A 57,671-nucleotide genomic window follows, 5' to 3' on the forward strand; every position below is an offset into this window, starting at 1 on the left:
GCGAACATCCGGGATGGCAGAGGCAAAATCCGCCGCGCCCCGCAGGGGTTTCGCCAAAATTGCCCATTTCTGCGTTAAGAGAGCTTGAAATAGCTGGCTATTCCTGCGCTCTCTTGCCTGGAACTGAGCAATTTTGGACTGAAACGGGTGGGTGACAATGAATGTCAACACGACCTAGACTCTGGATCCATCATGCTTTGCTGCATTGAAGCAGCGCGCCAATTAAATCATAACACATCCATAAAGTACCCGACTGGACCTGATACCATGCCTTCGATCCATATTCTTCGGCTGTTGACGCCCCTGTTCGTGATGCTGGCCCTGGCCGGTTTTCCCCTGGCCGCGCAACAGCAGGGCAGGCCGCCCCCCACCGTCACGGTGCAGACCGTTCAGCCACAGGACCTGACCCTGACCACCACATTGCCGGGGCGTGTCGTGGCCTCCGGCATGGCGGAGGTGCGCCCGCAAGTCGCCGGGATTGTGACGGACCGGCTGTTCCAGGAAGGCGGACGCGTCGAAGCGGGTGATGTGCTTTATACCATCGACCCGGCAAGCTATCAGGCGGCAGTGGCACAGGCTGAGGCCGCCGTTGCACAGGCCCAGGCGCAGCTGAACGCGGCGCAAAAGGAAGAAGTCCGCCAGCAGGAGCTCGCCTCGCGCAATGTGTCCAGCACCGCGGCGCTTGATACGGCAATTGCGGCGCGGGATTCCGCCCTGGCCGGGTTGCAGGCCGCCCGCGCGCAGCTGAATGCGACGCAGATCGAATTGGACAGGACAAAGATCAAGGCCCGCCTGTCGGGAGAGATCGGCCGGTCGCTGACCAGTCAGGGCGCATTGGTGACGGCCAGTCAGGCCAGCCCGCTGGCTGTGATCCGCAACATAGATACCGTCTATGTCGATGTGACCCAATCCGCCGCAGAGATCATCGAATGGCGGCGTGGCAATGCCGGGGCGCGGATGGGTGACAGCATGGCCGAGGTCAGCCTGACCCTGGCTGACGGCAGTGTCTATGACCAGAAGGGCAGGCTGACTGCGGCAGAGCCGGATGTGAACGAACAGACGGGCGTCGTGGTTCTGCGCATGTCTTTCGACAACCCCGACAAGCTGTTGTTGCCGGGCATGTATGTCCAGGTGGAAATGCCGACACGTATCGCCAAGGCGGTTTTCCTGGTGCCGCAAGAGGCCGTGAGCCGCAACCGGCGCGGGCAGCCCGTTGCCATGGTCGTGGGGGCAGAAAATGTGGTGGAGGCGCGGCAGCTGACCGTTGTGCAGGACATGGGCGGTGACTGGGTGGTCTCGGACGGGCTGAATGCGGGTGACAGGATCGTGACGGTCGGGCTGCAGATGGCCAGCCCGGGTGCCACCGTCACACCGGAGGAGCCTGACGCCGCTGCGCCAGCCGCATCCGGGGATGCGCCCGCCGCACCCGCGGCAACACAAACCGAATAATCAAGAGCCGGGAAACCCATGGCACGTTTTTTCATCGACCGACCGATTTTTGCCTGGGTCATCGCGATTTTCATCATGGGCGTGGGCATCCTGTCCATCCTGACCTTGCCGGTTGCGCAATATCCGCAGATCGCGCCGCCTACGGTGTCGGTCAATGCGGCCTATCCGGGCGCCTCTGCCGATACGGTGGCCAATACCGTCACCCAGGTGGTTGAACAGCAGATGACCGGGCTGGACGGGCTGCGATACATCTCGTCCAATTCGACATCTTCCGGCAGTTCCAGCGTGACCCTGACCTTCGAGACCGGAACCGATCCGGATATCGCGCAGGTTCAGGTCCAGAACAAGCTGGCCCAGGCCACCGCATTGCTGCCGGAGGTCGTGCAACGGCAGGGCGTGACGGTGCAGAAGTCCTCCTCCGGCTTCCTGATGGTGATCGGGTTGATTTCCGAAGATGGAAAGCTCGACGCCACCGATCTTGGCGACTACCTGACCACCAACCTGGTCAATGAACTCAGCCGGGTCGAGGGGGTGGGCAGTGTCCAGGTATTTGGTGCCCAATATGCCATGCGCATCTGGCTGGATCCCGCCAAACTGGCGGCATTCGAACTGACCCCCGGCGATGTTGTTGCCGCCGTCTCTGCCGAGAACGCACAGATTTCCGCGGGGGCCTTTGGTTCACTGCCGTCGGTTGAGGGACAGCAGCTGAACGCGACAATCACGGCGCAATCGCTGTTACGCACGCCCGAGGATTTCCGCCAGATCGTGCTGCGCGCAGAAACCGACGGCGGGCTGGTGCTGGTCAATGACGTGGCACGGGTCGAAATCGGCGCGGAAAGCTATGCCACCATCTCGCGCTACAACCGCAACCCCTCTACCGGCATGGCGCTGAGCCTGGCACCCGGGGCCAATGCGCTTGAAACGGCGAATGCGGTGGAAGCCCGCATGGAGGAACTGGCAGCGTTCTTTCCCGAAGGGGTCACCTATGTCGTGCCCTTCGACACCACGCCCTTTGTCACCATCTCCATCGAAGAGGTGATCAAGACGCTGGTGGAAGCCATCGTGCTGGTTTTCCTGGTCATGTACCTGTTCCTTCAGAACTTCCGCGCAACACTGATCCCGACACTGGCCGTTCCGGTGGTGCTGCTGGGCACTTTCGGCGTGATGGCGGTGCTTGGTTTCTCGATCAATACGTTGACCATGCTTGCCATGGTGCTGGCCATCGGTTTGCTGGTGGATGACGCGATTGTCGTGGTCGAGAACGTCGAGCGGATCATGGAGCAGGAGGGTCTGAGCCCGGTCGAGGCGACCCGCAAGTCGATGGATCAGATCACCGGCGCGCTGGTGGGCATCGCGGTGGTATTGTCTGCGGTTTTTGTTCCCGTGGCCTTCTTTCCCGGCTCAACCGGTGTGATCTACAAACAGTTTGCGGTGACCATCATTTCGGCCATGTCGCTCTCTGTCGTTGTTGCACTCACGCTGACGCCCGCGCTCTGCGCGACGCTGCTCAAATCCAATGGCCACGGTAAAAAGCGGGGTCCGTTCAAATGGTTCAACAGCGGCTTTGACCGCTTGCGCGGCGGATATACCGGGCTTGTCGGGGGCATCGTCCGGCATCCGTTCCTCAGCGGGATATTCTATCTGGCGATCATTGCGGCGATGGGCGCTCTGTTCCTGCGGACGCCACAGGGCTTTTTGCCGGATGAGGATCAGGGCATTCTCTTTACGCTTGTACAGGCGCCCACCGGGGCAACGGCAGACCGCACGCTCGACGTGATCAAACAGGTCGAGGATTACTATCTCACACAGGAAACCGAGATGGTTGAATCGGTCTTTGGCGTTGTCGGCTTCAGCTTTGGCGGGCAGGGGCAGAACATGGGCCTTGTTTTTGTCCGGCTCAAAGACTGGGACAAACGCACCACGCCGAACCTCAGCGCGCAAGCCCTTGCAGGGCGCGCCTTTGGCGCGTTCAGCCAGATCAGGGATGCGATGGTCTTTCCGGTCGTGCCGCCTTCGGTGATCGAACTGGGGAACGTGTCTGGTTTCGATTTCTACCTGCAGGCGCGGGGCGGACAGACCCATGAGCAGCTTCTGGATGCGCGCAACCAATTGCTGGGCATGGCCGCTCAAAGCCCGTTGATCGCCTCGCTGCGCCCAAGCGGGCTGGAAGATGCGGCACAGTTCAATCTGGACATCGACTGGCGGCGTGCCGGGGCAATGGGTGTGACGGCAAGTGACGTCGGGAACCTGCTGACCATCGCCTGGGCGGGACGCTATGTGAACGATTTCATCGACGAAGGCCGCATCAAACGGGTCTATGTGCAGGGCGAAGCCGACGCGCGGGCGCTGCCATCGGACCTGAAGAAATGGCGCGTGCGCAATTCCAGCGGTGGTCTGGTTCCTTTCGCGAATTTCACCGATGCAAGCTGGAGCTTCGGCCCGCAGGGTGTAAGCCGCTACAACGGGGTCCCGGCGATGCAGATGCAGGGATCGCCCGCAGCTGGCGCCAGCACCGGGGAAGGGCTGGTAGAGCTGGAGCGGCTGGCAAGCCAGCTTCCTCCCGGCTTTGCCATCGCGCCCACGGGCCTGTCGCTTGAAGAACAGGAATCCGGAAATCAGGCACCGTTGCTCTATGCGCTTTCGCTGGCGGCGATCTTCCTTGCGCTGGCGGCACTTTACGAAAGTTGGTCGATTCCGTTTGCCGTGATGCTGGCCATGCCAATCGGGGTTCTGGGGGCGCTGACCGGTGCCTGGCTGGGCGGTTTCGAAAACGGCGTGTTCTTTCAGGTCGGCCTGCTGACAGTGATCGGCCTGACCGGCAAGAATGCCATTCTGATCGTGGAATTCGCCCGCGACCTGCGCCAGGAAGGCGAGAGCATCATCGAAGCCGCGCTGGATGCAGCAAGGCAGCGGTTCAGACCGATCATCATGACATCGATGGCCTTCTCGCTGGGGGTATTGCCGCTGGTGCTGAGCAGCGGTGCCGGATCTGGCGGGCGCACGGCGATCGGCAGCGGGGTTCTGGCAGGGACCATCGCGGCAACGATATTCGGTGTGCTTTTCGTGCCGTTCTTCTTTGTGATCATCGCGCGCCTGACCCGCGGCAGGAAAGCCGCGTAGCGCCGACGGGATCAAGATTTTTCAGCCCGGTGGCCTGAAAAACCGCCGGGCTGAAAAATGCGGCAGGCTCAGGTAGGCTTACATCGAGACAAGATGTGATCTATTCCCGATAAGCATAGTTATGTAATTTATTTCGTTGCCTGCTGCGCGCGCCTTTGGCCTCTCCGCGTTTGCCACCAAAAGCGCATCTGTTCGACCTTGACGAATGATCCAGAAAGGTGATCGAATCTGGGCAAATGATAAAAAGCCGCATCACCCTGAAGCAATTGGAAGCCTTTGTCGGCGTCGTTGACATGGGGTCCTTTCGCAAGGCCGCAGCCATTCTCGGCACGACACAGCCGAATATCTCCAGCCGGATTTCCTCACTGGAGGAAAATCTTGGTGTCATCCTCATGCATCGCGACGCGGGTTCCGTCAGGCTGACCGAAAAAGGCAAGGCGCTGCTGGTTTCTGCGCGACAGGTGCTATGGAATGCCGAAGCCTTTCTCGAAGCGGCCGAGCGGCGGGATCTTGTGGAGGACCGGCTGCGGCTTGGGGTTACGGAGCTGATCGCCTGTACCTGGCTGCATGCCTTTCTGCGCCGGTTCAGAGAGGTCTATCCCTCGGTTGGGGTCGAACTGGAGGTCGGCCTCTCCTCCGAGATCGAAAAGCAGCTTGCAACGGGTCAGATCGACCTGGCTTTGCAGATCGGGCCCTTCGACTACGATATCGGCAGCGCGCTGCCGCTGCGGACCTACCGCTACGCCTGGATTGCAGCGCCGGAACTGGCCGGAGACAACGCCGGGCACAGGCCGATGACGGCTTTGCTGAAATCTCCTGTTCTTACCCACGGCAGGCACACGCTGGCCACGCGGGAACTGGCAAAATTTGCCGAGGCTGGAAACCTGGCGACGGATCAGATCGTCTATTCCAGCAGCCTTGCCTCTTGCGTCCAGATGGCGATTGACGGCGTGGGCTTTGCCCTCTTGCCCGCCGCATTGGTCCGCGACCAGCTGAAGGCGGGGAACCTGGTTGAAGTCGCGACGGACTGGCTGCCAACCGCGCTTGAGTTTCACGCACGCTTCGATGACAGCCGCGTGCCGAGGTTTGTTTCGGTGGCCGCCGGATATGCGATTGAGACTGCAGATGCCTGGGATGAATAGATCAAGAAAATTTATCACCCTTAGAAGATATAAGAATTTGTCTTGATCTGCGGTCTGTGCAACCTCGGGGCAAGTTCACCCCCGCCGCAGCGCCCGACATGACACGCAGCTGCGCCGGGTCAGAGACCATCTTTTTGCCCGATCGTGAAAGAGAGATAGAATGAAGTCAGCAACAATTCGTCTTGGCGTCGACATTGGCGGAACCTTTACCGATGTCGTGTTGGAAAAAGGCGGCGTGCCCTACTCTACCAAGGTGCTGACCACCTATGCGGCCCCTGAGAATGCGATCATCGACGGCATGCACCAGGTCTGCGCCAAGGCGGGGATTGCACCGGGCGATATCGGGCAGATCATCCATGGCACCACCCTGGCGACCAATGCGCTGATTGAACGGCGCGGTGCAAAGACGGCGCTGATCACCACGGAAGGGTTCCGCGATGTGATCGAAATGCGGACGGAAAGCAGATTTGAGCAATATGACCTGAACCTGACACTTCCCGAACCATTGCTGCCGCGTCAGATGCGTTTCACGGTGTCTGAGCGGGTCAATGCGCGCGGCGAGGTCATGATCCCGCTTGACCGCGCGGCGGTCGAGGCCGTTGCCGACCAGATTGCGGAAGCAAATGTCGAAAGTGTCGCGGTCGGTCTGATCCATTCCTATCTCAACCCCGATCACGAGCGCCTGATCCGCGATGTGTTGGCAGAACGTCTTCCCGATGTGGCGGTGTCGATTTCTTCCGAAGTTTCGCCCCAGATGCGCGAATACGAACGCTTCAACACGGTGGTCGCTAACGCCTTCATCAAGCCGTTGATGGCCTCCTATCTCGGTCGGCTCGAAAACCGTCTGCGCGACGAGGGTGTCGATTGCCGCATTTTCCTGATGCATTCGGGGGGTGGCATCATTTCGATTCAGAACGCAGCCGATTTCCCTGTGCGTCTGGTTGAAAGCGGCCCCGCCGGGGGTGCTGTCTTTGCCGCGCATATCGCGGCGCGCTACGGGCTGGACAAGGTGCTGAGTTTTGACATGGGGGGCACCACCGCCAAAATCTGCCTCATCAAGCACCAGACACCCAAGACCAGCCGGGTGTTCGAGGTTGCGCGGACTTACCGGTTCAAGAAGGGCTCGGGCATGCCGATTTCGATCCCGGTGATCGACATGGTCGAGATCGGCGCGGGCGGCGGATCACTGGCGCATGTGGATACGATGCGCCAGATCCGCGTCGGACCGGAAAGCGCCGGGTCCGAACCCGGCCCTGCCTGCTATGGGCGCGGCGGTGAACGCCCCGCGGTGACCGATGCCGATCTGGTTCTGGGCAAGCTTGACCCCGACAATTTCGCGGGCGGGACGATCAGGCTGGATACCGCGAATTCGCATGATGCTTTGAATGCCTACATCGGCAGCAAGCTGGATATGGAAGCGGTGGAGGCTGCCTTTGGCGTCGCCGAAATGGTGGATGAGAACATGGCCAATGCCGCAAGGGTTCATGCGGTGGAGAATGGCGAAGACCTGTCCGAATACACGATGATCGCCTTCGGCGGCGCCGCCCCCCTGCACGCCGGGCGGCTCTGTGAGAAACTGGGTGTGAACCGTCTGATCGTGCCGCCCGGTGCCGGTGTCGGTTCGGCCATCGGCTTTCTGCGCGCGCCTTTCAGCTTTGAGGCCAACCGCTCCGTCTACATGCGGCTGAGCGACTTTGACGAGAGCCTGATCCGTGATCTGCTGACCGAGCTGCGGGACGAGGCCACCGGTTTCGTGCGGACCTGCGATGAGGTCAGCCCGATCCTGGCGGAGTTCAAGGTCTACATGCGGTACGCAGGACAGGGCTGGGAGATTCCCATCGGCCTGACCGAAGCCCAGGCGATGAACCCCGACGCCGCCACATTCCTCGCGCGGTTCGAAGAGGAATATGCCAAACTCTTCGGGCGCACGGTGTCCGGCATGGATATCGAGATCACGGTCTGGTCGGTCAACGCCACGACGCCGCCGGAAAAGGTGGCACCCGTGGAGGCTACCGAAAGCCGCGCTGTTGCGGACGCCAGCGGCACAAGGCAGCTTTTTGACGCGGGTCTTGGGGCATTTGCCTCGGCTCTGGTGGTGGAACGGAGCAATCTGAAATCCGGCCATACCGTGCAGGGCCCCGCCGCGCTGACCGAAGACGAAACCACGATCATCATTCCCGACAGCCGCGCTGCCATTCAACGGCCCGATGGCTGTATCGACATTGTCCTGAAAGGAGCCTGAACGATGGCAACCAAACATTCCAATGTCTCGTTCCAGGTGATGTGGAACCGTCTGATCTCGGTGGTCGAGGAACAGGCACAGGCGCTTGTCCGCACGGCCTTTTCCACCAGCGTCCGCGAGGCAGGCGATTTGTCGGCGGGCGTCTATGACACCCATGGCAGGATGCTGGCGCAGGCGGTGACGGGGACGCCGGGGCACGTCAATGCCATGGCAGATGCGGTTGCGCATTTCATCCGGCGGATCGGCCGCCAGAACATGTTCGAGGGCGACGTCTACCTCACCAATGATCCCTGGGAAGGCACCGGCCACCTGCACGACATCACCATGGTCACGCCCTCCTTTCACAAGGGTGTCCTCGTCGGCTTCTTTGCCTGTACCGCCCATATCGTTGACATCGGCGGTCGCGGTTTTGGTGCAGATGCGGCCAGTGTCTATGAGGAGGGTCTCTATCTGCCGATCATGAAGTTCGCCGAACGCGGTGAGGTGGACGAAACCCTGATCCGGATTGTGCGTGGCAACGTGCGCGAACCCGACCAGCTGATCGGCGACATGTACGCGCTGGCGACCTGCAACGGGATCGGCCATCGCCGGCTGATCGAGATGATGACGGAATTCGATCTGGCGGATCTGGAGGGGATCGCGACCTTCATCCTCGACAACTCCCGCCGCGCCACGCTGGAGCGCATTGCCGCCCTGCCCCGCACCTCGGCGGAGGGTGAGATGACCGTTGACGGCTTCGATGTGCCGATCACGCTGAAGGTAAAGGTTACGGTGCATGAAGACCGGATCGTGTCTGATTTCACCGGGACAAGCGGGCTGGACAAGAAGGGCATCAACTGCCCGCTGGTCTATACCAAGGCCTATGCCTGCTATGCGCTGAAAGTGGCGATTGCGCCGGAGATCCCGAACAACCATGCCTCTCTGGCCCCCTTCGAGATCGAAGCGCCGGAGAACACCATCGTCAACGCGGTGCATCCCGCGCCTGTCGCGCTGCGACATATCGTGGGCCACTTCGTGCCGGACACGGTGTTCAACGCCTTTGACAAGATCGTGCCTGGCCTTGTCCCGGCGGAGGGCGCGGGCTGTCTGTGCAACTTTCAGGTCTCGCTCCGGCCCCGGTCCGATGGGCCCGCGCCCGCCGATGCGCGGCGGTCCGAGGTGCTGACCTTCAACTCCGGCGGTTCAGGGGCGCGGCCCGAGTTCGACGGGTTGAACGCAACCGCCTTCCCCTCCGGTGTGATGACCATGCCGATCGAGGCGACAGAGCACGCAGGCCCGGTCATCATCTGGCGCAAGGAGTTGCGCCCCGACAGCGGCGGCGCGGGCCGGACGCGTGGCGGGCTGGGTCAGTTCATGGAAGTGGGCGCGATGGAAGGGCATGAATTCGACATTCAGGCCATGTTTGACCGGGGCCAGCATCCGGCACGGGGCAGTCGCGGCGGCCTGAACGGCGCGCCCACCACCATCGCGCTGGACGATGGCACGGAAATGCGCGTGAAGGGCAAGCAGTTTGTTCCCCATGGCAGGAAGGTCGTCATGGCCTTCCCCGGTGGGGCCGGCTACGGCGACCCCAAGAGCCGCGACAAGGCTCTGGTCCGGCGCGATCTTGCGCGTGGCTATATCTCTGCCGAGACCGCTGCCCGCGACTACGGGCTGGGCGCAGAGGAGATCAGGGAAATCGAAGCTGCGATACGAAAAGGCGAGGACCTGTAAAAACACACAGGCGCCCCGCCGCCGGGGCGTCTATCTTCCCATGGTGTAGAATTCCGCGTTCGGCCGCATTGACGTGAAATTCGCCATCCGGTTCGACAGGCCGAAGAAGGAGGTCACACCGGCGATGTCCCAGATATCCTCATCGGTGAAACCATGCGCGTGCAGGTCTTCGAAATCCCGCGTGCAGATCGCCTGGGCATTGTTCGAGACCTTCATGGCAAAATCCAGCATCGCCATCTGGCGCGGCGTAATGTCGGCCTTGCGGTAGTTGATGGCCACCTGATCGGCAATCAGCGGATCCTTTGCCCGGATGCGCAGGATCGCGCCATGGGCAACCACGCAATACTGACAGCCATTGTCGTTGGAGGTGGCGACGATGATCATCTCGCGGTCCGCCTTGGTCAACCCGCTGTCCTTTTCCATCAGGGTGTCGTGGTAGGCCATGAAGGCGCGAAACTCTTCCGGGCGGTGTGCGAGGGTCAGGAACACGTTGGGGATGAAGCCTGCTTTCTCCTGCACGCCAAGGATCGTTTCGCGGATGTCCTCGGGCATGTCCTCAAGCGCCGGTGTCGGATAGCGGCTGATGGGTTTGTCTGTCATGTATTGTCCTTTGGGAGAGTGATTTCGGTCATTGCGGGTTCAACCTTCCGGGCCTGCGGGGAAATCAGCCGCTGCCCTGGCGGACCAGCGCGTCGATCTCTTGCTGGTAGACCTCGGAGCTGTCGCGGGTGTTCGCCGCCACGACCTCCACATTGACCATGCAGGTTTGCGCCGATGGCCCCTGCCCGAAGGCCGAGGTCGGAATGTCGAGGGTCAGGACATTGGGATTGCCCGACAGGTCGAGCCCGCTCTCCGGATCCCGCGTCAGCCAGGCCCCGACTGGCAGCACCAGAACGCCCTGACGCAGGGTCTCGGTCAGATGGGCCGTTGCGATGCATTGGCCGCGCGCGTTCCACAGCCGCACGGTATCCCCCTCCCCGATCTGACGCGCCCGGGCGTCTGCCGGATGCATCCGCACCTGTTCGCGTCCCTTGCGCTTCTGCTCAAGGCTGGATGGGCCGGTTTCAAGCTGGCTGTGCAGGCGGCCCGGCGGTTGGCTGGAGATGAGGTGAAGCATCTCATCTGCCTGTGCCATTCCCAGCCATTCCGCAGGCTCCTGCCAGGCGGGATGGCTGGGAAATCCGGGCAGGTCCAGCTCGGCCAGCTTTTTGCTGCCAAGCACGATCTTCCCGCTTTCCGTTTGCAGCGGGTTGGCCGCCGGGTCGTCCCTGAACGCGGCCAGATAGGTGTTGTCCCTTGTCATCGGCACCTGCACCCAGCCCTGTTCCCAGAAGTCATCGAAATCTGGCAGCCGGGTATCGGTGGCGGTGCGGATGTAATCCGCGCTTTGCTGGTAGAGATGGCGGATCCAGCCCATCTCGTCCCGCCCCTCGGTAAAAGCCGCCTCGACCCCCAGATGGCGCGCGAGGGCGCTGAATATCTCGTAGTCGGAACGGGCCTTGCCCATCGGCTCGATCACCTTGTGCATTGCCACATAATGTTCAGAGCGCCGTGACCCGGCGATATCGTTGCGCTCAAGCGACGTGGTGGCGGGCAATATGATATCGGCACGGCGCGCCGTCGCCGTCATCATTGGATCCTGCACGATGATGGTTTCGGGGCGCTGCCAGGCCTCTTGCAGGCGGTTGAGGTCCTGATGATGGTGATAGGGGTTGCCGCCCGCCCAATAGACCAGCCGGATGTCCGGATAGCTGTGGGTCTCACCCTGATAGGTGAAGGGCGCCCCCGGCGACAACAGCAGGTCGCTGATGCGGGCCACCGGAATGAAACTGTCGATGGGCTTCGGCCCCTGTGACATACCGGGTGAGACTCCTTCCCCGAACGGGCCGCCGACCCCGTTGAGCGACCCGAAGCCATAGGCGACGCCGCCGCCCTTCAGCCCGATCTGCCCGATCAGCGCGGCAAGCCCCAGCGCCGACCAATAGACATGCTCGCCATGATGCGCCCGCTGCAAGGCCCAGCTCAGCGTCAGGAAACTGCGGGTGGCGGTCAGGCTCCTGGACAGGTCCCGAATCTGCGCGGCGGGAATGCCGGTGATCGCTTCGGCCCATTCCGCGTTCTTCTCGACATCATCCGTCTTTCCCGAAAGGTAATCGAGAAACTGCCCGGCCCCGCTGGTATGGCGATCCAGAAAGTCCTGATCGTGGCGGCCATCGCCCAGGATTTCACCCGCCAGCCCCAGCATCAGGGCCGCATCGGTGTTTGGTCTGATCGGCCACCAATCGGCCTCCATCCAGTCCGGCAGATCGTCCTTGCAAGGCGAGACGTGGACGATCCTGACCCCGGCCTCGCGCAGCTTTCTCAGCATCTCGGGCAGCAGATGCGTGGCCAGACCCCCGGCTTCGGATTGGGCTGTGCGGGGGGTGAGAGCGCCAAACACCACCAGGGTCTCTGTGTTGCCGGGCAGCGTATCCATGGTTGTCGCCCGGCCAGAGCAGGCGTCGGCACTGCCCAGAACATGCCGCAGGATCACCGGACCTGCAGCAATTGAATAGGTATCGACATGGCCGGTATAGCCGCCCACGAGGTTCAGCATCCGCTTGAGCAGGGTCGCCGCATGGTGGAACCGCCCGCAGCTTGTCCAGCCGTAGGAGCCGGCAAAGATCGAGGCGTTTCCGTGATCCTGGCTGATGCGCCCTATTTCCCCGGCCACCAGCGAAAGCGCCTCCTCCCAGCTTACCGGGATGAACCTGTCATTCCCGTTGCGGGCCCGATTGCCGACGGCACCGCCGGGTTGCCAGCCCTCGCGCACCATCGGTTGCAGGATGCGACGGTCCGTCTTGGTCCATTCCGTCACCGAAGGAATGATCGGGGACGGGTCCGGATCGCCCTTGAACGGCTCCGTGCCGACAAGGCGGCCGTTTTTGACCAGGCAGGTGAATGCACCCCAATGAGTGCAATGCGGGATCCGTTGTGCCATCGGAATTTCCTTTGTCGGGGTTCGCGGGCCGGGACCGCGGCGTGGCCCGCGGGTTCTTTTCAGGACAGAGTAATAACGTTTGAATGCTTGCGCATGAACTCTTCGTTCAGTTCCACGCCGAGCCCCGGCCCGTCCGGCACGGCAAAGCGTCCCTTTACCGGCTGAAGATCCTGCAGACAGATGTTCCGGTTGCCTTCCAGCGTCGAATAGATGTGATGCTCGTGGATCTCGAAATTCGGGATGGAGGCCTCCACATGCAGGGCAGCGGCGGTGGAGATCGGCGTGCCGCAGACATGCCCCTGCACCGTCACCTCGTAGATATGTGCCATGTCGCAGACTTTCTTGCCTTCGGTTATGCCCCCGACAAGGCAGAAGTCCGGCTGCACCATGTCGAAGGCGCCATCCTCCAGATATTCCCGGAACTGCCAGCGGGTGAAAATTCGTTCTCCCCCGGTCATGCGGGTCGAGGGCATGCGTTGTTTGAGTTCCCGGGCCGGGAGGGCGCTGTTATAGTTCACGGCCTCTTCGACCATGAAGAGATCGAGATGCTCCAGCGCTTCCACCAGCCGCTGGCCGCCGGTGATCGAGGTCAGCGAATGCAGTTCAAGGATAATGTCGATATCCGGGCCGATGGCTTCGCGGATGGCAGTCATCCGGTCGACCGTGCGGTCCACGATCTCTCGGGTCAGCGCGCCTTTCAGGGTAAGCGGCGGCTGGATTTTCTTTTCCGTGTCGATCATCACCGGATCGACCTTGATGGCATCATAGCCTTCATCGACCGCGTGCATTGCCGCTGCCGCATATTCCTCGACCGAGCCGCAGGGGTCCATCCCGTCATTCCAGCCGAACTGGGTCTGGCTGGCATAGGTGCGCAGGTTGTCGTTGACCTTGCCGCCCAGCAGTTTCCAGACCGGCATGTCCAGCGCCTTGCCGATGATGTCCCAGCAGGCGATGTCGATGGCGCTCATTGCGCCATTGACGATCGGGCCGCAGGCACCGCCCCAGAAGGTCTGCCGGGTCAGGGTGTCAAAGATCTTTTCCCGTTCAAACGGGTCCATCCCGATGACGAAGCCTTCGACGAAATCGCGCAGGGCACCGACCCCGCCATGATGCGCGGCCCCATAGGCAAGACCCACCTCGCCGATGCCGGTCAGCCCCTCGTCGGTCGTCAGTTTCAGGATGATCGGCCGCCAGCCGGTCTTGGTGTTGTGGCGCTCCGAAAGACGGATGGTTGCGCTGTAGATTTCTGCCGATACGATCTTCAAGTCCGTGCTCCAAGTTTGAATGTGTCTGTTGTTGCCACCTTCGGGGCAACCTTACGCCCTGTGTCCGCCCGTCGCATTTCGTCTGCCGAAGTGCGGCGGCTTACGCCCGGGCGGGGAATGACGCGCGACGATATCTCTGGTTGGAAATCGACTGCTGTCACGAAAGTCGGGATCGGGCAGAACCACGGAACCGGCGCGAACCCGGTCAGGGCCACATGAGCCGTCTTCAGCAAGTGTTTCACAATTTCCCAGCTTTTATCGTATAGCGATTTTGTATTTTGTATATCAAACTAGTATCCTCAAAACTGTGCGGTCAATAATAATTTTTGACCTGGGATGCCCGTTCGGCTTTAATGCCCTTCAACTTTCCGAAGAGAATGGGGAACCTGGCGATGGGGTCGAACGCGCTTCTCAAGGCGTTGCAGGTGCTTGAGACCTTTCAGAACGACACTGGCGCGCTCACGGTTCAGGATATGGCCGATCTGACCCGGCAAACCAAAAGCTCCGCCCAACGCAGCGTCTATACGCTTGAAAAGCTGGGGTATCTGGAACGCTACGACGACGGTGCCCGCTATGTGCCGGGACGATCCTGCCTGGGTCCGGCTTATGGATTTCTGCAAAACAACCGGTTGCTGGAGGCCGCGACACCCTTCCTGCTGGACCTCTCCGAAAAAGTCGGCATGCGGGCACACCTTTCCGTGCTGGAAGGGACCGATATCATCTACCTGTCCCGTATCCCGTCGCAGGAAGAGCGGCTGACCCTCTCGCCGTTGGGAAAACGCTGGCCTGCGGTCAATGCCAGTTCCGGCCGGGCGATTCTGGCGGCCCTGCCCGCAGAGGAACGGGAGCGCATTATCACGGCATCACGGTTGAAGAAGATCACATCCCAGACGCTTGTCGATCTGCCCTCTATCTCCGAGGCCATCCAGAAAGCGAAGGCCGACGGCTACGCTTACCAGCGCGAGGAGGTTCTGCCCGGCGTCGCCTCTGTCAGTTCGGCTGTTGTCGGAACAAATGGCCAGGTGTACGGCGCGGTCATTCTGAGCGGCCCCGTGGCCAGGTTCCAGGATTCCGAAGACAGGCACAGGTTGGGCGAGGCGGTAGTGCAGGCCACCTGTTCAATCGGGGCATGCAACCTGTCATGAGAATGGTCGAAGCTCTGGACAACGCGCAGCGGGACGGCGAAAAGCAGGATCCAAGGTTTCTGACCTCGGTGGCGCGCGGGTTCCGGGTGCTGGAGGCCCTGTCGGCACATTATGGTGCGATGTCGCTGACCGAGCTGTCGCGCAAGACCGACCTGACCGTACCCACGCTTCAACGCTTGACGGCAACCCTTGTCGAAGCCGGCTACGTTGAAAAGGAGCCGAGTACCAAGCGCTACGGTCTGACGGTCAAGACCGTCGACCTGCTGTTCAGTTACCTCTCTCGCAACCAGTTCGCCGAACGCGCCTGGCCGCATCTTGTGCACCTCAGGGAAACCCTGGGCGTCAGCATTTCGATGTCGATACCGCTGCAGGATTCGATGATCTATGTCCACCGCCTCGCGGCCTATGCGGGCGATTTCGAAAACACGCTGCCGGGAAAAAAGATCCCGCTGTGCCTGTCCGCCGCTGGCCGCTGTGTCCTGTCGCAGCAGCCCCGGCAGGTCGTGGAACGCTACCTCGCGCAGGTTACCATACCGGCCCTCACCCCCTTCTCTCTGACCGATCCCGAGAAGATCCTGGCCGAAATCGACCTCTGCCGCGTGCGGGGCTATGCCCTTGTCAAACGGGAGACCTCCCCGGGGCTGATGACCATCGCATGCCCGGCGATGCGGGGTAAAACCGCCATCGCCGGAATATCCGCGCATGTCCCCCTTGCTGGCAACGACGAGGAGGCATTTGTCGCCAAAGTGTTGCAGCCCGTCGTCTCGGTCTCTCATGCATTGAGCGCCGGATGAAGGCGGGTGGTGCAATCAAATTCTCCGGTTACCTGCCGGAATTCGGAACCTGTATCGTCAATGAAACCGGCAACGTGAGATCATGAACCTGCGCTTCCTCCGAACCGTCGTCGAACTGGCGCAAAGCCCGTCGTTGAACGCCGCCGCCAAGAAACTCAACCTCAGCCATTCGGCGGTGAGCCTGCAGATCAAGGCGCTGGAGGAAGAACTCCAGTTCGCCATACTTGATCGGTCCAAGCGCCCGCCCATCCTGACCCCGCAAGGGCTGGCCCTTGTCGAACAAGCGCGCCGGATGGAGGATGTCGTGAGCGACATTCAGGCGCTGGCGGACACCACCCGTTTTTTCGGCAGGGTCTCTGTGGGTGCTGCCCCCTCCACCATCCAGACGCTGGTGGCGCCGACACTCGCCAGGCTCAGCGTCGAACACGCGGACCTTGAGATCGAACTGATCGCCGGGCTGTCCCATGACCTGATCAACATGGTTCTGGACGGGTCGATCCATGTGGCGCTGGTGACCGATCCGGGGGCATCTTATCCAAACCTTGCAACCTTGCCGGTCTGCAGCGAACCGTTTCAGCTGTGGGTGTCGGATCTGGAGACATCGGACGATTATCATACGATCCTGCGCACCCGGCCCTTCATATGGTTCACCCGCAGCACCGCCCTGTCCCGTCGCGCGGAGGCTTACCTGCAAAGGAACAGGATCAATGTCCTGTCCAAAATGGATGTGAACTCCTTTGAAGGTGTCGAAGCGCTGGTCCGTCACAATCTGGGCATTTCGATCCTGCCCAAACGGGCGCTTGCTCCCCCTCCGCGCGGGATAAGGGCCATTGATCTGGAGGGCGGGGAGCTGAACCGCGAAGTCGTTCTGGCGAGCCGAAGGAACTCTCCGCGCAAACAGCTTGTGCAACGGATACATGAGGTGCTGCTGTCACTGATTGAAGGGCAATCGGCGGAGGCAGATGGCGGTACGGAAACCGACACTCCATTGGTGTAACCTCACCACACAGGGCGATGCTGCGCATCTTGATCCGGGCTCTGGTGATTGCCAGCTGCAATGAAAGTTTTTTCAACATTAGATTAAAGAATTTCAACCTAACGTATGAATATCTAACGGCCCTATGATCAGCGAAAGATGGTCAAAGGAAAAACCTGATGAGCAACGCATCCCTGGGCAATCTCCGGATTCTGGATCTCAGCCGAATTCTGGCCGGACCTTCCTGTACCCAGATGCTTGGCGATCTTGGCGCGGATATCATCAAGATCGAACGCAAGGGTGTTGGTGACGACACCCGCACCTGGGGACCTCCCTTTGTCACCCCGAAGGAAGGCCGCGCGACGGAAAGCGCCTATTATCTTGCCGCCAACCGCAACAAGCGGTCCGTCGAAATTGACTTCAACGACCCGGCGGATCTGGCGCGGCTTCTCGCGTTGATGGAAACCGCCGATGTCGTTGTCGAGAACTTCAAGACCGGGGCGCTGAAGAAATACGGGCTGGATTATTCCCAGCTGGCAGAACGCCTGCCGCGTCTGGTGTGGTGTTCGATCACGGGCTTCGGGCAGACCGGGCCAAATGCGCATCGTCCGGGGTACGATCTGCTGGCGCAGGGGTTTGGCGGGTTGATGAGCATCACCGGCGAGGCTGGCGGCGAGCCGATGAAGGTCGGGGTCGGCATCACCGACCTCTGCACCGGCTTGCACGCCTCCGTTGCGATCCTGGCGGCGCTGCGTCACCGCGATGCGACCGGCGAGGGACAATTGATTGATCTGGCGCTGGCGGATGTGCAAATGGCAATGCTGGCCAACCAGGGCACCAATTACCTCACCTCCGGCACCTCGCCCACACGCGCGGGCAACCAGCATCCGAACATAGTACCCTATCAGGTTTTCGAGGTCCGCGACGGCCATGTGATCGTCGCTGTCGGGAATGATGAGCAGTACAAGCGGTTTTGCGGGTTGATCGGGCGGCCGGACCTGGCTGAAGATCCGCGTTTCGTCACCAACCCCCTGCGGATCGAAAACCGCAAGGAAATCGTCTCGCTAATTGCCAAGACACTGCGGGATATCACCCGTGACGACCTGCTGAAGGGGATGGAAGACCGGGGCATCCCCGGAGGGCCGATCAACACGGTCGGGGAAGCGCTTGAAAGCGACCAGGCCCGTGCCCGCGGCATGAAGATCGAAATGGCGCAGGAATACGCCCAGTCCGGTTCGGTCAGCCTGATCGGCAATCCGATCCGAATGTCCAGAACCCCCGTCACCTACAGGTTCGCCCCGCCGAAACTCGGCACGGATACGCCCCTGGCGTTCTGGGCGGATGCGCAACCCAGCAAGATTTGAGGACCAGATGAACACTCACACCGCATTCAGCACCTACAGGCTGCCGGATAATCCCTGGCTGAGCAAAATGCAGGCCCTGTCAAAGGACATTGCCAGCCGCGCTGCCGAATGGGATCAGACCCGCAGCTATTGCTGGCCCGTGGTCAGGGATCTGGCCAAGGCGGGGCTGATGGGGATGTCCATCCCCCAGCGGTTCGGCGGCGGCGGGGCCAGCTTTCTGCAGGTTGCGCAGGTGGTCGAGGAAGCCGCGCGCAGCTGCACGCTGACCGCCCGCATCCTTGTGGAAGCCAACATGGGCGGCATCAGCGCCGTCATGGCCTATGGCACCGACCAGCAGCGAGAGTTCTGCGCGCCGATCGTGCTGGCCGGGGACAAGCCGGCGATCTGCATCACGGAGCCGGATGCCGGAAGCGCCGCAAGCGAGATGCAGACCCGCGCCGACAGGAAGGGGGACCGTTGGGTCCTGAACGGCTGCAAGCACTGGATCACCGGCGGCGGTGTCTCGAAGCTCCATCTGATCTTTGCCCGATGCTTCGACGAGGGCGGCACGGAGCTGGGGATCGGTGGATTCCTGGTCCATGTGGCCCCGGAGCAGGGTATCGACCCAAAGGGTTTCGAGGTTACCCGCCGCGAACGCACCATGGGGCTTTGCGGGATGCCCGAAGCCGAATTGCGGTTCTCTGATCTTGAGGTTTCCGAGGAGATGCGGCTCAGCACGCCTTCCGGGTTTGGCCGGGGATTTGCCGACCTCATGACCGCCTACAACAGCCAGCGCGTGGGCGCCGGCACCATCGCGATGGGCGTCGCGGCTGGCGCGCTGGACCATGCAAAACGCTATCTGGGCGAGCGCAAGCAGTTTGGCCGGCCGTTGGCCGAATTCCAGGGTCTGCAATGGATGATTGCCGATATGGATGCGCAGGTTCACGCCTCCCGGCTGATGTTGTTCGAAGCGGCGCAATCGGCTGAATGGGACGGCAACCGCTTTCCCGACATGATGATGGCCGCCCGTGCGAAGGCATTTGCATCCGAAAGCGCGATCAAGGTCGTGAGCGATGCGTTGCAGATGTTCGGCGCACGCGGATACGGTGATCAGGAACCGCTTGAAAGAATGTACCGGGACGTGCGCATGTTCACCATCGGCGGCGGTACGGCGCAGATCCTCAAGACACAAGTGGCAGGTGCTGTGCTGGGGATCAAGACTCCGCAAAGCCGCAGTGGCTATGCGCAGAACAAATTCTGACGCGGGGAGGACAACAGAATGTCGATGAAACAATACTCTGACCCCTACGGCCTCGCATTCACGGCGAGCGCTCCCGACAGCGTGGAGACGATTTCCAGGTTCACCACGTCCTACATGGGGTTCCGCCGGGAGACGGGCGCCATCCTGAAGGATTTGACAGAGAGCGACCCGGATATGCCCATGGCGCGCTGTGCCAAAGGTTATCTTGCAAAGCTGATGGGCAGTTCCAACCACTCGGCCCGCGCGGTCTCGATCTCGGAAGATCTGGATGCGCATCTCGAAAAGGTGGGTGCGAACGACCGCGAGAATCTGCATGCTGCCGCCCTGGCGGCCTGGTGCCGTGGAGACCTGGACAAGACAACTTCGATCTGGGAGGAAATTCTTCTGGATCATCCGATGGATGGTCTGGCGCTTCGGCTGGCGCATTTCACGCATTTCTATTCGGGAGACGGCCGGAAAATGCGCGACTCCATGGCGCGGCACCTGCCGCTCTGGCCGAAGGACCACCCGAACTATGGTTTCCTGCTGGGTATGTATGCCTTCGGGCTGGAGGAATCGGGCCAGTTCGAAAAGGCGGAACGTTATGGACGGGCCGCTGTCGAACGGAACCCGAAAGACGCCTGGTCCGTCCACTCCATTGCCCATGTAATGGAAATGACTGAGCGCCAGGAAGAAGGCATCGCATGGATTGCCGGGCTCGAAAGCGACTGGTCGACGGTCAACAACTTCCGCTTTCATCTCTATTGGCACAAGTGCCTGTTCCATCTGGAACGGGGCGAATTCGATCAGGTCCTGAAACTCTATGACGAACAGATTTCCTCGGATATTGAATCGGATTTCTACCTCGACATCTGCAATTGCTCCTCGCTGCTCTGGCGGCTTGAGATGTTCGGCGTAAATGTGGGCGACCGCTGGCGCGCCCTGACGGACGTGGCGCGCAAGCACCTGCATGACCGCGATCTGATCTTTGTGTCGCTGCACTATCTCATGGCATTGGTCGCCAACGGGGACCGCAAGGCGGCGGATCAGATGATCGAGAGCATGCGCGAATGGGCCCAACTGGATGAAACACAGGCACGGATCTGCGCCACCGTTGGCCTGGCCGTGGCCAAAGGGCTGCAACTGTCGCGTGACGGCAAATATGCAGAGGCGGTCGCGGCAATCAAACCCGTGCGCTACGATCTGGACCTTGTGGGTGGCAGCAAGGCACAACGGGACGTCTTCATCATGATCATGCTGGATGCGGCCAAGGCCAGCAACGACGCACTGGTCGCGCGCGCCCTGTTTTCGGAACGCCTGGGCGAAAAAGTGCATTCCAGCTGGACCTGGAAAAATTACAGCACGATCCTGGAATCCAGCGGCAAGTCCGAGGAAGCGGCATTCGCCGCCGGCAAGGCGCAGGAGATCCGCGTAAGCTGAACTGACGCTCCGGCCCCCCGTGCAGCAAAGCCTGATCAAGTGGCGCGGAAGGCTCTGGCCTGTTCGCGATGAAAGTGCATTCAGCCCGCGCTGGCCACAGCCTCTTCGAAGGTGTCGACCATCTCATCCACATGGCCCGTCTCAAGAACAAAGGGCGGCGAGATGATGAAAGTGTCGGCAAGGTTTCGAATGATCACACCCTTTTCCCTGCAGTGGTCCGAAATTCGGCCGCCGACGTTCCGGGAGATGTCAAAGGGCCGCCCCGTCTCCGGATTGGCAAGCTCCACCCCGATCATGAGACCCTGACCGCGCACATCGCCGATCATGTCGTGGCGGCTTTGAACCTCCTTCAGGCGTTTCAGGAAATAGACCCCGACCCGGCCCGCGTTCTCGGGCAGGTTTTCGTCTTCCACGATCCTGAGGCTGGCCAGCGCCGCGGCACAGGCCAGCGGATGCCCGGCGTATGTATTGCCGTGCGCAAAGGCCTTCGGGCTGAATTGCGCCCTGTCCCCCGTGTCAAAGGCTTCGGCCACTTTTGCATTCATCATCGTGGCGCCCAGGGGAATGTAGCCGCTGTTGATGCCTTTGGCGAACGTCATGATGTCGGGTTTGACGCCCCAGTGGCGGCTGCCCATCATCGTGCCCAGTCGGCCAAACCCGGTGACAACCTCGTCCGCGATGAGCAGGATGTCATACTTGTCGCAGATCTCGCGCAGGCGCGGCCAGTAGTTGGCGGGCGGCACGATCACCCCGCCAGCACCCTGTACCGGCTCGGCGATGAAGGCGGCAACGGTGCCCGGACCCTGATACTGAATCTCGCGTTCCAGCATATCGGCACAGATCCGACCCAGTTCTTCGTGATCTTGCGTGTAGGGGTTGCCATAAAGATGGGGTGTTTCGACCTGTATGAAACCGGGCAGAAGCGGTTCGAAATATTCGCGATTTGGCGTGATGCCGTTCGCGGACAGGGCACCAAGCGTGACACCGTGATAGCCGCGCTTGAGAGAGATGATCTTGGTCTTCGCAGCCTCGCCGCGCAGACGCCAGTACTGGCGCACCAGTTTGAACGCGGCTTCCACAGCTTCGGAGCCGCCCGAGGAAAAGAAGGCACGCACCATCCCCTCCGGCCTGGTCAACTGGCACAGACGTTCCGCAAGTTCGACTGACGGCATGTTCGTCGTGCCGCCAAAGATCGTGTAATAGCTGATGCGGTCGAGCTGGGCCTTGATGGCTTCCTTGATCTCCTCCCGCCCGTGGCCGACATTGACGTTCCACAAACCGGCCTGGCCGTCGATGTAGCGTTTGCCGGTGGAATCGGTGATGTACACGCCCTCGCCGCTTTCGACGACGACCGGCGGATTCTCGGTCAGGTGACCGATGTTCGCGAAAGGATACAGGATGCTGTCTGCCAGCCTGCTATTGCTCCGGGTTGCCATTTCAAACCTCCTGGTGGGCCTGCGAAACAGGCCGATATTCTGCGGCAGGAACCGTCAGCCAGCCCGCATTGCCGGGTAGGTTGGACGCGCCTTGCCTGCCCGGACGGGGATCGCCGGGAAATTATCGTAAGATATGCGATGCCGACCGCGTGGTACGACAGGGTCGGAGCGCGCCCATGTCCGTCGGCGCGCCCCGTTCCGGTCCGCCTACTTCAGCAGCTCGGTCCAGATCTTGGTATAAAGTGCCTGAACATCGGCCGGGCAGGTCTGCATGAACGACCCCGCATCGAGATGCTCCTCGGGGATGACGATTTCCGGCGCATCCTGCATGTCTTCGGGCATAAAGGCTGCGGACCCTTCGATGCCATTGGCATAGCGCGCAAAGGCCGAAATCAGCGCGGCATTCTCGGGTGCCATGATGAAGTTCTGGAACAGCTTGGCGTTCTCGACGTTCTGGGCCTCTTTCAGGACGGCGACATTGTCCATCCACAGGGGGTAACCCTCCTTCGGATAGCCATAGACGATATCCGGGTTCTGCAGGCGCGCGCGCATGGTCGCACCGCTCCACCCGGTGCCGCCGGACACATCGCCTTTGACGACCTGCTCGATGGAATCATATTCGATCGAGATCCACTTCGGCTTGGCGGCCTGCAGGGTGTCGCGCACCTTCTTGAGCACTTCCAGGTCGCCTGTGCAAGGCTCGCCGCCTGCATAGGACACTGCCATATGCATGACGTCGGACAGCTCCGGGATGACCGTGACCTTGTCGATCAGTTCCTGCGGCGGATCGAGGAAGATGGCGGAAGTGTTCGGGTCGCCCGAATAGACGGATGTGTTCACGAAAACGCCGGTCGATCCCCATTGCCATGGGACAGAGTAATGTCGGCCCGGATCGAAGGGCACGTCGATCCAGCGTTCCGCCACATGCTCGAAATTCTCCATCTGGTCAGGGCGCGTCTCAAGCAGCAGATCTTCTTCGATCCAGATGTTCAGGACGCTGGAGGAGGTGACCACCATGTCGAGCCCGTGACCGCCCTGGCGGACCTTTGCCAGCGCCGTGTCGTTTGAATCGAAATCCGTGAGCGTGACCTTGACGTCATATTGCTCTTCGAATTTCTCGATCAGCTCGGGGTTGGTGTAATTGCCCCAGTTGAAGATGTTGAGGGTGCCTTCGGCCTGCGCCGCGCCGCTGAAGGCGATCAGCGCGAGGCCCGTTGCGGTTGTTCCGGATTTCCAGTTCATTTTATAGTTCCCTGTTGTTGTTGTTGTCGTATTAGTTCCGTTTCCTGCTGACGATGAAGAAGAGGGTGACGATACCGACAGAGATCAGCAGGAAGACCGTCGATATCGCATTCATTTCAGGCGTCACGTTGCGCCTGAGCTGGCCAAGCATGTACGTCGGGAGCGTGTCCTGACCGGCCGATTTCACGAATTCGGTGATGACCACGTCATCCAGCGAGATGACAAAGGCGAGCATCAGTCCCGCGAGGATGCCGGGCCAGAGCAGCGGCAGCGTGATCCAGCGGAACGCCTGCCACTTCGTGGCGTACAGGTCCGCCGCCGCCGTTTCGAGCGAGAGGTCCGTCATCTCCAGCCGTGCCCGGATCGGCAGATAGGCAAAGGGGATGCAAAAGGCGGCATGGGCGGCGACCAGATAACCAAGGCCGGTGTAGCCGGTGGCAAGCTTGATGCGCGAAAAGAAGATCAGCAGCGCGACGGAGACCACGATTTCGGGCACCATCAGCGGCATGTTGAGGAAGGCATATTTGGCGTTCAGCCCGCGATAGGGCCGCGTGCGGGTGGTGGCCAGCGCCGCCATGGTGGCCGCGGCGGTGGCGATAAAGGCCGCGCAGGTCGCGATCCGAAGAGAACGCCATGCGGCTTCCAGCACCTGTTCGTTGTTCCAGGCAATAGTGAACCAGCGCAGCGAGAAACCTTCCCAGATGGCCACCGACGCCCCGGCATTGAATGCATAGACGACAAGCGCGCCGATGGGCAGGTAGAGCAGGAAGAAGCAGATCAGCGCGACAATCGGAAAGCCGGACTGATGCCTGACGTCGAAAGACCCTTTGTCAGCCATGGTTCTGCCCTCCACTGCGGGTGGCGACGCGGACATAGACCATCAGCGCCAGCAGGACGATGGCCAGCATTGTCATGGAGAGTGCCGCACCCAGCGGCCAGTTCCGCCCCTGCCCGAATTGCAGTTCGATCAGATTGCCCAGCATCAGGTTGCGCCCGCCGCCCAGCACGCGCGGCGTCACATAAGCGCCCAGGGTGGGGATGAAGACCAGGATCGAACCGGCAATGATACCCGGCCTGGTCAGCGGCACGATGACATGCCGCAGCACGTGCCAGCGGGTGGCGTAAAGGTCATAGCCTGCTTCGACGAGGCGGAAGTCGATCTTTTCCATGCTGGCGTAAAGCGGCAGCACCATCAGCGGGAAGTAGACATAGGCCATGCCCAGCAGAATCGCGAAATCGGTGAACATCATCTGGACGGGCTCACCGATCACGCCGATCTTGATCAGCAGGTTGTTCACGATGCCTTCGTTACGGATCAGCTCCTGGATGGCGAAGGTCCGGATCAGCAGGTTGGTCCAGAAGGGAATCGTGATCAGGAACAGCCATATCTCCCGTGTGCGGGCGGAACGTGTGGCGATGAAATAGGCGGTCGGAAAGCCAAGCAGCAGGGCGATCAACGTGGTCAGGAACGACAGCCGCAGCGACCGCCAGAAGATCGACAGATGTGCATCCGCAAAGGACAGCGTGTTGTCGAAGATGTCACGCTTGAGAAAGACGGAAAGCCAGGCGTCGGGCGAGAATTCCCAGATCACGTCGCCATAGGAACCGGGGGCGAGAAAGGAATAGACCAACACGATGGCAAGTGGCCCGATGGAGGCCAGCGCGATGATGACAAGCGCGGGTGCGGACAGAAGCCACCTGCCCCGGATCTCGCGGGTCTCGGCCTGTCTGGCGATGTCAGCGGCGGTTGCCATGATGCCTCAATCCTTCAGTATCTGTGCCGCGCCATCGTCGATCCTGATGCCGACGACCGTGCCGTTCTGTGGTGCGGCAGCCGCGCTGCGGCTGTTCTGGCGGCGCAGGATGAACTGCCTGCCCCCGTCGAGCCTGATGTGAAAATGCGTGTCGGTTCCGAAATAGACAGTGTTCTCCAACGTGCCGGTCAGATGGGCCTCCGGCCCCGCTTCGACGATCTGCGCATGTTCGGGGCGCACGACGATGCTGACCTGCCCCGAAGGCCGGAAGCCTTCGGCCACAAGCGCGGGAATGCGCTTGCCGCCCGGCAGTGCGACCTCCGCCATGCCATCGGCCGAGGACAGCACATCGGCCTGCATGAAGTTGGTCTCGCCGATGAAGTCCGCCACAAAACGCTCTGCCGGGCGGTCATAGATCTCGCGCGGGGAACCGATCTGCAGGATCCGGCCCGCCGACATGACCGCAATGCGGTCCGCCATGGTCAGCGCCTCTTCCTGATCGTGGGTGACAAAGATGAAGGTGATGCCGGTCTCATGCTGCAGGCGCTTCAGTTCGATCTGCATTTCCTTGCGCAGCTTGAAATCGAGCGCGGAAAGCGGTTCGTCCAGCAGCAACACCTTGGGCTGCGGGGCCAGCGCGCGGGCCAGCGCCACACGCTGTTGCTGGCCGCCTGAAAGCTGAGCGGTCTTGCGATCCTTCAACGCCTCAAGCTGCACCAGCTTCAGCATCCTGTCGACGCTGTCACGAATCTCCGTCCTGGAGCGTTTCAACATGGCGAGGCCGAAGGCGATGTTTTCGCTCACCGTCATATGCGGGAACAGGGCGTAGTTCTGGAACACCGTGTTGACGGGTCGCTTGAACGGCGGCAGGGCGGCGATGTTCTGGCCGTGCAGCCTGATGTCGCCCCCGCTCGGATAGCTGAAGCCGGCGATCAGCCGCAAAAGCGTGGTCTTGCCGCAACCCGACGGCCCCAGCAGGGTGAAAAACTCGTTCTCCCTGATCGCCACCTCGACATCGTCGAGCGCGGTGAAGGCACTGGCACCCGCCCCGTAGACCATGCTTACGTTGCGTACCTCAATGGCAAATTCGTCACTGGCTGAATGGGGCATCGTTCATTCCTCTCCTGATCCGAGGATGTCGTCCGGCTGGTCCGGAAACGGTGATTTCCGGACCAACTGGCTCATGACAGACCGTAGACTTCGGCAGCGTCTTCCGCGGTCAGCAGGCCCTGCGCGATCTCGCGTTTCAACACCTCACGATCCCGCTTTTTCGGATCGCCATAGCCGCCGCCACCGGCGGTCTCGATGATCAGCCTGTCGCCCTTCAGCAGTTCGGTATTGCCTTTCGATGGCAGGCTGAGACGTTTGCCATCCCGTTCGACCGTGAACCGCGAATGCTGACCACTTTCGCCGTCGAACAGGCCCCAGGGCGCGACCTTGAACCGGTCGGAATAGGAATTGAACGTCACATCGTCCGCGAGAATGCGATAGACCCGCCGGGCACCAAGGCCCCCGCGCCGCTCCCCTGCCCCGGCAGAGCCGCGCCGCAGCGAATATTCCTCGACCCGCATGAAAGGGTAATCGGTTTCCAGCGATTCAACCGGCACGTTGGAGCAATTGCCGACATAGCCGTCCACCACATCAGCGCCATCCGCGCCCGCCGAAGCGCCCCAGCCGCCACCGACGACCTCCATGTAGACGCGGTAGCCTTCGGGCGACATATGGCCCATGCCGATGGCGTTGGTCGTGTCGTGGCCCGAGGCGAGAACCTGGTTCGGCACCACCTCGGACATGGCCAGCATGATGACGTTATAGACCCGGTGACAGGCGTTGTTCCGGGCACGCACGGCACGCGGTTCGCTGGGGTTCAGGAAGCTGCCGTAAGGCACATTGATCGCACGGATCGGGCGATAAAGCCCGTCATTGACCGGGATGCGGCCGCCGCCCAGCAGGATGCCGATGGCACCGTAGGCCGCCGAAATGGTCGCCGCCAGGGGCGAGTTGATGATGCCCTTGGTCTGTGGCGCGCTGCCCTCGAAATCAAGCTCCAGCGCATCGCCGTCCACCTTGATCTTTACCGCCACGCGCAGCGGATCGGGGATAAAGCCGTTGTCGTCGACAAAATCCTCGGCCTGGTAAATGCCATCGGGGATGGCGCTGATCGCCTCGCGGGCCAGACGCTCGGAATAATCCTGCAGTTCCGCGGCGCCGGCCAGAACCGTCTCTTCGCCGAACCGTTCAAGCATCTCGATGAACCGTCCCTCGCCGGTCCGGTTGGCGGCGAACTGGGCATAGATATCGCCCATCACCTCGTTCGGCGGGCGCACGTTGATGCGGATGAACTGCTCCAGCAGACCATCGCCCATGTCGCGATGCACGTTGAAGCGCGACAGCGGAATCCGCAGCCCCTCGGAATAGACGTCATTGGCCGAAGCATTGGGCCCCGCAGCACCGCCACCGGTGTCGATATGGTGACCAAGCGAGGCACTGAAAGCGACCAGCTTGTCGCGGTAGAACACAGGCGTGAACAGGATGATGTCGTTCAGGTGCTGCGCACCGCTGTAGGGGTCGTTGGTCATCAACCCTTCGTCGGGCTGGATCGTGGACAGATCGAACTTGTTCGCAAAAGCCTCGAAGACCTTGCCGAAAGAGTTCATGTGGATCGGGCAGAACTGCGCCTGCGCGATGATCCGGCCATTGCGGTCCAGGAAAGAGGTCGAACAATCCCGCGCCTCGCGGATGATCGTCGAATAGGCGGAGCGGACCAGCTTTTCGCCCATTTCCTGCGCGATGCCGTGCAGCCCGTTGCTGATGATGTTGAAGGTGGCTTGCGTGAGTTTCTCGGACATCTGATTACGCCTCGCTTGTCAGGATAAGGGCGCCGGTGCGGTCGACCGTCGCGGTCCAGCCGGGCGGCACCAGCGTTGTCGCCGTCGGTTCTTCGATGACGGCAGCACCCGTGATCTCGGTGCCCGGCACCAGATCGCCGCGCCAGTAGTAGCTGCAGGGGACCGGCGCGCCGGCAAAGGTGATTTCCCCGGTATCCGCAGGCTGCGCATCGGCGGTCGGATCAAGGGGTCGGGTGAGCGAGGACATCACGTCGCTTTCGGTCGCGACAGAGGCTGTCAGCCGGAAGGTCACGATCTCGACCTCGCCCATGGAGGCGACGGCGCCATAGCGTGTCTCATGTGTCGATTTGAAGAGGCCCAGGACATAGTCCTTGCCCTCCCGCTCCAGCCGGTCTGGATCGACATCGGACAGCAGCTCGTAGCCCTGCCCCTTGAAGCGCATCTCAAGTTCGTATGCGAAGGCGATGTCCTGGGGCTTGCCGCCAAACTCGGCGAATTCGGCCTCCGCCTGCTTGCGGATGCGGTCGAAGGCGGCGCGCACGTCATCCGCGACGCTGTCGGTGACGCGCATCAGGTTGGTTTCGCGGTAGATGCGCTTGAGGTCGGCGACCAGAAGCCCAAGGGCTGAAAACAGCCCCGGATAGGGCGGCACAACGACACGTTGCGCCTTGAGCTCTGTCGCGGCGAGCGCCCCGATCATCGGCCCCATGCCGCCATAGGCATAGATCGCATAGCCCTTGGGGTCATGCCCGCGCTGCACCGACACAAGGCGGATGCCCTGGCTGACATTGGCGACACTGATGTCGATCATCGCCTGCGCCATCGCGTCGGCGGTTTCGTTATTGCTTGCGCCAAGGGCGGCAAGCGCCTCGGTTGCGCGTTCGGGCTGAAGCGTCATGCGCCCGCCCAGGAAGCGCTGCGGACGAATCCAGCCCAGTTGCACCAGCGCATCGGTCAGCGCGGGGTCGGTGCCGCCGTGGCCATAACATGCAGGCCCCGGACGCGCCCCGGCAGAGCGCGGCCCGACCTGCAGCATGCCACCCCCGTCGACCCAGCCCAGGCTGCCGCCACCTGCGCCGATGTTCGCGATGTCGATGCTCGGCAGGCCTACGGGCAGGCCATCCACCTCGGTTTCCGAGGTGATCTCGGGCGCGCCGTTGGCAATCAGGCAGATATCGGCGCTGGTGCCACCTACGTCCAGCGTGATGACATTGTCATCGCCAATGGCCTCTGCCATCCGCACCGCGCCGATGACACCGGCCGCCGGGCCGGAATTCAGCATCTCGACCCCACGTCCGTGTGAGCCGCTGCTGGGCAGCACACCGCCCGAAGACTGCATGATGAACAGGTTGCATCCGGGCGAACCGGCGTCGAGGTGCTGCTCAAGCCGTTCCAGATAGCGCCCGACCAGCGGCACCAGATAGGCCGCCATGGTGGTGGTCGAGGCGCGTTCGTATTCGCGGAACGTCGGCAACACGTCGGAGGACAGCACAACCGGCAGATCCGGCGCGCGCTCGGCGATGATCTCGCGCATGCGCTGTTCGTGCTGCGGGTTGCGGTAGGCGTGCAGCAGGCAGATGGCCAGCGCCTCCGGCTGCTCCTTTTCCAGCAGGAGATCCAGCGTCTCGATCAGGGCCGCCTCATCCAGCGGGGTGACGATCTCGCCCTTGGCATCCACCCGCTCGCGGGCCTCAAAGCTCAGGTTCAGCGGCACCAGCGGCTCGGGCTTGTGACAGGCAATGGCATAGACGTTCGGACGCAGCTGCCGTTGAAGCTGCAGCAGATCCTTGAAGCCTTCGGTGGTCAGCAGTGCGGTGCGGCACCCCTTGCGTTCGATGACCGCATTGGTCGCCACGGTCGAGCCGTGAAACAGGCGGTCGAGCCCTGAGAGGTCACCTTCCATCGCCGAGTTCAGCCCGTCCAGCACGCCGATGGAGGCGTCATGCGGCGTGGAGGGAACCTTGTGGCTGTGTACAACGCCACCTTCGATCCAGATAAGGTCTGTGAAGGTGCCACCAACCTCGATTGCCATTTTTACCATGTTTTCCGTCCTGTTTGCCGCATCCGGCAGAATGTAGTTTTCCTTTGGCGCGACACGCTGCGTCGCGCCCTGCGTGCTGGGCACGCCGGTGATTGTTCTTTGATCGGCATGTTCCGCCCCGTTCAGGCGACCGCACGAAGCGCCGCCTGTCCGGTCGGACGGCAGGTTGACCTTGAAAGTCCCCTGCCCGATCCCTGTGTTGAAATGATTATTGGTTAAATCAATTGATGCAAGATAATAATATTAACCGAATGTGTGAACTGATTTGACGAAATTAGGGTGCCTTGTTACTGAAGGTTCATTGCAGCATCCGGCACAACCGGCGAGCGTCTGATACGGTATATTTGTCAAAATAACTCTCATAGTTCGCGAAGTTTATTGATTTGCGTCAGCCAAATTCATGACGCTACCCTTCGCTCAACACGCCTGACGGGCGCAGACGCACAGACTCGGCAATGACCCGACCTGCCGCAGGCAGGTCACATCAGGGTCGTCAGACGGAGAAGATGATGCACAGAACCAGACTTTATATCGACGGCACCTTCACAGCCCCCGGGGATAACCGGCATTTCCCGGCGGTCGACCCCGCCACGGAAGAGACCTTTGCCGAGATCGCTGCGGGTCAGGCCACAGATATCGACCGCGCGGTGCGTGCGGCACGCCGTGCCTTTGATTCCGGGGCATGGCCCGGGATGGACGGAAAACAACGCGCCGGTGTGCTGCGCCGGATCGCGGAGGGCATTCGCACCCGGCTGTCCGAGATTGCCCTGTTGGAGGTTCGCGACAACGGCAAGCCGCTGCCCGAAGCGGAATGGGACGTTGGCGATGCGGCCTTTTGTTTCGACTATTACGCGGAGCTGGCCGAACAACAGGCGATCCAGCCGCCAGAGACGGTCGATCTGGGCGATCCGCGTTTCGAAGGCAAGATCCACCGCGAACCGCTGGGTGTGATCGGTGCCATCACGCCGTGGAACTTCCCGCTGCTCATGGCGGTCTGGAAGGTCGCGCCCGCCCTCGCCGCAGGGTGCACCATCGTTCTGAAACCATCCGAAATTTGCTCGCTGTCCTGCGAGGTGCTGGCCCAGGTGATCGACGCTGCCGGGGTGCCGCCGGGCGTCTTCAACCTTGTGACCGGCACCGGGCCTGACGCGGGGCAGCCGCTGGCCGATCATCCGCTGGTGGACAAGCTGGCCTTTACCGGGTCGGTCGCCACGGGCCGCAAGGTCATGCAGGCTGCCAGCGCCGGGATACGCACCGTCTCGTTGGAACTGGGGGGCAAATCGCCCTTCATCATCTTTGACGACTGCGACATTGACAAGGCCGTCGAATGGATCATGTTCGGCATCTTCTGGAACAAGGGAGAGGTCTGTTCGGCCACCTCGCGGGTTCTGGTTCAGCGCGGGATTTTCGACCGGCTGCTGGACCGGCTGCGCACCGCAGCGGAGGCGATCAGGATCGGGCCGGGGGATCAGCCGGGCGTCAAGCTGGGGCCGCTGGTGTCCAGGGGGCAATATGACAAGGTGCGTGCCGCCATTGATGCAGGTCGGCACTCCGGTGCGCGCCTGGTCACGGGCGGAGACCGTCCGGCAGGCTTTGATCACGGCTATTACCTGACGCCGACCATCTTTGCCGATATGCCAACCGATGCGGATATCTGGCGCGAAGAAGTGTTCGGCCCGGTCGTCTGCGTCAATCCCTTCGACACGGAAGAACAGGCGCTCGCATTGGCCAACGACAGTGCCTACGGGCTGGCCGGGGCGGTCATGTCGGACGACCTTGACCGCTGCGACCGCGTCGCGGCAAGGCTGCGCGCGGGGATTATCTGGATCAACTGCTCGCAACCGACGTTCACGCAGGTGCCCTGGGGTGGCTACAAGACATCCGGCATCGGCCGCGAATTGGGCCGCGCCGGGTTCGATGCCTGTTTCGAGACCAAGCAGATCACCCGCTTTGACCACAAGGAACATTGGGGCTGGTACCTCGATGCGCCGGATTGAGGCGGTGGGCCAATGACCAAAGCACTTGAAAGCCTCGCCACCGCGACCCGCACGCCCTATTGGACAGAAACGGCGGGGCCGCAACCGGATTGCCCGCCGCTGCAAACGGACACGCGCTGTGACCTTGCCATTGTCGGGGGCGGCTTCACCGGCCTCTGGACGGCGCTGGAGGCGCGCCGCCGCATGCCGGATGCGCGGATCCTGCTGGTCGATGCCGGGCGCTGCGGCAACGCCGCTTCGGGGCGCAACGGCGGGTTCTGCGCGCCGTCAATCTCGCACGGCATCGGCAACGCGATGCAACGCTGGCCGAAAGAGGCCGAGGCGCTGATCCGCCTTGGCATGTCCAACCTTGACGATCTCGAAGCGGATCTTGCGACCTACGGCATGGAGGTTGAGTTTGAACGCTCGGGCAAGCTGACCGTCGCCGCAACCCCCTGGCAGGTCGAAGGGTTGAAGGCGCAGCAGGCCCTTCGCCGCCGCTTTGGCAGCGAGTCCCATTTCCTCGAAGGGGATGCCCTGCGGGAACGGCTGGACTCGCCCGTCTATCATGCCGGTCTTTTCGAGCCGAATTATGCCCTGCTGAACCCCGGCAAGATGGTGGCGGAGCTGCGGCGCGTCGCGCTGGCCGGGGGGATCGACATCCATGAGGCCACCCCGGTGACCGGCATGGAAAAGCGGCAGGACGGGGTTGAGCTGATCACACCGGGCGGACGTATCGCAGCGCGGCAGGTGGTTCTGGCGACCAATGCCGCGCCGCCGCTCCTGCGCCGGTTGCGCAGCGCATTGATCCCGATTTTCGACTATGCCATCGTGACCCGACCGCTGCATGATTCAGAGCAGGCCGCCATAGGCTGGACTGATCGCTACGGGATTGCCGACAGCGGGAACCAGTTCCACTACCTCCGCAAGACGGCAGACAACCGCATCCTCTGGGGTGGTTTCGATGCGATCTATCACTTCGGGTCGCGCCGCGATGATGCCTTTCTGACCGAGAGCGGCAGCTTGGCCCGCCTTGCCGAAAACTTCGCCCGCGCCCTGCCCCCGCTGGCGGATGTGGAGCTGACCCATGCCTGGGGCGGGATCATCGACACCTCTGCGCGCACCACGTTCTTTGCCGGAACCGCGCAAGGCAGGCGCGTGGCCTATGCGATGGGCTTCACCGGACAGGGTGTGTCTGCCAGCCGGTTCGCGGCCCTGACGATGCTCGACCTGCTGCAGGGGCGCGAGACCGAAAGGACGGCCCTGCAAATGCTGCGTAGCAGGCCTTTCCCCTTCCCGCCCGAACCCTTCCGCTGGCTTGGTATCCGCCTGGCACAGCACGGTCTGGCGCGCGAGGATGCCACCGGGCGGCGATCCGTCTTCAACAGGACGCTCGACAGGTTCGGCGTCGGTTTTGACTCCTGAAAGGAAACCGCATGGCCCGGGCTCCCCGCCACGTTCTTGACTTCAACGATCCTTCTGTCACGGCGGTGGAAAGCACCGTCTCTGACCCCGCCATCGTCGACCAGCCCTACAGCGCCCGCAGCTGGCGTCATTTCCAGCGTCCCGAAAGCGGGGCCCTGGCGGGTATCTGGGAGGCCGAGGCGCATCTGGAACGCGTTGACTGCGACTATGATGAGCTGTGCCATTTGCTGGAAGGACGGGTGCGCCTGACCGATGCGGAGGGCGTCTTCCAAGAGTTTGGCCCGGGTGACAGTTTCGTCGTTGCTGCCGGGTTCCGTGGCACCTGGGAAAACCTGACACCCGTGCGCAAGGTCTTTTTCATCCTGCAGCCAAGGTGAGACCACAGGCAGGCCGCCCCTGCCGTCAGCCCATGAGCGACGGCAGGTACAGGCTGATGATCGGGAACGAAATCAGCAGCGCCAGCGTGATCAGGTCGACCGCGATGAACCAGCTTACCCCGCGGAAGATCGAAACCAGCGACACCCGTTCACCAAGCGCGCCCTTGACGATATAGACGTTCAGGCCGACCGGGGGCGTAACCAGTCCGATTTCCAGCAGCTTGACCAGGATGATGCCGAAGTAGATTGGCTCGATTCCCGCCTCTCGGGCCACGGGCAGGATGATCGGCATGGTCAAAAGCAGGATGCCGATGGAATCGAGAAAACAGCCCAGGATCAGGTAGAGCACGGCGACCATGGCGATCACGATCAGTTCGGTTGATCCGAGCGACAGCAGCGATTCCGCGATGAAACTCGGCACGCCGCTCAGGGTCATGAACTTGCCCAGCAGGGTTGTTCCGATCACCACCATGAAGATGCCCGCCGTGCTGGTCAGCGTCGCCAGACCGCTGCGGTAAAGCGACTGCCAGCTCAGCGCCCCGCGCGCGGCACCCAGCGCGATGGCCAGCGCCGCACCGATGGCCCCGGCCTCGGTCGGGCTGAACAGGCCGATGAAAATACCTACCAGAACCCCGACGATGATGGCTGGCAGCGCCCAGATCTCCCTTGCCGCGTCAAGGAAATCACGCCGGGTGAAGGTTTCGGAAACGGCGGGGGCCAGACGCGGGTTGAACGAACAGCGGATGATGATCATTCCGATGAACATGGTTGCCGACAAGAGGCCCGGCAGAAAGCCCGCCATGAAGAGCTTGGCGATGGAGACCTCGGCGAGGTAGCCGTAAAGCACCATCAGGATGCTCGGCGGGATCAGCGAGCCAAGCGTACCAGAGGCCGCGATGACGCCGGTGGCAAGGCCGGGGTCGTATTTGTAGCGCAGCATTTCCGGTGTGGCGATCCGGGCAAAGGCGGAGGACGTGGCCACGCTGGACCCCGAGGCCGCCGACAGCATCGCGCAAGCCCCGACGCTTGCCACAGCCAGCCCGCCGGGAAGCCAGGCCAGCAGGATGCGCATCGCCCGGAAAAGGCCCGCGGAAATCCCCGTCTCTGACGCGACGAACCCCATCAGCAGGAACATGGGGATCGCCGTCAGATTCCAGTCGCCGACAAAGTTGAAGGGCACTGCCGTCAGCATCCCCCAGGCCGCGCGCGCGTTCAGCAGCACGCCGATCCCCACGAAGGACACGAGACCCAGCGCGACCCCGATCTGCACGCGCAGCAGCAGCAGGATCAGGCCCGCGCCCAGCCCCAGAAATCCGATTGTCAAATTTTCCATTGCTGTCCCAGTTCAGGTCTCGGCGTCTTCGGGTGTGTCCGGCGACGGGTTGAAATCGGGGTCCGTCGCTGCCTGCCACGCGTTCGCGACAACCATCAGCAGCGCCGCGGCAAATCCGATGGGCAGGGCCAGCTTTGCCGGCCAGATGGTTACAAAGACCGCTCCCATCATCATTTCGTTCATGTTGAAAGACCGCAGCGCATCCGTGCCGGTCTGCCAGGCCAGAAAACCAAAGAAGGTTGCCGTGATCAGGTAGCCGGCCACGAGCACACAGCGCTTCAGCATTTCCGGCAGCATTCGGTAAACCAGATCCACCGCGATGGGCTCTTTCTTCAGCTCCACGAAGGCCAGCGGCAGAAACACCACCAGCACCATGTGATAGACCGAGATGATCTCAAGATTGCCGGGGATCGGGCGACCGGCCAGATTGCTGGCCAGCACGTCGATCACCGTCTGAAGCATCATGAGAAACAGGCTCATGATCGCAAGGGCGGCCAGAACGATGGCGAGACGTCTTATCCAGCGCAAAAACATCCGCTTCTCCTCTCTGGCCGCCCCTTGTTCCCGCTGCTCAGTTCACGCCGTAGCGGGCCACATCGACCTTGCCATAGATCTCGTCCTTGAAGACCTTTTGCAGGGCGGCAGTATCGCTGCGGTCCACATCTGCCAAAAGACCCTCCCATTTGTCATAGACCGCGTTGAAACGCGCGATCAGGTCTTCGGCGCCTTCGACATTCAGCCTGCCCGCCACTTCTGCCGCCATCGGTGCCACCTGCTCGGCGACAAAGCTGTCCAGAGAGGCCTGCAGATCTTCGCCCGGTTCGTGGACAGTCACACCGTGATCCCCGGCCTCGGCAAGCGCCTCGTCCACGGATTGCTCAAACGCGGTGGTCATGGTGACCAGGTTGTCGGAGATGCTGTCGACCAGCAGCTGCCGGTTCGCTTCCGACAGGCCCGACCAGGCCGGCTGGTTCATCGCGTATTGCCACCCGGCGAAATACTGCCCCAGGTCCAGCAGCGTCACCTCCTTGGCCACATCCCAAAGCGAGCGTGACTTGAGATCGTTGGGTGAATTGGCAGCACAGTCGAGCTGACCCTTTTCCAGCCCCGTGAACATTTCCGACGATGGCACGTTCACCGCAGCCGCATCCACCGAGGCCGCCCAGGCCGCATGAATCGGGCTGGGCATCCTGATCTTCTTGCCCGCGATGTCATCCAGCGTGACCACGGGAGAGGTGCACATCAGCGCATAGGAGGGCGAGGCATAGCTGCCCAGAAAGACAACACCCTGCTGGCGGAACATCTCCTGCATCTGGTCATCGTTGAGGTAGAAGTCTGCGACAGCCGCCGTCAGGACCATGCTGTCGTTGAACGAAATTCCCAGCGCCGCCAGAACGTTGTCCGCCGGAAGGTCAGAGGGCGTATAGGTGCCCGCGTGATAGGTCATGTCGACGATCCCGTCGCGCAGGCCGGACAGGTGGGCACCCGGCGGAAGCACGGAATCGCCTGTATAGACTTTCAGGCTCAGTTCCCCGCCCGATTTTTCCTCAAGCGTCCGGGCCAGGGCCTGATAGCCGTCCGTCACCAGCGGGTAGGTGTCCGGGAACCAGATGCTCGCGGTGATCTCCTGCGCCGAGGCCGACAGGGCCGTGACGCTGCACAGCCCGGCAAAAAGGGCTCCTGCAAAGTGTTTCATATCTCTTTCCTTTCCCTGTTATTCGCGCATCGCGCATGTCAGACCGGTCGTGTTGTCCCGACCGTGCGGTTCTTTTTCGTTGCCCCACCGGACGTGGTCCGGCCGGATTTGGTTGCCTTGCACCGGGCCGCCCGACGGCAGGACCGTCCCGGCCCTAACCGGTCGCCAGCCCTGCCAAAGGCCACTGCGTCAATAAAGTCTGGATCTGCATCTGGCCTTCTCTGGGCGTGCGGCACCCGGACCGATTGATGCACGATCATTCCCTAGGCGTGACGTTTCCGCGGAACGCTGCTTTTGGATTTGCCTGTCCGGCTCTCCCCCGAGCCAGTGATTGGTCTTGACTTGCAAAAAAGATTATTCATTAGTCATATTCACGCAAGATAAAAAAATTGCTGAAATATGTTAGTTCAATTGTCGGTTTAGGGGTGATTATGCTTAATTTGACAGCACTGAACACGTTCCACGAGGTCGCCCGCAACGGGGGTATCGCCGGAGCGGCTTCGCAACTCAATGTCACCGACGGTGCCATCCGTTACCAGATCAGACGGCTGGAAGAGGATCTGGGCGAACTTCTGATCGTGCGCAGCAAACGGACGCTCACGCTGACCTCGGCGGGTCTGTCATTGTTCGAACGGCTGAACCACGCCTTTCAGGACATGGAACGGGCCTGCCAGTCCCTGACATCCACCTCCGGCATGGACGGCGAGTTGAACATCGCCTGCGCCCCTGCCTTCGCAGGCTCGCGGCTTCCTTCGGTGATAAAGGCATATTGCCAGCAGTATCCGCTGATGACTGTGCGGGTCTTTCCCGTCGGCATGGCCGACGACAGCATGGATGTGGTCATTTCCTATGGGGAACGCCCAATGCCCGGCATGCGCGAGGCGATCCTGCGGGACGAGATGTACTTTCCGGTTTGTCGGCCAGAGCTGAAATATGAGTGGAATATCAACAGTCCCGACGACCTGGTCCATTGTATTGCGCTCCACGCCGATCAGGGGGCGGACTGGATGCGGCTGCTTTCCATGGCGTCACCCAAGACATTGCAGTTCGCCCAGCAGATCTATTTTCCCAACGCCGGTGTTTCGTTGCAGGCAGCGCGGCGGGGCTGTGGCGTCGCGGTGGGCACCTCGATCCTCTGCGCCGACGATCTGCGCAGCGGCACGCTGGTGAAGCTGTTGGACATCGAGGTCCCTGCGCCAAACCCCTATTTCGTGATCCAGCCCGGGCAGTCCGAAAAAGAAAGTGCCGAGCGATTTGTCGAAACCCTCTGGGCCGAAGTCGAAAAAGCCTAGGGCAGCGATATGCTCGCTTTGGCACGCCTTGGAAGACCGGGCAGTTCAACGGTTGCCTGTAATAGCGCTCGGGCAAATCAAGACGATTGCTGAAGCAACCGTCTCTCCCAATTAAAGCGGGACGAATTTCATCGGCAGGCTTCGGAACCCGCGCAGGACATTGTTCAGTTCGAACTCGGGTTCGCCTACTTCGATGCGCGCAACCTTTTCGACCATGACCTGCAGGATCGACCGCATTTCCAACCGGGCAAGTTGCGCACCCATACACATGTGAATGCCGTGGCCAAAGCCGACGTGGTCAGACACCTTGCGTTCCACATCAAACCTGTCGGGCTCCGTCCAGCGCCGCTCGTCGCGGTTGGCAGAGGCATAGAGGATCAGCACGCGTTCGCCCTTCGGAATAGTTACCCCGTCGACGTCGTAGTCTTCTTTGGCATAACGGGTAAAACCACGGATCGGACTTTCCAGCCGCACGGCCTCGTTGATGGCGTTCGGGATCAGCGCGGGATTGGCGCGCAGCTTTTCCCATTGGTCCGGCGCTTTGCCCAGTTGATGCATCAGATGCCCGGTTGCAAAGATCGTCGTATCGAGACTGGGTGCGATATAATCGCGCGTGAACATCGGCACGAGCGCAGGATCAATCGAACCTTGGTCCACCGCTTCGAACAGTCGCGCCACCCAGCTTCCCGGACGCACTGTATCGCGTCTGACATCATCGGCGCAAAAGGCCCGCAACTCCATTATGGTTGGAAAGGCATCCTCGGCGCGGGCATTGTCACCGCCCAGGGCGTCAAAGGTCGCCGCTGCCCATTTGAGCATGTTCTGGCGGCCGAATTCCGGCAGGCCCAGCAGTTCAGACACGATCGTCAAAGGCAGGATCTGTGCCAGGTCGGTCATGCCGTCAAATTCCTTGCGCTGAACGAGGGTGTCGATCATCTGCTGCGCGGTTTCCTGGATGCGTGGTTTGACCTCTGCAAGGCCGGTCGGCATCACGGGTTGGGAAATGACCTTTCGCAAGGGCCGGTGTTCTGGCGCATCCGTCATCAGGATATTGGGCGTAGTGATCGCATTCAGACGCGGGTTGGCCGCCACGCCCTTGCTTGAGATCAGAATGTCATTGGCAGCTAGGGCGGCGACAGCATCGTCAAACCGGCCAATCGCCCAGAGATCGTTTTCCGGAAGCCAGACCGCCGGTGCCGTGTCGCGGATCTTTTGGTAAACCGGATAAGGATCGCGGATGACATCATCGGCATAGAGGTCGGTGTCGACGCTCGGACGGGTCGCCTGGATCATTTCTGTCATTCGGTTTTCCTCCTCCATACTGAAGCCTATAACAACGCTTGTCCGTGAATCCTCTGGCATGCCGGGGTTGTCCGTCACGCGGACGCGCGCATTCTTTCAGATCTCGACAGGCACCGTGAAATGCGCGCCGTCCATTTCGGGCGTCACCGTGATCTGGCAGCTCAGCCGACTGGTCTCGCTGCGTTCAGTTGCTGCGAAATCCAGCATGTCATCCTCCGCATCAGAATGGGCGTCCAGCATCCGGAAGGTCTCGGGGTCCACAAACACGTGACAGGTGGCACAGGCCATGGCGCCACCGCAGTCGGCCAGGATGTCTTCAATACCGGCGTCCCGGGCGGCTTGCATGACTGAAATGCCGCTCGGTGCCTCAACGGTTTTCTTGTCGCCACTCGGCAGGGTGAAGTGCAGTTTTGGCATGGTTTTCCTTTGCTTCGCGCGCGCCTGCGACGCCGGATTCAAGGCCCGCGGCGCTGGCGCGTCATGTCTGGTGTCGTCTGGATTACCGGCTCTCGTCGCGGATCGGGTTGGACAGGGTGCCGATGCCGGAAATCTCGACTTCGATCCGGTCGCCGTCTTTCATGAACAGCTTGGGTTCGCGGAACAGGCCAACACCGCTGGGTGTGCCCGTGGCGATCACATCGCCCGGCAGCAGTTCGGTGACGATGGACAGATAGGCGACCAGTTCGGGGATATTGAACGCCAGATCCGAAATCGGCGTCGATTGCACAACTTCGCCGTTCAGACGTGTTTCCATGGTTTGCGCCGCCGGATCCTTTATCTCGTCCGACGTCACGATCCAAGGCCCCATCGCGCCGCTGTCGACAAAGTTCTTGCCCGCCCAGAACTGCGTTGTGTGGCGCTGGTAATCGCGGATCGAACCGTCGTTGAAACAGCTGTAGCCGCCCACATGGTCCATTGCCTCCGCCTCGGAAATGTTGCGCCCCGCCTTGCCGATGATCACCGCAAGCTCGCCTTCAAAATCGAACCAATCCGATGCCTGCGGGCGGATCATCGGCACCTCGTGGCCGACAACCGAAGACGGGTAGCGCGTAAAGATCGACGGCTTGGCCGGTTTGTCGCGCCCGGTTTCCTTGATGTGGGTCATGTAGTTCAACCCGATGCAGATGATCTTGTCCGGGTTCGGCAGGGGAGACAGCAGCGTGACTGACGCCATGTCCAGCACTTCGCCGGTTTTGGCGGCGGCCTCAAGTTGATCCAGCGCACCGGCCGTCATCACTGCCCGCAGGTCGGGGAAGGTGCCGCGCAGCGCCTTGCCTGCGTCGTGCAGCTTGCCGTCCTGTACAATGCCATATGATGCGGTTCCGTCCGCGGTGACATAAGAGGAAATTCGCATCTGTTCGCTCCGTTGATTGGGTGTTGGTCGGGTTTTAACCCGGGCGGAAGACTTGGGCCGCAGCACTTTGGGTCATGTCCGCTCTGCGGACATCGCTGATCTGAAACAGCCAAAATGATCTTGCCGATGTGAGGGGGCTTGTCCACGTCCCGACACGCGCCCGGCCCGGGCTTGGTCAGCGGGCAGAATGCGCACTCATTCCGGCCGGGCGACCGATTCCAGCCAGGCACAGTTGGGCACGGGGTCTGCCGCGCGCATCCCGCGACGGGCCGCGTCCAGCCGCATGTCGCGCATGCGTTCGCGGGCCGGGTCGCCTTCGGGCATGTGTACCCGCTCATGGCCCCAATAGCTCGGCCCGTCGGTGGTTTCATGGGCCTGCCAGGTCCCGGGCTCGATCACCCGTGCGCCCCAGCCGTATTCAACAAAAAAGCCGGAGGGTGTGGTGGCGTAAAAGCTCATCATGTGATCGTTGGAATGCCGCCCCAGCGTATAGGCCAGGCGCCCCTCTTCCTGTTGCGCAAGGTCATAGCCCTGCCCCACATCGTCCAGCGATTGCAGCTCGACCATGAAATGATGCAGTCCCTTCCGCCCCGATCCCACCATGGCAAAGCTGTGGTGCCGTCCGTTGATGTGGAAGAAATACAGTGGAAAGGGCGTCAGCCCGTAGTCGGTCACGCTGAACCCCAGAAGGTCGCGGTAGAATGGCAAAAGGGCGGTGGCATCCTCCACGTGCAATACCGCATGACCCATGCCCAGCGTGCCCGTCTTGAACCCTGAAATGGGCCGCGCAGGGACAAAGGGATCGCTGGCAATCTGCGGTTTCCAGAACACCTCGATGTGGTTGCCATCGGGATCGTTGAAGGAGATCAGCTGGCTGACCAGTCGCTGATCGGCCAAAGCCGCAGTTTCCACCCGAACCGCAACACCCGCGTTTTCAAGCCGGCTGGCCAGACGGTCCAGATCCTCGGGGTGGTCCACTTCCCAGCCCATGAAATCAAGGCCCTCTTGCCCGTCATCGGTGACCAGAAGCCGTTGCTTGCGATCGTCCATGCGAAAGGCACGCGCATTGCCGCCGCGATCCACCTGCTGCATGCCCAGAAGTTTGGTGGCAAAACTGCTCCAGTCCTCGGTCTTCGAAGATCGGATGCCGATGTATCCAAGCGCGCTGAGGGTCAAGGGACGGGTTCCTTTCGGGCATAATCATGTGCTTCGGGTCATGGTAAACCAACCACGGGCATCTGCACCGGCGGCCCCGTGTTTGTCCGCTTGGCGGACAGATCGGATGGCGTTGCCTGCCAGAGGCCGCCGTTTATTGACATGGCCGGTGCCGGTGCAATGATTATCCAAGGCGTGGCGGGATCATCGGGAGAAAGCACATTTCAAATTTTGGATCTGTCCGGTCGCTTGAGCGGGGATTGCTCATCCTTCAGACATTGAACCGGCGCAACGGCCTGAAAGCGGCAGAGGTTGCAGCCGCCACATCCATTCCGCGCCCCACGGTGTACAGGCTGCTGGAAACCCTGGAGGGCCTGGGTTTTGTCAGCCGCGATCATTCGTCAGAAAAATGGCGCCCGACCCTGCAGGCAAAATCGCTGAGTTCGGGGTTCCGCCATGAGGATTGGGTCACGCAAGCCGCCGTGCCCGAGATGGTGCGGCTGGGGCGGGAGATCCTCTGGCCGCTCGATCTGGTGACCTTTAACGATCACCAGATGGAAATCCGGGAGTCGACACATAACATCAGCCCCTATTCCATTGATCACGGCATGGTCGGGGTGCAATTGCCGGTGCTGGATACCGCGGGCGGACGGGCCTATCTGGCCTTTTCGCGCGAAGAGGAACGCGCGCAAACCCTAGCGGGTCTTCGGGCCAAGCTGGGCCTGCAAAATCCGGTGATGTTGCAAGACGGGCCATTGATGCATGTGCTGGACAGGTGCCGTACATTGGGTGTGGGTTATCGCAAGGAAGGCTACAGGCTGAGCACCCAAAGCATCTCCGCCCCGATCTATAGCGGACCGCGGGTTCTGGCCTGCCTGACCGTGATCTGGACCAGCAGCGCGCTGAGTTTTGAAAAGGCGCTGGATCAGTACCGCGACAAGCTTCTGGCGACCGCCAGGGGGATCACCGATGCGCTTGAACAGCTTGATGTGCCGGACTAATCCGCACAGCCGCCTTTCAATACCCAGTGCTTCGCATTCCGGATCAACGCCTCCGCCTCGGGTGTGCCGTCACAGATGATGCCGTCCTGCAACGGCCGGCCCGCTGACAGCAGACGGTAACCCAGATAGCGATAGGGTTCGGGTACTTTGGAAAAATCGGTCCGCTTCATGAAATCGTTGAATGCGGCACCGGGGACGACCGGATCAAACCGGTCTTTCTCATAGATCGCGACGCGTGCGTGAATGCGCCATCCATCGGCCGTGCGCACCAGCCGATCCACAAACCGCGCATGGCTGGTATAGTCCACTTGGGTCTGCGCAACGGCGAACCGCCCGAGGATCTGGACATTGGTTTCAGCCACCGCCCGGTTCCCCCGGACCTGAACGACGGGCAGCGCGATCAGGTGTTTGACCCGTGGCGCGGCAGGCACATGCATTTTTTGCGAGGCTTCGACAAAATCCGCGAACCAGCCCCGAAACCATGTGACAAAGATCGTGCCGCCCGGGGTGAAGGTTGCTTTCAGATCGTCCCAGCGCCCCTGATCACGGCAGAGACCCCACTTCTGGATCAGCTGGGCAATCTCGGTGATGTCCTTTGTCTCATCCATTGCACGACGCCATGTGTAAGAGAACACTCCGGCGCCGACGGCATTGTCGGCGCCGGAACAGGGTATCAATTCGCGGCAGAGGCCTTGTCGATGGCTGCAACGAACGCGTCATAGAGGGCCTGACCGTTCTCGTGGCCAGCAATCCATTCGGTTGTGGAAACGGACAGCGCGTCTTTCCATTGCTGCGTCAGGGCTTCATCCGGTTCGATCTCCGTGATGTCGTTTGCGGCCAGGACCCGTTCGCGGGCTTCGCCGACGTATTGGTCGAAGGATTTGCCAAATTCTTCCGAGAACACCTTGCCCGAATACTGGTCGATGGCGGCCTTGGCCTTGTCCGGAAGGCTGTCGAACTTGGCCTGGTTCATCACGATCAGCATTGGCGTCGCCCCCAGGGGCATGTCCAGATAATAGCTTACCGTCTCACCCACGCGGAACGTCTCGATCGCGCCGTATTGGGTGAATGTCCCCGCGATCAGGCCACGGCTGATCGCCTCTGCCAGACCCGGTCCGGTGATCCCGCCCACGGGCACCGCGCCCAGTGCGTTGATTGCGCCCAGCATGGTCGGCCCGGGCGCGCGGAAGTTCAGGCCCTTCATGTCGGCAGGCGTGCGCACTTCGGCCGTGCTGGCCACGGCATTGGGAAAGGAGGTCATGACCCCGATCAGCTTGAACTTTTCATAATCGCCGGTAAGCAGCCCCTGTTCGTACACCGACCACATCGCTTCAGAACCGACAGTGCCATTGGGCACCAGAAACGGCAGCTCGCCGATGGTGCCCTGGTCAAAGCGTCCGGGCGTATAGCCGGGGATCACCCAGGCGATGTCTGCCACGCCGTCTTCCACCAGCTTGAGCTGCTGCGCGGGGTTGCGCCCCAATGTGCCGCCTGGAAACATCTGGATATCCAGCGTGCCTTCCGAGGCGGCATTCACCTTTTCCGCCCATGGCGTCAGGATGTTCTTGGTGACATGCGCGACCGGCGGCTCAAAGCTGGAAAACCGCAGGATCTCGGCGGTGGCGGTGGTGCCGAATGCGACGGATGCAACGGTCGCGATCAGGAAATCTCTTAGTTTCATGGTATCCTCCCTTTTATGAACTCACTGTGGCGCTGAAGGATCATTTGCTCGACTGTCCAGCCAAAGCTGTCCGCTTGGCGGACAGGATGATTACCCCATGATGCCGGGCAGCCAAAGCGTGAGCGCGGGAAACAGCACCAGAATGGTCAGGCGCAGCAGATCAGCGACAAGAAACGGCACGATGCCGCGGTAGATCGTGGTTATTCTGACATCGCGGTACATCACGTTCAGCAGCATTACGTTGATACCGATGGGCGGGGTGATCATGCCGATACCGATCACCACCACGTTGATGATGCCCCACCAGACCAGATCGTAGCCCAGCCCCTGGATCACGGGGATAACGAATGGCAGCGTGATGACCATCGCCGCGACCTCGTCAAAGAACGCACCCAGGAAAATGTAGAGCAGCAATATGCCGAAGATCACCATCAAAGGCTGGACCGAAGCCTCCGAGATTACCCCGACAAGAAACGACGCGCCCCCGGTGACCGAGATGAAATAGGAAAAGATCGTTGCCCCGAAAACCATGATGTAGATCATCGCGGTGGACCCGCTGGCCTCGGCCATCACACGCAGGAACGTGGCACGGTCCAGCCTGCGACGCAGCAGCGCAAAGAGGAAAGCGATGACAACACCGATGGCCGCAGCTTCGTTCACGGTAAAGATGCCGGAATAGATGCCGCCCAGCACAACAACTGCCAGCAGGATCACACCCCAGGCGCGCCCGATCGCAGCCAAACGATCGTTGAACGGCAGCTTGTCCGACCGCGGTGCGCTTTCGGGCCTGCGCATCACGGTCACCTGAACGGCAACGGCATAAAACAGAACCGCCAGCAGCGCAGGGATGATCGCGGCGGTGAACAATTGCAGCACCGATTGCTCGGTCAGCACCGAATAGAGGATCATCATCGCAGAGGGCGGCACGATAATACCCAGTGTGCCCCCCGCAGCGACGGCCCCCGAGGCGAGCGACGGATCATAACCGCGTGTCAGCATCTCGGGCATGGCAACCCGCCCGAAGGTGGCTGTTGTCGCCACCCCCGACCCGCAGATCGCGCCAAAGCCTGCGCTGGCCACCACGGTGGTTGTTGCCAACCCGCCCCGGCGGTGGCCAAACAGCGCATTGGCCATCTCATAGACATCAGAGGCCAGCCCGCCCGCCGCCGCAAGGCTGCCCATCAGCATGAACAGCGGGATCACCGCCAGATCCAGCGAGCCCATGGCCGACGCCGGTTCGCTGGCCAGCAGCGAAATCGCAGGCCCCCAGCCCGCGACCTGGGCAAAGCCCACAACGCCGACAAGTGCCATGGAGATGCCAATCGGCACATGGAGCAGTATCAGCCCCATCATCGCGGCGCAGCCAATCACGGCAATAACAAGAGGATCCATATTCGTTTCCTTTAGGTCTTTGTCCGGTCAGAGCTGGGAAGAAAGGTCGTCACGCAAAGCCGCGCCGCTGTTGGTGCCGTCAAACAGGGATGCAAGGTCGATGATCAGAACCATCGCCTGCACGAAGGCCGCCAGCCAAAGCATCACCGTCGCGACGGCCCACCATGGCCAGACCTGCCAGTCCAGCACCCATGTGCGGTCGCCGTTCACCTTGAGCGAGCCGACATAATCGAGGAATTGCCAGGCCATCAGGGCGATCAGAACAAAGGTCAGGGCACTTGAAAACACTTCGAGCAAAGCCTTCGTGCGTCGCCCAGCCACCGCGCCGAAAACTTCGACACGGATGTTCTGTTTCATCGCCAGGTTGGCGGGGATACAGGCCGAGATGACCACCGCCATGACAACCGAACTGACATCGTTCACGCCCTGAAGCGGGGCCTTGAACAACCAGCGCATCAGGACATCCGAGGTTGTCATCAACGCCAGCACCAGCAGGCCGGTGAAACCGACCAGGGCCAGCACGCGGGCCAGCGCCTTTGACCTTTTCCAGATGATCTGCATTGGGTCTCCTCCTCCCTCGCAATGTCTGTGTCGGCACATGGCCGCTGTTCTTCAGGCCGTCATGTCGGCGGCCTGCACTGTCGTCTCTGTGCGTGTCAGCTGCGCGGTGTATCGTTCCAGCGCACCCGTGAGCGCCTCGGGAAAGAATGCCGCGGCGCAATACCGGTCGGGCCGGACCAGCATGATCTGATCACGGTGGGTCCGAAACGGGCGGACCGCCTGAGGATCGACAGGGCACAGGGCCGCCGGATCTCCGCCGCCCAATGTGTCCAGTGTGATCGTGGTCAACGGCAGTCCCAGCAGCCTGTCCTGCTTCAGCGCTGCCAGCGCCCTTGCGCCCGCCGCGCATTGCGCGATCAGGCAAAAGCCGGGCCCGGTGACATCGTCCAGCAACTGAACCTTATTGCCTTGCCGCACCTCGGGCTGGGGGATCATCTCGCCCACCAGCGAACCCTCGAACAGGGGGGCATCCAGATCCAGAAACAAACCTTCAAGATACCGTGGCTTGGGTTTGAACCGCATGTGCACCAGCCAGTCTTTCACAGCCGGAAAGGGCTCAAGCGCCTGCATCATCAGGTCGCGGAACATGATCTGGTCGCGCCCGGCCGGCATCACGATGCTGCCCATCGCCACGGCCAGCTGAATCATGTCCCAGGCGGGCTTGCGGCGCTCGGCCTCGTAGCTTTGCAGAATCTTTGCGCTGGCACCGCCTCGCAGGATCGCGGCCAGTTTCCAGGCCACATTGTGCGCGTCACGCAGGCCTGCGTTCATGCCCTGACCGGCAAAGGGCGGTGTCAGATGCGCCGCATCCCCCATCAACAGAATGCGCCCCGCTTGGAACTGCTCGGCCATGCGGGCATGGAAAGTGTAAACGGTCTTGCGCAGAATATCCTCGGTCCTGAAAGGCCGGTAGGGGGCCATCAGCCCTTCAAGGAACCCGTCCTGCAACACTTGCTCGCGGGTCTCGCCGGGTTGCAGCATGAATTCGTAGCGCCGCCCGCCATGGGGTGCGGGGACACTGACCGTCGGGCGTGAACCGCTGCAAAAAAACTTTGAGTACAAGGTGGTGTCGGGATCGTTCACCGTATCCACGACGATCCAGTCTTCCTCATAGGTGTTGCCGGACATCGCGATGCCCAACCGCTCGCGGATCGGGCTGCGCCCGCCGTCACAGGCCAGCACCCATTGGGTGCGGATCTGATGGCTGTTCCCCTTGGCGTCGCGCAGGGCCACTACCGCGTGGTCAGCGGCGGTGTGCACATCTGTCACCTCGGCGCCGAAATGCAGCGTGCCAGGGGCCGTTTGCGCCGATACATCGCGCAGTGCCGCTTCAAGCTCGGGCTGGAAAAAGAACTGTCGCTTGGCAAAACCGAGGTTGCGCGGCCCTTTGCCTGTCTCGGCAAAGCAATTGCCCAGGTCGTCATAGTACCGCGAGCCGTCGCCTTCCATCGTGTCCTTGAGATAGGTCTTGTCCAGCCCGAAAACCTGCATGGTGCGCGCGCCCTCATCATCAATGACGATGGCGCGCGGCAGGTTCATCGGCCCTGCGGTTTTTTCGAGAACAATACAGTCGACCCCATAGACGGAAAGCAGGTTGGCCGCTGTCAGGCCCGTCGGGCCCGCGCCAACAATGACGACCGGAATATCTTTGGGGTAGTCGGGCATCGGCGGGCCTTTCGGTGTCTTACTTGCTTCACAATCTGTCTTGTTGTGACGTGCGGGTGCGTGCGGCGTCCATGACTTGCCCCAGGCTGTTCACAGGGCGGACAGCCCCGGGTCCGCGCAGGATTTGCGCGCCAGTTTTACCCTGCCACGCAAAAAGCCGCCCTGAGGCGGCTGAGCGGTCTTGATCATGTTCATCGGCATTTCAACCTTGCGGGCGTCTCAAAAGAGGTGCCGCCGCAAGACAGGCGGGGCGTGTCCTGATCCGGGCCAGACACCTTTCCAGATTGGCAGGCAGGTCATATCCACCGTCCTGTTCCGCCCAGTCGAGCACGTAGAAAAGGGCCGCATCCGCTGCGCTGAAGTCACCAAGCAGAAAGGCCGAATGTCCAAGCGCGTTGGACAGAAACCCAAGACCCCTGGCAACTTCCGCACGGCCATGCGCCCTTAGCGTCGCCTGCCCTGCCGGATCGGAAAGAAATTTCTGCGGCATCTTGTCAAAGGTGAAACCGCGCATGTGGACAGATCCGACGATGTAATCCAGCATCTCCGAGATCCTCGCGCGTTTGATCGCGCTGTCCGGGGCCAGGCCCGCTTCGGGAAAGCTGTCGGCAAGCCACATGGCGATTGCAGGAAATTCCGTCAGAACCGATCCGTCCGGAAGCCCAAGGGCTGGAACCTTGCCCTTGGTGTTCTGGGCCAGATATTCCGCACGCCGCTGATCGCCGGCACGCAGGTCGATGATCCTGGTCTCGAATGCGGCGCCGACCTCGTGCAGCAAGAGCAGGATACCGTTGGAGCAGCTTTGCGGTGAATGATAGAATGTCAGCATAAACAGCCCCTATAGACCCAATAGACCCAGGCGCGCCCGGACCTGTTTTGGTGTTTCCAGTTCAAAGCCCAGTTCGCGCACGATCCTTGCTGCTTTCTCTACCATCGCGCGGTTGGATGGTGCCTTCACGCCTTTCTCCAGCCAGACGGCATCCTCCATACCGATACGTATGTTTCCACCCATCAAGGCCGACTGCGCCACCATGGGAAAGGCCATCGCGCCGGTGCCGAACCCCGTCCAGATCGCATTGCCCGGCAAAAGACCGCGCGCGTACAAAAGCGTTTCCGGCAGCGGCACGAAGCCGAATTTAACCCCCATCACGATGGAACACAGCGGCGGTTTCTCGAAGAACTGCTCGGCCATCAGCGTGTTCAGGATCGCCACATCACCGCTGTCGAACAGCTCGATCTCGGGCCGCACGCCGGCCTGCTGGATCAGTGTGCCCATGCGCCGGATCGACGACAGGGTGTTGATCACCACCTCTTCGCCGAAAACCATGGTGTTCAGGTCCAGTGTGGCGATGTCGGGCTTGATGACCAGAACATGCTGCACCCTGTCATCGGGCAAAAGCAGATTGGTCTTGGGCCCGGCGATGGCGGGGTTTTCGGCCGACGGATCGTAGCGCCCGCCATTGCCGGTGGTCAGGTTAATGATCAATTCGTCATTCTTGTCACGAATGCGGTCAACGACTTCCCGGTAAAGAGCCGTTTCCATGGAGGGCAGTTCAGTCTCGGGGTCGCGCACGTGAATATGCACGATGGCGGCCCCCGCCTCTGCGGATGCCAGCGCATCTCGTGCAATTTCCGCGGGCGTGATGGGCAGATTTGCGTTCTGCGCTCGCGATGAAAAGTTACCCAGCAAAGCTGATGTCAGGAAGAGAGATGCCAATCGCGTGCCTCCGGAAAAACAGGTATCGCGATTGTCTGGCAACAAATGGGTCAAGGACAGCAAAAGCCCGAGACTGTTCGTCTGACGGACGGTGGATGGCGCGAAGGCGCTATCCTTCGAGAGCCCTGCTCAACTGTTGTTGCGCCCTGGCGTTGAAACTTCCGCTTGCTGGACAGCCCATTTCTGGCGGTCATCTTCGCGCTGGCAACCGGGCCGACCAGCAACACGCCTGTAAGGGGCGGCAGTTTCCACCGCCGTCCCTTTTGTCAGACCAATGGTTTCAGTTCTGAACGTCTTTCAATGCCGCGACATAGGCATCGTAGAGTGCCTGACCATTCGGATGATCGGCAATCCAGCCGTCAGTCACCGTCTGAAGCTGCGCGTCCCATTTGGACTGCTCCGCATCCGACAGTTGCGTGAACACGCGACTGTCGTCCTGCATCGCGGCTGTCCGGAACTTTCCGATCCACGCATCGAATGCTTCGCCAAACAGCTTTGCAAAGGCGGGGCCCGAGTTCTTGTCGATGGCGGCGCGCGCCGCTTCGGGCAGACTGTCATATTTTTCGCGATTGATCATGACCATGATCGGCGAGGACCCAAGGTTTACATCCAGGTGAAACTTTGCGGCCTCCGCGATGCCGAAAATCGTCAGTGCGACCCATTCATTGATCGAACCGTCAATCAGCCCCCGCGAAAGGCCTTCGGCGATCTGCGGCGCAGTGATCCCGCCAATCGGTGTCGCACCAAGCGCCGTAATGCTGGCCAGCAAGGTCGGACCCGCGCCGCGCAGTTTCAAATCCCTGACCTCTTCCAGGGTTTCGATTTTCCGGGTCGTGGACAACAGGCCCGGCGCGGTCGAGAACATGCCCAGAATCTTTACCGGCTCCATCCCTTCGCCCTGCCACAGACCGTCTTCGACCATCTTCGTCGCGGCGAGGGAGCCATGCAGCGCGTCCGGCACCAGGTTCGGCAGCTCCAGTAGTGTCGCTTCGTTCATCGCACCCGGTGTATAGCCTGGTACGACATAGGCGATATCCGCAGTGCCACCACGCACCATGTCCAGATGCGTTGCAGGGTCACGGCCAAGCGTCCCGGCCGGAAACATCTGGATCGTCAGCGTTCCTTCGGAATCCGCAACAACCCGGTCGGCCCAGACCGACAGAATATCGGCATAGATGAATGATTGCGCGGGTACGCTGGTGGTGAACCGCAGATTTTCCTGCGCCGATGCCCCCTGCCCCGCAAGAGATATCAAAAAGGCCGCGCCGCATCCAAGCAGCGTCTTTGTCATCTTCAGTTTCTTGAGCATATTGTCCTCCCTATGCCGGAAACAACTCCGTCGCGGTCCCATCAGAGGAACCGCCCTGCGGAAGGCCGACATCAAATCTGATCCGGCCCCATTTCCAGGTTTCAGGCTATGGGCCGCACGGGTCCAAACAACGTCAAAAGCCAAACTGTTCGCCTGCTGATAATGGGGTGTTGCCGGGCAGGTGACCTTGCGTCCGCAACCAAGGCGCGGCAGCAGTTCAGTTTTGACGAACAGCGGGCCACAGCCGCGCCACTTCGGTCACATCACGCTGGGCAACCACAATGTAACCTGCGGAAACAGCACCAGAACCGCGATCCGCAGACAATCGGCAAGAAAGAATGCGAGGATACCGCGATAGATCGCAGCCAGCGGGATGTCAGCGCGCATGGAATTCAGCAACATCACGTTGATCCCGATGGGCGGTGTCAGCATGCCCACGCCGATCAGCGCCACGTTCAGGATGCCCCACCAGATCGGATCGTAGCCCAGCGACAGTATGATCGGCAGCACGAATGGCAGGGTAACCACCACCGCCGCCACTTCGTCAAAGAACGCCCCCAGCACCAGATACATCAGCACCAGCAGAAAAATCACCCCCAACGGTGGCAGGCCAAGCCCGTTGATGATGCCCATGATTTCCGCGCTGACCCCGCTCAGGCTGACAAAGTAGGAAAAGATCATCGCGCCGAAGACGATGACATAGATCATCACGGTCGCCACGCTTGCCTCTGACAGCACGGCGACAAAGCTGTCACGGTTCAGGGTGCCGCGGCCCAATGCGAACAGCAGGGCAAAGACCACGCCGACTGCCGCCGCCTCGTTTACCGTGAAGACACCGGAATAGATGCCGCCCAGAACGATCACCGCAAGCGTGATCGCGCCCCAGGACCGCCCGATGGCGCGCAGCCTGTCGCGCAATGGCAGGCGGGCCGACCCCGGCATGGCGTCGGGGTTGCGCCGCGCCACGATTGCAATGGCGACCAGATAAAGCGAGACCGAGAGGATCGCGGGAATGATCGCTGCGGTGAACAGTTTCAGTACCGATTCCTCGGTCAGCACGCCGTAGAGGATCATGATGCTGGACGGCGGCACGATGATGCCAAGCGTGCCGCCCGCCGCGACAGTCCCCGCCGAGATGCCCTTGCCATAACCGCGGTCGATCATCTCAGGCAAGGCGACCCGGCCAAAAGTGGCGGTGGTGGCGACGGATGATCCGCAGACAGCCCCGAAGCCTGCGCTCGCGACGATGGTGGTCGCCGCCAATCCGCCAGGTCGGTGCCCGACCAGCGCCTCTGCCGTGGCGAAGATGTCCTTCGCCAGCCCGCCAATCGCCGCAAGACTGCCCATCAACATGAACAGAGGGACGACCGCTAGATCGAGGTTGGCCATGGTCGCGGCCGGTTCCGATGCCAGCAACTGGATCGCGGGTCCCCATCCCGCGATTGACGCAAAACCGGCCACCCCGACAAGCGCCATCGACACGCCGATGGGCACATGCAGCGCAATCAGGGCAAACATGCCGAGGACACCGAAAAGGGCGATCATCGTCGGATCCATCAACGGTGTTCCTCGCCGGGCAATGTCGAGACCTTGGGCGACGGGCGCAGGCCCGCGTCAGTGCCCCGGACCAGATCCATCACGTCATGCACGACGTTGGAAAGCTGGATGACGGTGGCATAGACAAGGAAAACGGTCGCGGCCCCCCACCATGGCCAGACCGTCCAGGCCAGCACCCATGTCCTGCGATTGCTGTCATGCAGGCCTTGGGTGAAAGGCACAAATTGCCATGCCATCGCCGCGATGAAGATCAGCACGACCAGGCTGGACAGCAGCCGCAGCCAGCGGTTCGGCCGGACTCCCAGGACGCCACCCAGAACCTCGACCGAGATGTTCTTGCGCTCGGCGAGGTTGGCGGGAATGCAGCTGGCGATCACCACCGCCATGACCACGGCAGAGACATCATTGACTCCCTGGATCGGCGCCGAAATGAAGGATCGCAACAGCGCATCCAGTGTCGTCATGCTGGCCAGCACGACCAGCCCGGCAAATCCGATCAGCGCAAGCCAGCTGGCCCCCCGGCGCATCAATTCATCAAATCTGTGCAAAGAACCCCACCCCAAGGCATTGTCTCGTCCGCGAACCTTACGGGGTACTGCAGGAAGACATGAGGTTGATTTGCCGGGTGTTCGCCTGGCGAACGTTGTGGCGGGATCTTCAGGCGGACGCGTGTAGCTCGGCTATTTCTTCCGATGACAGTTTATCGACCAGATCGCGCGAGATCGCGTCCGCCGTGCGCAGCAACTTGGCGCGATACAGTTCCAGGCTCCGCTCGAAGGACATGGATCTGGTGGACCAGATCAGGGTCAGACATGCCAGGATCCGGTCCTCATACCAGATCGGTGCAGAGATGCTGGCGGTCTCGGGGGTGAAATCACCCTTGCGATAGCCGACCCCCAATTCGCGTGTCCGCGCCAGGATCACCGGTAAGGCACCATCCTTCATGACGAAAGGTTCCTGCATGCCGGTCACCTCTGTCACATGGCTCAGCAGGGCGCGTCGCTGGTCTTCGGGCATGAAGGCAAGCATCGCACGCCCGCTTGCGGTCTCCAGCAGGGGCATCTGCCGTCCGACCATGCCGTGGTTGACGGAATAGGGGCTGATCTGATGCGTGGATTCCCGAACCTCCATCTGGTGATTGCGAAAGGCTGCCAGATCGACAGGCCACAAGACATCGCGCCCCAGTTCGACCATATGCGGCACGGCGATCTGGCAGACCCAATCTTCGTCCCGGTAACCGGACGACAGCGATTTGACATGAAGCGTAGGCCGCCACCGGTTCGAGAAATGGTCCTTCGAGACCAGCCCCATCTCTTCCAGGGTCTTGAGCAGCCGATAGACCGAAGGACGCGGAATATCCGTGACCGTAGCGATGTCCGCCGGTCGCGCACCATTCAGCTGGTTGAGCGCCTGCAGGACGGAGATGCCCCGCTGAAGTGCCCTGATGGACGATTCCGAAATCGGCTCTCTCCTCTTTTCCGACCTTCGCAAATGGCCAGGTTGCGCACCTGTCGCAGCTGCGAGAGTACCCAAAGGGTCAATGCAACTGTCGCATTGCAAGGCTGCGGCCCCGGCGTGAGAATCGTGACCCATCCAGATCTAGCATTGATATTTTTGAATACAAAACTTCGAACTGCTCCGTATTCAAAGCCGGTTCGTTGATGTTGTTCAGCAGCCGAACACTCTCCAGTTTGCGGGCGACCCCCTGAAGCGGCCTGGTTAGACAGGTTGCAACCAACCCGCAAAGACCTGCCCGATCCTTTCGGCCAGGGTGTCGTGACTGGAAAAGGATTGCACATGTCCATCGCATCGCTTGGTTATATCGGTGTCAACTCAAGCAAATTGGATGACTGGGATGGCTTTGCCACCCAGTTGCTTGGGATGCAGAAAGTTGACCAGGGCGGTGACATGCGCCTGTTCCGCATGGACGACCGCAAGCAGCGACTCATCGTGACCGGTGAGGGTGAAGAAAACCTTGCTTTCATGGGGTGGGAAACCAATTCACCTGCCGATCTGGATGCGCTGGCCTCACGGCTGGAAAACGCGGGCGTTGCGGTCACATGGCACGGGCCCAACCTTGCCGATGCGCGCCACGTCGCGCGGCTGATCTCTTTTCACGACCCTGACGGCAACCGGCTGGAAGCCTTCTGCGGCCCCGAAATCGCCAGCGACGGGTTTCTCTCCGGGCGTCCGATCTCTGGCTTCAAGACAGGCTCGCTGGGCATGGGTCATGTGGTGCTGCATGTCGCCAACGTGCAGGGCATCCTGCACTTTTACCGTGACATACTGGGCTTCAATGTCACGGACTACGGACAGACCCCCTATCCGCTTTACTTCTTTCACGTGAACGGGCGGCACCACAGCTTTGCCATGGTCGGATCGGGCCGTAAGGGCATCCATCACTTCATGGTCGAACTGCTGTCGCTCGATGATGTCGGACAGGGGTATGACATCGCTCAGGGCCGCGACGAAGGCGTTGCCTATTCGCTGGGCCGCCATTCCAACGATCACATGTTGAGCTTTTACACCAAAACGCCGTCGCAGTTCTTTGTCGAATACGGCTGGGGTGCGCAGGTCATAGATCCGCAGACCTGGGAGCCGTTCGAGACGCACGAAGGCCCCTCCACCTGGGGCCACGAACGCCTGCACCTGCCCGAAGACGACCCGGTGCGCATCAAGATGCGCGAGATGCGCCACGCAACCGCGCAAAACGGTTTTCGCGCCGCCGACCCGAAGCCGAATTGCGCCTGGCTCGACAGCATCGTTCACAATGAGTAATGCGCCGCTGCGCGGCATAGCTTTGGTCGAAGAAACCTGACCCTTGAAGATTTCCCCCTTGGTTCCTCCGGGTGGCACCATCGCCACCGGCAGGCTTTCAAGCCCGGTGACCGACGAAACCTAAACGACAGTTCGCGACAAGGAATACCAGATGAGCAAGTCACACACCGATATCGCGATCATCGGCGGCGGTCCTGTAGGGCTGTGTGCGGCAAACCTGCTGGGCCAGCTTGGCATCAGGACGGTCCTGTTCGAACAGAACGCGACAACTTCCTTCCACCCGCGTGGCCACGTCGTGAACACGCGGACGATGGAAATCTTTCGCAGCTGCGGGCTGGCCGAAGACGTCGATGCGGTCGCCCTGCCACTGGAACGACACGCCGGCATCGGCTTCGTTACCAGCCTTGCGGGTGACACGATCGGCGTCATCGAAACCCGTGGCGATCCAGAATGGGCAAGGATCGAGGCCAGCCAAAGCCCGGTCTTCAAACGCTCCTGCCCGCAGGACAAACTGGAACCGGTTCTGCGCGAACATGCGCAGCGCCGCGACAGCGTTGCACTGCATTTCAGCCACAAGGTAACGGGCGTCACACAGGACGCCAATGGCGTGACCCTGACATGGGAAAACGGCGAGGGCGCAACCGGCGCGACACGGGCGGCCTATGTGATCGCCGCCGACGGGCCACGCAGCCCAACGCGTGAGGCGGTTGGCATCGGCATGGAGGGCAAATCCATCGGCCAGCAAATTGGCCTCTACTTCCATGCCGACCTTTGGAAATATGTCGTTGACCGGCCTTACCTGCTGTACTGGATATTCAACGCGCAGACATCGGGTGTGCTGATCTCTCTCGATGGGCGCTACCGCTGGACCTATAATTTCGGCTATCACACCCATGAATCACGCGATGATTTCACAAAAGAAAGGTGCCTGAACATTTTGCGCGCCGTGATCGGTGCCTCTGACGTCGAGATCGACATCAAGAGCATCATGCCCTGGCGCATGCAGGCGCGCATCGCGGACACATTTTCCGCCGGGCGGGTGTTCATTGCGGGCGATGCCGCCCATCCGCTGCCCCCTACCGGCGGCCAGGGCATGAACACCGGCATTGCAGACATTCACAACCTGATCTGGAAACTGAACCTCGTGCTGGATGGCGCTGCCCCCGCATCTCTGCTGGCGACCTACACCGAAGAACGCCGCCCCATAGCCAGCTTCAACGTCGCGCAGAGCGAACGCAATGCCATGGCCATGGCAAAGCGCGGCCTGTCGGGGATGTTGGCGAACGACAGCGAACTTCTGTCCAGCCTCGAAGGTGCGCAAGGCGCCGCCAACCGCGCCAAACTGGCCGAGGGCATCCCGGAACAGCGCGAACACTTCGATTATCCAGGTCAGACCTTTGGTTTTTCTTACGAGTCCAATCTGATCACATCGGATGGCACACCGTCTCCGCCGTTTTCGGTCAGGAGTTACACGCCCGCCGCGCGCCCCGGAAACCGCGCGCCACATCTGCCTGTCACGCTGGATGGCAAAACCGCCTCGCTGCTTGATCTCTTTTCCCTGGACCGTTTCACCCTGTTGCACGCCGGCGACGGGCAATTCTGGGCCGATGCCGTCACTGCGGCGGACCTGCCCGTGCCGCTGCGCAGCTTTGGCATCGGGGATGGAGGGGATGTCCAGACCGATACAGCGGCCTGGCTCAAACTCTATGGCCTGACCAGAACCGGGGCCGTTCTGATCCGACCGGATGGTCATGTGACATGGCGCTCTGCCAGGGCCGGTGACCCGGCAGAGCTGATTGCAGCCTGCCTGACGGCCGCCGGCACCACGACCAAGGCCATTTCACCAACGACAAATCTCAAAGGGTCGACATGATGCACATACCGAAGACACAGACAGCGATCGTCATCTCTGGTCCCGGCGGACCTGAT

Annotated in this window: 47 protein-coding genes (1 of these 47 running past the window's edge); 19 read left to right on the plus strand and 28 right to left on the minus strand. The window is 61.3% G+C overall.

What is annotated here, in order from left to right:
• Positions 1-312: 312 nt before the first annotated feature.
• The 5 genes from O4H53_RS21750 (at position 313) to O4H53_RS21770 (ending at position 9,666) form a co-directional block, all read left to right on the plus strand.
• Entirely contained in the window at positions 313-1,449 is a 1,137-nt protein-coding gene (locus tag O4H53_RS21750; protein WP_269367228.1) for an efflux RND transporter periplasmic adaptor subunit, read from the plus strand.
• Positions 1,450-1,467: 18 nt separating this feature from the next.
• Positions 1,468-4,569, plus strand: coding sequence for an efflux RND transporter permease subunit (locus O4H53_RS21755; protein ID WP_269367144.1), 3,102 nt, complete (start codon positions 1,468-1,470; stop codon positions 4,567-4,569).
• Positions 4,570-4,805: 236 nt separating this feature from the next.
• Positions 4,806-5,711, plus strand: coding sequence for a LysR family transcriptional regulator (locus tag O4H53_RS21760; RefSeq protein WP_269367146.1), 906 nt, complete (start codon positions 4,806-4,808; stop codon positions 5,709-5,711).
• Positions 5,712-5,871: 160 nt separating this feature from the next.
• Positions 5,872-7,953, plus strand: coding sequence for a hydantoinase/oxoprolinase family protein (locus O4H53_RS21765; protein WP_269367148.1), 2,082 nt, complete (start codon positions 5,872-5,874; stop codon positions 7,951-7,953).
• Between the two features lie 3 nt (positions 7,954-7,956).
• Positions 7,957-9,666: a hydantoinase B/oxoprolinase family protein gene (locus O4H53_RS21770; RefSeq protein WP_269367149.1), complete on the plus strand. Its 1,710-nt coding sequence runs from the start codon at positions 7,957-7,959 to the stop codon at positions 9,664-9,666.
• Between the two features lie 30 nt (positions 9,667-9,696).
• Here the strand turns inward: O4H53_RS21770 and O4H53_RS21775 are convergent, their stop codons facing one another.
• The 3 genes from O4H53_RS21775 to O4H53_RS21785 all read right to left on the minus strand — a co-directional run bounded on the left by O4H53_RS21775 (position 9,697) and on the right by O4H53_RS21785 (position 13,911).
• The gene (locus tag O4H53_RS21775) at positions 9,697-10,266 is read right to left on the minus strand and encodes a peroxidase-related enzyme (RefSeq protein ID WP_269367151.1); all 570 of its coding nucleotides are present in this window, start codon (positions 10,264-10,266) and stop codon (positions 9,697-9,699) included.
• 64 nt (positions 10,267-10,330) lie between these two features.
• A complete protein-coding gene (locus tag O4H53_RS21780) occupies positions 10,331-12,646 on the minus strand; it encodes a molybdopterin-dependent oxidoreductase (protein WP_269367153.1) in 2,316 nt (771 codons plus the stop codon).
• A 59-nt stretch (positions 12,647-12,705) separates the two neighbouring features.
• Positions 12,706-13,911 carry a mandelate racemase/muconate lactonizing enzyme family protein gene (locus tag O4H53_RS21785; protein WP_269367155.1) on the minus strand — a complete coding sequence of 402 codons (1,206 nt, stop codon included), beginning with the start codon at positions 13,909-13,911 and terminating at the stop codon, positions 12,706-12,708.
• Between the two features lie 377 nt (positions 13,912-14,288).
• On the opposite strand from O4H53_RS21785, the gene O4H53_RS21790 reads away from it, so the two are divergent.
• From O4H53_RS21790 to O4H53_RS21815, 6 genes are all read left to right on the plus strand, one after another.
• Positions 14,289-15,056 (plus strand): IclR family transcriptional regulator, encoded by a 768-nt coding sequence (locus O4H53_RS21790; protein WP_269367158.1) that lies wholly within the window; start codon positions 14,289-14,291, stop codon positions 15,054-15,056.
• Positions 15,053-15,850, plus strand: a complete 798-nt coding sequence (locus O4H53_RS21795; RefSeq protein ID WP_269367160.1) for an IclR family transcriptional regulator — start codon at positions 15,053-15,055, stop codon at positions 15,848-15,850. The genes O4H53_RS21790 and O4H53_RS21795 overlap by 4 nt, the downstream gene beginning before the upstream one ends.
• A gap of 82 nt (positions 15,851-15,932) precedes the next feature.
• Complete coding sequence (locus O4H53_RS21800; protein WP_269367163.1) at positions 15,933-16,847, plus strand: LysR family transcriptional regulator; 915 nt, start codon at positions 15,933-15,935, stop codon at positions 16,845-16,847.
• A 158-nt stretch (positions 16,848-17,005) separates the two neighbouring features.
• Positions 17,006-18,190, plus strand: a complete 1,185-nt coding sequence (locus O4H53_RS21805) for a CaiB/BaiF CoA transferase family protein (protein ID WP_269367165.1) — start codon at positions 17,006-17,008, stop codon at positions 18,188-18,190.
• Between the two features lie 7 nt (positions 18,191-18,197).
• Positions 18,198-19,430, plus strand: coding sequence for a 3-sulfinopropanoyl-CoA desulfinase (gene acdA, locus O4H53_RS21810; protein ID WP_269367167.1), 1,233 nt, complete (start codon positions 18,198-18,200; stop codon positions 19,428-19,430).
• Positions 19,431-19,448: 18 nt separating this feature from the next.
• The gene (locus O4H53_RS21815) at positions 19,449-20,849 is read left to right on the plus strand and encodes a tetratricopeptide repeat protein (protein ID WP_269367169.1); all 1,401 of its coding nucleotides are present in this window, start codon (positions 19,449-19,451) and stop codon (positions 20,847-20,849) included.
• An 80-nt stretch (positions 20,850-20,929) separates the two neighbouring features.
• Here O4H53_RS21815 and O4H53_RS21820 read toward each other — a convergent pair whose 3' ends face one another.
• The 7 genes from O4H53_RS21820 to O4H53_RS21850 form a co-directional block, all read right to left on the minus strand.
• Positions 20,930-22,285 carry an aminotransferase class III-fold pyridoxal phosphate-dependent enzyme gene (locus O4H53_RS21820; protein WP_269367171.1) on the minus strand — a complete coding sequence of 452 codons (1,356 nt, stop codon included), beginning with the start codon at positions 22,283-22,285 and terminating at the stop codon, positions 20,930-20,932.
• 207 nt (positions 22,286-22,492) lie between these two features.
• Positions 22,493-23,527 (minus strand): extracellular solute-binding protein, encoded by a 1,035-nt coding sequence (locus O4H53_RS21825; protein WP_269367173.1) that lies wholly within the window; start codon positions 23,525-23,527, stop codon positions 22,493-22,495.
• Between the two features lie 31 nt (positions 23,528-23,558).
• Positions 23,559-24,365 carry an ABC transporter permease gene (locus O4H53_RS21830; protein ID WP_269367175.1) on the minus strand — a complete coding sequence of 269 codons (807 nt, stop codon included), beginning with the start codon at positions 24,363-24,365 and terminating at the stop codon, positions 23,559-23,561.
• Positions 24,358-25,281: an ABC transporter permease gene (locus tag O4H53_RS21835; RefSeq protein WP_269367177.1), complete on the minus strand. Its 924-nt coding sequence runs from the start codon at positions 25,279-25,281 to the stop codon at positions 24,358-24,360. The genes O4H53_RS21830 and O4H53_RS21835 overlap by 8 nt, the downstream gene beginning before the upstream one ends.
• Before the next feature lie 6 nt (positions 25,282-25,287).
• Positions 25,288-26,391 (minus strand): ABC transporter ATP-binding protein, encoded by a 1,104-nt coding sequence (locus O4H53_RS21840; protein WP_269367179.1) that lies wholly within the window; start codon positions 26,389-26,391, stop codon positions 25,288-25,290.
• A gap of 71 nt (positions 26,392-26,462) precedes the next feature.
• Positions 26,463-28,130, minus strand: coding sequence for a hydantoinase B/oxoprolinase family protein (locus tag O4H53_RS21845; protein WP_269367181.1), 1,668 nt, complete (start codon positions 28,128-28,130; stop codon positions 26,463-26,465).
• 4 nt (positions 28,131-28,134) lie between these two features.
• Positions 28,135-30,171, minus strand: coding sequence for a hydantoinase/oxoprolinase family protein (locus O4H53_RS21850; RefSeq protein WP_269367183.1), 2,037 nt, complete (start codon positions 30,169-30,171; stop codon positions 28,135-28,137).
• Between the two features lie 509 nt (positions 30,172-30,680).
• Here O4H53_RS21850 and O4H53_RS21855 point away from each other — a divergent pair.
• The 3 genes from O4H53_RS21855 to O4H53_RS21865 are packed head-to-tail and all read left to right on the plus strand — an operon-like array spanning position 30,681 to position 33,949.
• Positions 30,681-32,168 carry an aldehyde dehydrogenase family protein gene (locus tag O4H53_RS21855; protein WP_269367184.1) on the plus strand — a complete coding sequence of 496 codons (1,488 nt, stop codon included), beginning with the start codon at positions 30,681-30,683 and terminating at the stop codon, positions 32,166-32,168.
• A gap of 12 nt (positions 32,169-32,180) precedes the next feature.
• A complete protein-coding gene (locus O4H53_RS21860; protein ID WP_269367185.1) occupies positions 32,181-33,572 on the plus strand; it encodes an NAD(P)/FAD-dependent oxidoreductase in 1,392 nt (463 codons plus the stop codon).
• Between the two features lie 11 nt (positions 33,573-33,583).
• Positions 33,584-33,949: a cupin domain-containing protein gene (locus tag O4H53_RS21865; protein ID WP_269367186.1), complete on the plus strand. Its 366-nt coding sequence runs from the start codon at positions 33,584-33,586 to the stop codon at positions 33,947-33,949.
• 25 nt (positions 33,950-33,974) lie between these two features.
• Here the strand turns inward: O4H53_RS21865 and O4H53_RS21870 are convergent, their stop codons facing one another.
• The 3 genes from O4H53_RS21870 to O4H53_RS21880 are packed head-to-tail and all read right to left on the minus strand — an operon-like array spanning position 33,975 to position 36,978.
• On the minus strand, positions 33,975-35,282 hold the full coding sequence (locus O4H53_RS21870; RefSeq protein ID WP_269367187.1) for a TRAP transporter large permease: 1,308 nt from the start codon (positions 35,280-35,282) through the stop codon (positions 33,975-33,977).
• Between the two features lie 12 nt (positions 35,283-35,294).
• A complete protein-coding gene (locus tag O4H53_RS21875; RefSeq protein ID WP_269367188.1) occupies positions 35,295-35,816 on the minus strand; it encodes a TRAP transporter small permease subunit in 522 nt (173 codons plus the stop codon).
• Positions 35,817-35,853: 37 nt separating this feature from the next.
• Positions 35,854-36,978, minus strand: a complete 1,125-nt coding sequence (locus O4H53_RS21880) for a C4-dicarboxylate TRAP transporter substrate-binding protein (protein WP_269367189.1) — start codon at positions 36,976-36,978, stop codon at positions 35,854-35,856.
• A 431-nt stretch (positions 36,979-37,409) separates the two neighbouring features.
• On the opposite strand from O4H53_RS21880, the gene O4H53_RS21885 reads away from it, so the two are divergent.
• Positions 37,410-38,270, plus strand: coding sequence for a LysR substrate-binding domain-containing protein (locus tag O4H53_RS21885; RefSeq protein WP_269367190.1), 861 nt, complete (start codon positions 37,410-37,412; stop codon positions 38,268-38,270).
• Between the two features lie 111 nt (positions 38,271-38,381).
• Here the strand turns inward: O4H53_RS21885 and O4H53_RS21890 are convergent, their stop codons facing one another.
• The 4 genes from O4H53_RS21890 to O4H53_RS21905 form a co-directional block, all read right to left on the minus strand.
• Complete coding sequence (locus O4H53_RS21890) at positions 38,382-39,572, minus strand: cytochrome P450 (RefSeq protein ID WP_269367191.1); 1,191 nt, start codon at positions 39,570-39,572, stop codon at positions 38,382-38,384.
• A gap of 96 nt (positions 39,573-39,668) precedes the next feature.
• A complete protein-coding gene (locus tag O4H53_RS21895) occupies positions 39,669-39,989 on the minus strand; it encodes a 2Fe-2S iron-sulfur cluster-binding protein (RefSeq protein WP_269367192.1) in 321 nt (106 codons plus the stop codon).
• 82 nt (positions 39,990-40,071) lie between these two features.
• Positions 40,072-40,926: a fumarylacetoacetate hydrolase family protein gene (locus O4H53_RS21900; RefSeq protein WP_269367193.1), complete on the minus strand. Its 855-nt coding sequence runs from the start codon at positions 40,924-40,926 to the stop codon at positions 40,072-40,074.
• A gap of 195 nt (positions 40,927-41,121) precedes the next feature.
• Positions 41,122-42,102 (minus strand): VOC family protein, encoded by a 981-nt coding sequence (locus O4H53_RS21905; RefSeq protein WP_269367194.1) that lies wholly within the window; start codon positions 42,100-42,102, stop codon positions 41,122-41,124.
• 200 nt (positions 42,103-42,302) lie between these two features.
• On the opposite strand from O4H53_RS21905, the gene O4H53_RS21910 reads away from it, so the two are divergent.
• Positions 42,303-43,082 (plus strand): helix-turn-helix domain-containing protein, encoded by a 780-nt coding sequence (locus O4H53_RS21910; protein ID WP_269367229.1) that lies wholly within the window; start codon positions 42,303-42,305, stop codon positions 43,080-43,082.
• Here O4H53_RS21910 and O4H53_RS21915 read toward each other — a convergent pair.
• The 11 genes from O4H53_RS21915 to O4H53_RS21965 form a co-directional block, all read right to left on the minus strand.
• Complete coding sequence (locus tag O4H53_RS21915) at positions 43,079-43,690, minus strand: nuclear transport factor 2 family protein (protein ID WP_269367195.1); 612 nt, start codon at positions 43,688-43,690, stop codon at positions 43,079-43,081. The genes O4H53_RS21910 and O4H53_RS21915 overlap by 4 nt on opposite strands.
• 65 nt (positions 43,691-43,755) lie before the next feature.
• Entirely contained in the window at positions 43,756-44,763 is a 1,008-nt protein-coding gene (locus tag O4H53_RS21920) for a TRAP transporter substrate-binding protein (protein WP_269367196.1), read from the minus strand.
• Between the two features lie 90 nt (positions 44,764-44,853).
• Positions 44,854-46,155, minus strand: a complete 1,302-nt coding sequence (locus O4H53_RS21925; protein ID WP_269367197.1) for a TRAP transporter large permease — start codon at positions 46,153-46,155, stop codon at positions 44,854-44,856.
• 27 nt (positions 46,156-46,182) lie between these two features.
• Positions 46,183-46,716, minus strand: a complete 534-nt coding sequence (locus O4H53_RS21930; RefSeq protein WP_269367198.1) for a TRAP transporter small permease — start codon at positions 46,714-46,716, stop codon at positions 46,183-46,185.
• 51 nt (positions 46,717-46,767) lie between these two features.
• Positions 46,768-48,381, minus strand: coding sequence for a bifunctional 3-(3-hydroxy-phenyl)propionate/3-hydroxycinnamic acid hydroxylase (locus O4H53_RS21935; protein WP_269367199.1), 1,614 nt, complete (start codon positions 48,379-48,381; stop codon positions 46,768-46,770).
• Positions 48,382-48,583: 202 nt separating this feature from the next.
• Positions 48,584-49,210, minus strand: coding sequence for a glutathione S-transferase family protein (locus O4H53_RS21940; protein WP_269367200.1), 627 nt, complete (start codon positions 49,208-49,210; stop codon positions 48,584-48,586).
• A 9-nt stretch (positions 49,211-49,219) separates the two neighbouring features.
• Entirely contained in the window at positions 49,220-50,098 is an 879-nt protein-coding gene (locus O4H53_RS21945) for a 3-keto-5-aminohexanoate cleavage protein (protein WP_269367201.1), read from the minus strand.
• A 280-nt stretch (positions 50,099-50,378) separates the two neighbouring features.
• Positions 50,379-51,407, minus strand: coding sequence for a TRAP transporter substrate-binding protein (locus O4H53_RS21950; protein ID WP_269367202.1), 1,029 nt, complete (start codon positions 51,405-51,407; stop codon positions 50,379-50,381).
• Positions 51,408-51,665: 258 nt separating this feature from the next.
• A complete protein-coding gene (locus tag O4H53_RS21955) occupies positions 51,666-52,952 on the minus strand; it encodes a TRAP transporter large permease (protein ID WP_269367203.1) in 1,287 nt (428 codons plus the stop codon).
• An 11-nt stretch (positions 52,953-52,963) separates the two neighbouring features.
• Positions 52,964-53,491 (minus strand): TRAP transporter small permease, encoded by a 528-nt coding sequence (locus O4H53_RS21960; RefSeq protein WP_269367204.1) that lies wholly within the window; start codon positions 53,489-53,491, stop codon positions 52,964-52,966.
• A 130-nt stretch (positions 53,492-53,621) separates the two neighbouring features.
• Positions 53,622-54,455: an IclR family transcriptional regulator domain-containing protein gene (locus O4H53_RS21965; protein ID WP_269367205.1), complete on the minus strand. Its 834-nt coding sequence runs from the start codon at positions 54,453-54,455 to the stop codon at positions 53,622-53,624.
• Between the two features lie 306 nt (positions 54,456-54,761).
• Between O4H53_RS21965 and O4H53_RS21970 the strand changes: the two genes are divergently transcribed.
• The 3 genes from O4H53_RS21970 to O4H53_RS21980 form a co-directional block, all read left to right on the plus strand.
• Positions 54,762-55,742, plus strand: coding sequence for a VOC family protein (locus O4H53_RS21970; protein ID WP_269367206.1), 981 nt, complete (start codon positions 54,762-54,764; stop codon positions 55,740-55,742).
• A 151-nt stretch (positions 55,743-55,893) separates the two neighbouring features.
• Entirely contained in the window at positions 55,894-57,615 is a 1,722-nt protein-coding gene (locus O4H53_RS21975) for an FAD-dependent monooxygenase (protein ID WP_269367207.1), read from the plus strand.
• A protein-coding gene (locus tag O4H53_RS21980; protein WP_269367208.1) for an NAD(P)H-quinone oxidoreductase crosses the window boundary here: on the plus strand, positions 57,615-57,671 show its start. The gene runs 939 nt beyond the window's last position; the window shows 57 of its 996 coding nt (coding positions 1-57); its start codon is at positions 57,615-57,617; its stop codon lies off the right edge, out of view. The genes O4H53_RS21975 and O4H53_RS21980 overlap by 1 nt, the downstream gene beginning before the upstream one ends.

This window comes from Sulfitobacter sp. G21635-S1 (assembly GCF_027213915.1).
GTDB lineage: Bacteria > Pseudomonadota > Alphaproteobacteria > Rhodobacterales > Rhodobacteraceae > Sulfitobacter.

Excerpts from the sequence above, each read along its gene's own strand:
- O4H53_RS21895 (WP_269367192.1), bottom strand. The coding sequence starts at position 39,989 with ATGCCAAAACTGCACTTCACCCTGCCGAGTGGCGACAAGAAAACCGTT.
- O4H53_RS21865 (WP_269367186.1), top strand. The coding sequence starts at position 33,584 with ATGGCCCGGGCTCCCCGCCACGTTCTTGACTTCAACGATCCTTCTGTC.
- O4H53_RS21860 (WP_269367185.1), top strand. The coding sequence starts at position 32,181 with ATGACCAAAGCACTTGAAAGCCTCGCCACCGCGACCCGCACGCCCTAT.
- O4H53_RS21805 (WP_269367165.1), top strand. The coding sequence starts at position 17,006 with ATGAGCAACGCATCCCTGGGCAATCTCCGGATTCTGGATCTCAGCCGA.
- O4H53_RS21830 (WP_269367175.1), bottom strand. The coding sequence starts at position 24,365 with ATGGCTGACAAAGGGTCTTTCGACGTCAGGCATCAGTCCGGCTTTCCG.
- acdA (WP_269367167.1), top strand. The coding sequence starts at position 18,198 with ATGAACACTCACACCGCATTCAGCACCTACAGGCTGCCGGATAATCCC.
- O4H53_RS21875 (WP_269367188.1), bottom strand. The coding sequence starts at position 35,816 with ATGTTTTTGCGCTGGATAAGACGTCTCGCCATCGTTCTGGCCGCCCTT.
- O4H53_RS21955 (WP_269367203.1), bottom strand. The coding sequence starts at position 52,952 with ATGATCGCCCTTTTCGGTGTCCTCGGCATGTTTGCCCTGATTGCGCTG.
- O4H53_RS21795 (WP_269367160.1), top strand. The coding sequence starts at position 15,053 with ATGAGAATGGTCGAAGCTCTGGACAACGCGCAGCGGGACGGCGAAAAG.
- O4H53_RS21800 (WP_269367163.1), top strand. The coding sequence starts at position 15,933 with ATGAACCTGCGCTTCCTCCGAACCGTCGTCGAACTGGCGCAAAGCCCG.
- O4H53_RS21820 (WP_269367171.1), bottom strand. The coding sequence starts at position 22,285 with ATGGCAACCCGGAGCAATAGCAGGCTGGCAGACAGCATCCTGTATCCT.
- O4H53_RS21900 (WP_269367193.1), bottom strand. The coding sequence starts at position 40,926 with ATGCGAATTTCCTCTTATGTCACCGCGGACGGAACCGCATCATATGGC.
- O4H53_RS21755 (WP_269367144.1), top strand. The coding sequence starts at position 1,468 with ATGGCACGTTTTTTCATCGACCGACCGATTTTTGCCTGGGTCATCGCG.
- O4H53_RS21850 (WP_269367183.1), bottom strand. The coding sequence starts at position 30,171 with ATGGTAAAAATGGCAATCGAGGTTGGTGGCACCTTCACAGACCTTATC.
- O4H53_RS21930 (WP_269367198.1), bottom strand. The coding sequence starts at position 46,716 with ATGCAGATCATCTGGAAAAGGTCAAAGGCGCTGGCCCGCGTGCTGGCC.
- O4H53_RS21840 (WP_269367179.1), bottom strand. The coding sequence starts at position 26,391 with ATGCCCCATTCAGCCAGTGACGAATTTGCCATTGAGGTACGCAACGTA.
- O4H53_RS21950 (WP_269367202.1), bottom strand. The coding sequence starts at position 51,407 with ATGCTCAAGAAACTGAAGATGACAAAGACGCTGCTTGGATGCGGCGCG.
- O4H53_RS21890 (WP_269367191.1), bottom strand. The coding sequence starts at position 39,572 with ATGACAGAAATGATCCAGGCGACCCGTCCGAGCGTCGACACCGACCTC.
- O4H53_RS21925 (WP_269367197.1), bottom strand. The coding sequence starts at position 46,155 with ATGGATCCTCTTGTTATTGCCGTGATTGGCTGCGCCGCGATGATGGGG.
- O4H53_RS21825 (WP_269367173.1), bottom strand. The coding sequence starts at position 23,527 with ATGAACTGGAAATCCGGAACAACCGCAACGGGCCTCGCGCTGATCGCC.
- O4H53_RS21970 (WP_269367206.1), top strand. The coding sequence starts at position 54,762 with ATGTCCATCGCATCGCTTGGTTATATCGGTGTCAACTCAAGCAAATTG.
- O4H53_RS21775 (WP_269367151.1), bottom strand. The coding sequence starts at position 10,266 with ATGACAGACAAACCCATCAGCCGCTATCCGACACCGGCGCTTGAGGAC.
- O4H53_RS21750 (WP_269367228.1), top strand. The coding sequence starts at position 313 with ATGCTGGCCCTGGCCGGTTTTCCCCTGGCCGCGCAACAGCAGGGCAGG.
- O4H53_RS21915 (WP_269367195.1), bottom strand. The coding sequence starts at position 43,690 with ATGGATGAGACAAAGGACATCACCGAGATTGCCCAGCTGATCCAGAAG.
- O4H53_RS21845 (WP_269367181.1), bottom strand. The coding sequence starts at position 28,130 with ATGTCCGAGAAACTCACGCAAGCCACCTTCAACATCATCAGCAACGGG.
- O4H53_RS21765 (WP_269367148.1), top strand. The coding sequence starts at position 5,872 with ATGAAGTCAGCAACAATTCGTCTTGGCGTCGACATTGGCGGAACCTTT.
- O4H53_RS21935 (WP_269367199.1), bottom strand. The coding sequence starts at position 48,381 with ATGCCCGACTACCCCAAAGATATTCCGGTCGTCATTGTTGGCGCGGGC.
- O4H53_RS21760 (WP_269367146.1), top strand. The coding sequence starts at position 4,806 with ATGATAAAAAGCCGCATCACCCTGAAGCAATTGGAAGCCTTTGTCGGC.
- O4H53_RS21880 (WP_269367189.1), bottom strand. The coding sequence starts at position 36,978 with ATGAAACACTTTGCAGGAGCCCTTTTTGCCGGGCTGTGCAGCGTCACG.
- O4H53_RS21835 (WP_269367177.1), bottom strand. The coding sequence starts at position 25,281 with ATGGCAACCGCCGCTGACATCGCCAGACAGGCCGAGACCCGCGAGATC.
- O4H53_RS21975 (WP_269367207.1), top strand. The coding sequence starts at position 55,894 with ATGAGCAAGTCACACACCGATATCGCGATCATCGGCGGCGGTCCTGTA.
- O4H53_RS21770 (WP_269367149.1), top strand. The coding sequence starts at position 7,957 with ATGGCAACCAAACATTCCAATGTCTCGTTCCAGGTGATGTGGAACCGT.
- O4H53_RS21780 (WP_269367153.1), bottom strand. The coding sequence starts at position 12,646 with ATGGCACAACGGATCCCGCATTGCACTCATTGGGGTGCATTCACCTGC.
- O4H53_RS21870 (WP_269367187.1), bottom strand. The coding sequence starts at position 35,282 with ATGGAAAATTTGACAATCGGATTTCTGGGGCTGGGCGCGGGCCTGATC.
- O4H53_RS21790 (WP_269367158.1), top strand. The coding sequence starts at position 14,289 with ATGGGGAACCTGGCGATGGGGTCGAACGCGCTTCTCAAGGCGTTGCAG.
- O4H53_RS21940 (WP_269367200.1), bottom strand. The coding sequence starts at position 49,210 with ATGCTGACATTCTATCATTCACCGCAAAGCTGCTCCAACGGTATCCTG.
- O4H53_RS21920 (WP_269367196.1), bottom strand. The coding sequence starts at position 44,763 with ATGAAACTAAGAGATTTCCTGATCGCGACCGTTGCATCCGTCGCATTC.
- O4H53_RS21960 (WP_269367204.1), bottom strand. The coding sequence starts at position 53,491 with ATGCGCCGGGGGGCCAGCTGGCTTGCGCTGATCGGATTTGCCGGGCTG.
- O4H53_RS21815 (WP_269367169.1), top strand. The coding sequence starts at position 19,449 with ATGTCGATGAAACAATACTCTGACCCCTACGGCCTCGCATTCACGGCG.
- O4H53_RS21855 (WP_269367184.1), top strand. The coding sequence starts at position 30,681 with ATGCACAGAACCAGACTTTATATCGACGGCACCTTCACAGCCCCCGGG.
- O4H53_RS21885 (WP_269367190.1), top strand. The coding sequence starts at position 37,410 with ATGCTTAATTTGACAGCACTGAACACGTTCCACGAGGTCGCCCGCAAC.